Origin of the sequence: Actinokineospora spheciospongiae (assembly GCF_000564855.1) — a bacterium.
In the GTDB taxonomy this organism is placed as follows: Bacteria; Actinomycetota; Actinomycetes; order Mycobacteriales; family Pseudonocardiaceae; genus Actinokineospora; species Actinokineospora spheciospongiae.
On sequence record NZ_AYXG01000130.1, the window covers coordinates 1 to 41,588 of the forward strand.

Consider the following 41,588-nt stretch of genomic DNA (forward strand, 5'->3'; position numbering starts at 1 on the left):
GCCCACTGGCGGGCGCGCAGCGGCGACATCACCAAAGCACTCGACGAACTCCGGCAACTCCTGCCGGACCAGACCCGCGTCCTCGGGTACAACAACCCCGTCACCAAAACCACCCGGGGCTACATCGCCTACTTGCAGTACCAACTGCGCTGACCCCGGGGCGGGCGCTGCCCTGCTCGAAAGGCACGTGCACACCGCGGTCTCCACCGACGCCTCCGCGGCCGGAGTCCGGTGCCGCGCCGCGGGCAGGTCCGAGCCACCGCGAACGCCCGGATCAGGAAGTCCGGACCGGCGCGTGGTTCAGCGGGTCGGCAGGGTGAGTGTCGTGCGCAGCGGGTCCAAGACCACCATCGTCGTGTAGCGGCGGATGTTCGGGGCCGACTTCAGCACCTCGTCGGCGACGGACCGGTGTTGGCCGATGCCGGTGGTCGCCAGGACGGCGATGTAGTCGTGGTCGCCCGTGACGTTGTAGAGCTGCTGGACGTGGGGGTTCGCCAGCAGGTGCGCGCGGAACTCCTCGTGGGCTTCCACCGACTCGCGGTCGAGGGTCACCGCGCAGATGGCCAGGAGCGCGTCCGTGGCGGTTCGGGGGTCGAGGACGGCGACGGTGCGGGTGATGAGGCCGGTTTCGCGGTAGCGGGTGATGCGGCGTTGGACCGCGCTGGGGGACAGGCCGACCAGCTCGCCGAGGGCGGCGAGGGTCTTGCCGCTGTCCTGTTGCAGGAGGGCCAGCAGGTGGTGGTCGAGGTCGTCGAGGGGTTGCGGGGGCACGCAATATTTTTGCGCCAGGCGCGGGAAGTTTTCAAGCGCATTGCGGAGGGTTTCGACTACTGTCATTCCTCGGATGGGGAAAACAGGTCCGAATCGCGGTGAAAGCGTTCGGGAATCCGACGCGTACAGCGTTTCCGGCGACAATCGACATATGTTAAATCGGGGGGGCTGGGCTGATGACGACCGCGATATCACCATCGGTTTCCACCATTTCTGACACCACCCGCTGCGCCCGGACCGCGGACGTGCTCGCGCGATGAGCAGGACGGGCCTGGCAGGCGGTCTGGCGCTCGGCGCGCTCGGCGCGGTGGCGATGGGCAGCGCGGCTCCCGCGTTGAAGCTGTTGGCGGGCAGCGGGCTGTCCCCGGTGAACGTGATCCAGGCGCGCACGGTGGTCGGCGCGCTGGCCCTCCTCGCGGCGGCGCTGCTGCTGCGCAGGGGGCGGATGTCCGTTCCGCGCGGCGACTGGTGGCTGGTCGCGCTGTACGGGGTGGTCACGATCGCGGTCAACCAGGTCCTCTACACCGTGGCGCTCGGGCGGCTGCCCGTGGGCGTGGCGTTGCTGTTGGAGTACCTGGCCCCGGTGCTCGTGGCGCTGTGGGTCCGGTTCGTGCGGGGCAGGCCGGTCCCGGCGTTGCTGTGGGTGGGGATCGCGGTGCTCCTCGCCGGTCTCGCGCTGGTCAGCGAGGTCGGCGGGGGCGGGTTGGACCGGGTGGGTGTCGCCTTCGGCCTCGCCGCCGCGGTGACCCTGGCGGGGCGGTTCTTGCTGGCGGAGCGGGGTCTGCGCACGCACGACCCGTTGGTCATGGCCACCTGGGGGGCGTGCCTCGGCGCGGTGGCGCTGACGGCGGCGGGGGTGTTCGCGCCGTTCCCGTTCGAGGTGCTGACCAGCACGGCGGGGTCGGCGCCGGTGTGGGGGCTGGTGCTGTACGTGGGACTGGTGGGGATGGCGGGCGCGATCGCGCTGGGCGTGATCGCGCAGCGGGTGATCCCGTCCACCTCGGCGAGTCTGATCGCGGCGCTGGAGATCGTCGTGGGCGGCGTGCTGGCGGCGCTGGTGCTCGGCGAGCGGTTGAGCGCGGCGCAGTGGACCGGGTCGGCGGCGATGCTGACCGGGATCGCGCTGTCGCAGTTGGCGACAATCCCAGCCGTGATCCCTTTCGCACCACGTCGTGAATGATCCGCCATTCTTCCCACCGGACGGCGCTGGCATGAACATGGTTTTCGATATGCTGCCGATATGCGCGGGCTCGTAGCATCGGAGCATGCGAGTGCTGGTGGTCGAGGACGAGCTCTACATGGCCGAGGCCATCCGCGACGGGCTGCGCCTGGAAGCGATCGCGGCCGACATCGCCGGTGACGGGGACACCGCCCTGGAGCTGTTGAGCGTCAACTCCTACGACATCGCCGTCCTCGACCGCGACATCCCCGGGCCCTCCGGGGACGAGGTCGCCGCGAGCATCGTCGCTTCCGGTGGCGGGATGCCGATCCTGATGCTCACCGCCGCCGACCGGCTCGACGACAAGGCGTCCGGGTTCGGGCTCGGCGCCGACGACTACCTGACCAAGCCGTTCGAACTGCGGGAGCTCGTGCTCAGGCTCCGGGCGCTCGACCGCAGGCGCGCCCACAGCAGGCCGCCGGTGCGCGAGATCGCGGGCCTGCGGCTGGACCCGTTCCGCCGCGAGGTCCACCGGGACGGGCGCTACGTGGCGCTCACCCGGAAGCAGTTCGCCGTGCTCGAGGTGCTCGTCGCCGCCGAAGGTGGGGTCATCAGCGCCGAGGAGCTCCTGGCGCGGGCGTGGGACGAGAACGCCGACCCGTTCACCAACGCCGTGCGCATCACCGTCTCGGCGCTGCGCAAGCGCCTCGGCGAACCCTGGATCATCGCCACCGTGGCGGGCGCGGGTTACCGCATCGACGCGGAACGCGGGGGCGGGGAGCGTGGGTAGGGCGCCCGGTCCGAGCGTTCGCCTCAAGCTCACCCTCAGCTACGCCGGGTTCCTCATGCTCACCGGTGCCCTGCTGCTGGCCGTGGTGTGGGTGTTCCTGCTGCGCTACGTGCCCGAGGAGATCGTCCTCACCCCGCAGCGCAGCGCTCCCGGGGTGCCGTGGACGCCCGGCCCGCACGTGCCCGACCGCGCCGACCTGATGCGCGCCTTCGCCCCGAAGGTCGCCGCGATGCTGGTGTTCCTGCTGGTGTTCGGCCTCGTGGGCGGGTGGGTCCTGGCGGGCAGCATGCTCGCGCCGCTGACCCGCATCACCAACGCCACCCGCCTGGCCGCGAACGGGTCGCTCTCCCACCGAATCCAGTTGGAGGGCCGCGAGGACGAGTTCCGCGAGCTCGCCGACGCCTTCGACACCATGCTCGCGCGGCTCGACGCGCACAACGCCGAACAGCAGAGGTTCGCGGCCAACGCCTCGCACGAGCTGCGCACCCCGTTGGCGATCACGCGGACACTCCTCGACGTGGCCCGCAGCGACCCGAGGCGGGAGGCGGACGAACTCGTCGACCGCCTGCACTTCATCAACACCCGGGCGATCGACCTCACCGAGGCGCTGCTCCTGCTCAGCCGCGCCGACCAGCGGTCCTTCAACCGGGAACACGTCGACCTGTCCCTCATCGCGGAGGAGGCCGCGGAGACGCTGCTCCCGCTGGCCGAGAAGCGCGGCACCACCATCGAGACCTCCGGCGACATCGCCCCCACCGTCGGCTCCCACGCGCTCCTGCTGCAACTGACGACGAACCTCGTGCACAACGCGATCGTCCACAACCTGCCCGAGCGGGGCACCGTGTGGGTCACGACCAGCGTTCACCCCAGGGCCGTGGTGCTCACCGTCGAGAACACCGGCCAGGAACTGGCCCCGCACCTGATCTCCACACTGGTCGAACCGTTCCAGCGCGGCACCCAGCGCATCCGCGACGACCACGCGGGGGTCGGCCTCGGCCTGGCGATCGTCAAGAGCATCACCCAGGCGCACGACGGGGCGCTCACCCTCACCCGCCGGGCCGCGGGCGGACTCCGCGTCACGGTGCAGCTTCCCGTCGCGCCACCGGGCACCGACCGGTGATGACCAGGGCCACGATCCGCCCCCGGGAGCGGAGTGCGCCAGTCGCATTCGCACACCTTCGACTACGCGACGGGAAAATCGAAGTAGGTGGACGGGTAGGGTTCGTCCTTGAGCGTGTAGTGCCACCACTCGCACTCGTAGGCGGTGAAACCACAGGCCTCCATCACCGAGCGGAGGTGCAGGCGGTTCTCCGCTTCGAGCCGCGTGACCCCCGGCGCTCCGTGGTGTGAGATCACGTCCATCAAGTCGTGGTCGCCGCCCATTCGCGCGAGCTCACCGGTGCTCAGGTGGTAGAGCGTCAGGTCGACGGTACTGCCCCGGCTGTGTCCCGACTTCGCCGCCACATAACCTTTTTCGAACATCTCGGCCCTGTCGATGTGCGGGTAGTGCCGCAGTTTCGTCCGGCCGTCTTCTGGCTGTCGCGACCAGCGCAGGAAGCAGTCCACGGCCCGTTGCGGGCGGTAGCCGTCCCAGAGCAGCAGGCCGAAGCCGAGGGGCGCGGCCTTCTCCCGCACGTCCTCCAGGGCCGCGCACAGCGCCCTCGTGCCGACGACGCGGTTCACCGCGTACCCGTCCACGGGTTTGCCGGTGAAGTTGTCCCAGGTGGAGTACTTGGCGTCCCAGCGCACTCCGGGCACGAACTCGTCCACGAAGACGAAGTCCTCCCCCATCACGACCTCCCCGTCAGGGCCGACGCCACCGCCCGGTCGACCACTTCGGCGAGCGGAATCCCGGCGGCCGCCATCATCCTCGGGTAGCGGCTGTAGGAGGTCATGCCGGGGAAGGTGTTGACCTCGTTGAGGACCACCGTGCCGTCCTCCCGCAGGAACATGTCCACCCGCGCCAGCCCCGAGCACCCCAGGGCGCGGTAGATGGCCTTGGCCACCTCCTGGACACGCGACCGGGTCCGCTCCGGGATGTCCGCGGGAACGGTGACCGTCGAGTTCTCCGAACCGATCTCCGGGGCGCTTTCCTGGTGAATCCGGAAGAACCCGTGGGACAGCGAGATCCGGTCGACCTCGCCCGCGATCAGGTCCGGCCCGTCCCCCAGGATCGCGCACCCGACCTCGCTGCCGACGACAGCCCCTTCGATCAGCACCTTCGAGTCGTACCGCCGTGCGGTCCGCACCGCGCTCGGCAGTTCTTCCCGGCGGGTCACCTTGCTGACGCCGAAGGACGACCCCGAGCGCGCGGGCTTGACGAAGACGGGGTAGGTGAGCGGTTCGGGGTCGACGTCCTCGTCCGCCAGGACAGTCCGGAAGTCCGGCGTCGGGATTCCCGCGGCACCGGCGACCACGTACGCGAGCGACTTGTCCATGCACAGCGCGGAACTCTGGACGTCGCAGCCGACGTAGGGGATGCCGGAGAGCTCCAGCAGGCCCTGCACCGCACCGTCCTCGCCGAGCTTGCCGTGCAGGACGGGCAGCACGAGGTCCAGGCCGATCACCTCGAACTCCCCGCGCCCCAGGACGAGCAGTCCGCGGGCGCTCCGGTCCGGTGACAGCACGACCGGGCGACCGCCGTCCTCCCAGCCCGGGTCGGGGCCGTCGCAAAGCCGCCAGGCGCCGCTCTCGGTCACCCCGATCCAGAACGGTTCGTACTTGTCGGCGTCGAGGTGCTCGGCGATTTCCCGTGCGGACTTGACCGAGACGGGGTGTTCCTCGGAAACTCCCCCGAAAATTATTCCGATTCTCATGTCCGGTGCTGCTTCCTGCTCTCGAAGTCCAGGCAGTTGACGATGGAGTTCTCGACGGTGTCGACCAGCGCGTGGTCCGTGTGGTAGGCCGAGTGCGGGCTGATGATCACGTTGGGCATTCCCTGCAGGCGCAGCAGCAGGTCGTTCTCGATGGACCCGTTCCGGCGGTCCGCGTAGAAGATCCCCTCCTCGCCTTCGAGGACATCCAGCGCCGCGCCACCCAACCCACCGCTTTCCAAGGCGGAGACCAGGGCCTGGGTGTCGAGCAGTGGACCGCGCCCGGTGTTGACGACGTACGCGCCGCGCTTCATCCCCTCGATGCGCCGACGGTCGAGGAGGTGGTGGGTGTCGGCGTTGAGCGGCGTGTGGAGCGTCACCACGTCGACCTGCTGCAACAACTCGTCGAGGGGAACGCGCTCGGCGGGGGTCGTGGGGCGGATGTCATGGGCCAGGACGCGACAACCGAAGCCGCGCAGCCTGTCCATGACCGCCGTGCCGATGCGCCCCGCTCCGACCACCCCCACGGTCAGGTCGCGCAGCTCTTTCCCGCGTTCGTCACCCAACCGGTAGTCGTGGGCGTCCGTGCGCCTGATGGTGGCCTTGGCGCCGCGCACGGCCATCAACATGAGCATCAGCGTGTAGTCCGCCACGCTGTCCGGCGAATAGGCGACGTTCCCGACGGTGATGCCGACGCTGTTCGCGTACTCCACGTCGACGTGGTCGCACCCGGCGCTCCTCGTGGAGACGTACACCACGCCGGCCCGGCTGAGCGCGCGGAGAGCCCGGTCGGGAATCCGGTTCTTGTGACTGACGCTGACGCACCGGTTCCCGGCCGCCACCGCGGCGTTGGCCTCGGACACCGCGGCCTCGACGATGGTCGGCCGCACGCCGAAGCGAGGCGCCATCTCCCGGAACAGGTCGGCCTCGTCCTGTTCGCACCCGTAGACCGTGATCCCCGTTCCCGCAACGGCGGCGAAGGGCCGGACCGCGGGCGATCGGGTGCGGCAGGCCGCTGCCCGTGCCGGTTCGCTGTGGGTCATGCCGCCAGTCAAGACGGCGTGGTGTTGCGGGCACGTACGCGGTTTTCGATATGCGGGCGATAGGGTCCCGGAACCGGCGGGGACACCGCCGCGGTTCAGCCGCTGCCGAGCGGGGCGGCGCGAATCCTGTGGTGGGGCGTCACCGACCCGCGGTCTCCCGGTGGGCCACCGACCGCGCACCACGACCCAGCCGCACGCGAACCTGATCAGCTCGACGAAGCACCCGACCGACAGGAGTGCCACCGTGACCGACGACGCCGTTCTCCCCCACACCGGCGCCGGAGCCCCGACGGGGTCGGGGTACGGCCTGCACCACGTCCAACTGGCGATCCCGCCCGGGAGCGAGGACGAGTGCCGTCGCTTCTACGTCGGCCTGCTCGGCCTGCACGAGGTGCGCAAGCCCCCCGCCCTGGCGGCTCGCGGTGGGCTGTGGGTGCGGGGCGACACCCTGGAGATCCACCTGGGCGTCGAGGACGACTTCCGGCCCGCCCGCAAGGCGCACCCCGGCATCGTCGTGCGGGCGCTGGACGACCTCGCCGAACGGCTCGGGAGCGCCGGGGTGGCGGTCGCCTGGGACGACGGGTTCCCGGGCTTCCGCCGCTTCTACTCCTGCGACTGCGTCGGGAACCGCCTGGAGTTCATGACGCCGGAGGCCTGACCGCGGGCTGTCCCGCCTTGCGCCGCTTGAACCGGCTCACGAGCGCGTCCACGGCCAGGAACACCAGCAGGCTCGCGCCGACCGCGGGGAGCACCCACGCCAGCGCCGCCACCCCGAGCAGGACCACGACCAGCGGGCCGCCCGCCAGTTGGCGCCACACCGGGCGCGGCAGCGATTCCCACCGCCTCCGGTACGGGTTGTGTATCCACCACATGCGGTAGCCGAGGGCGAGCAGGGCGAACGTGGCCGCCGCCAGCAGCGCGAGGGCGATCTGGTTCGCGAGGCCGAACAGGGTGCCGGTGTGGAACTGCGTGGCCAGGGTGCTGAGCTTCGCCACCGGCGAGTAGTCGCTCCAGTCGAGGTGTTCGGTCACCCCCTCGGTGTAGGGGTCGATCGCCACGGCACCCCGGTGGATGGGCAGGCCGTCCGAGATCTCCGTGACGGTGAAGGGCGTACCCGAACCCGACGGCGGGGTCACGGCCAGTTCGCCGCTCAGCCCGGCGGCCTTGGCGGCCACCACCGCGCGGTCGATGTCGATGGGCTGGGCACCCGCCGGGACCGGCACCGGGGCCGCCGCGAGCACGGGGGCCCGCAGGCGGCCGGGGTCGATCGTCGAGTCCGCCCGACCGCCCGCGAACCGGGTCATGGTGAGCCCGGTCCCGGCCAGGAGCACCAGGCCGACCGCGAGCCACAGGCCCGCGGCGCCGTGGATCGCCCGCAGCCGCGTCCACCCCATCTTGTCGCGGACGGACGGCAGGAGCACTTCGCGCCGGGTGCGCTTGCGGCGGGTGCGGGCCAGCCACAGCACCAGGCCGCCCACGGCGATCAGGGGCACCCAGCTCGCGGCGAGTTCGGCGTAGAGCCTGCCCGGTGCGCCCAGGTGCAGGTTGCCGTGGAACTGGCGCAGCCACGTGTTCGCGGGCAGCCGGTTCTCGACCGTGGTCAGCTCGCCGTTGATCAGCCTGGTGTACGGGTCGACGAACACCGTGCGGTCCTCGATCCCGTCCGGGCCGGGGACCGCCAGCACCACCCGGGTGGTGCGGTCGTCGGCGGGTGGGGTGAGGACGGCCTTGAGCGTCGCCTCCGGGTGGGCCGTGAGCGCTGCCCTGACCTGTTCGGCAAGGGGGCGGCGCACCTCGCCGACGTGGTGCACGTGCAGGTCGGACCGGTAGAGGCTGTCGTGGATCTGCGGGCTGAACACGTAGACGAGCCCGGTCAGGCACAGCGCCGCGAGGAAGGGCGCGACCACGATGCCCGCGACGAAGTGCAGCCGCCGGGCGACGATCTGCAGGACGGGGCTCAGGCGCGGCCGGGCGGCGGCCCGGCGGGTGGGGGCGGCGGGGGGCGAGGACAAGGCGACTCCCAGGCGGCTGGTGGGGGCGTTCATCGCACGTCGATGGGTTGCCCGACCGTGTGCGTGCTGCCGTCGGCTGCCCGCAGGGTCAGGGCGAGCTGCCACCGCCCGCGCTCGGGCACCGTCGCCCGGCCCGTCCAGTGGCCGGGGCCCGCGCGGTCCAGGGGCACCGGTTCCGTCCGGTTGTCGCGCTTGAGGGCGATGCTCACGGCGGTGTGGGCGCCGTGCGGGCCGAGGACCGACACGCGTACGTCGAGCCGGTCGGTGGTCGGGATGAGCACCAGGTCCAGCGAGCCCTGCCCGCTCGGGGTGCCGGTGTCGTAGGTGAGCCGCGCGGGCGGGGCCTGCTCGCGGATCGCCGCCGGGGCCTGACCCACCGGGCCCGCCGCGTGCGCGCTCTGGCCGGGGTCGAGGGCGATCAGCGTCGCGGTGGTCGCGGTGATCAGCGCGGCGGCTCCCGCCACCCCCACGACCTGGTGGCCGAGCCGGGTCGACCGCGCCTTCGCGGACCCGCCCGCCGCGCGGCGGGAGAGCAGCCAGGCGAAGACGGCGAGGACCGCGGCCAGGGCGAGGGCTCCGGCGGGGAGCAGGCCGAGGCCGTGCCCGAGCCAGGCCTGGGCGGTCCCGGCGACGGCGAGCAGCACCGCGCACCCCACCACCGACCGCGCGAGCCGGGCCACGGCGTGCCGGTGGCGACCGACCGGGAACCGCAGCAGCACCAAGCCGCCCACCGGGATGGCCAGGGCGACGAGGAGACCGATGTCCGCGGCGAGCGCGAGGGGGGACGGTGAACCGAGCGATCGGGGGTCGGCGAGGGGCCAGGTGGCGAAGACCGCCGACGCGCAGCCGAGCACCGCCGCGCCGCGCGAGCACCGCTCGACCGCCGTGGTCGCGGGCGGGTTCACCACCAGCAGCACGAGGCCGAGGGTGGCGGGGACGAGGGTGGCGAGGCGGGCGAGCAGCGCCGCGCCCCCGGTCGACTCGACGGCGGCGGAGAGGAGTCGCGGGTCGAGCGCGTCGTGCCACGGCACCCACGCCGCGTACGGCCCGAACGACACCAGGGCGACGAGCGTGCTCCCGACCAGCAGCCACCAGGCGACCTTGATCAGCCGACGGGTGACCCTGGCCCGCACGGCGGGGGGCCCGAGCGAGGCGACGAAGAACGCCAGGCCCGCGAGCAGCACCATGGCCGCGACCGCCAGCGCCCGCGCCGCCAGGTGCGCGGCCGCCACGACCGGGTCGCGCGTCGTCTCGATCGCCGGGATGCCGCCGGGCTGGATCGGGCGGGACACGTCGAAGGTGAAGGAGCCGCTGACGGGTTCCAGCCCGCTCGACGGCGCGGTCCACGCCACGGCGTAGGTGCCCTCGTTGCGCTGCGCGGGCATGGGGACGGAGATCGCGTCCTCCCGGCCGTCCGGGTGGGTCGGCCGGGTGAAGACCACCTGCCTGCCGCCGGGGTCGAGGACGCGCACGGTGGCCAGGGCGGCGGGCACCGGGCGGTCGAAGGTCAACACGACCGCGTCGGGTGACTTGACGAGCTCGGTGTTGCCCGGGGAGGTCGTCAGGAGCACCGGGTCCCCGGTCGCCTGCGGGGTGGTGGCGAGCAGCGCGCCCCAGCAGGCGGCGACCAGCAGCAGCAGCGCGACGAACTGCCCGGCGGCGGCGCGCGGGCGGGCGACCGCGGCGCGGGGGCGTTCCCGCACGGTCGTCACTCGGCACCCACCCCGCTCTCCTCGACGCGCCCGGCCTTCGGTCCCGCGGCGCCGGGTCCCGCTGTGTCCGGCTCGTCGGCAGCGGATTTCGCGGTGTCGGACTCCGCGGTGTCGGGTTCCGCGGCGGCCGTGCTCAGCCCGCGGCGGTGGGACCGGTACCCGACCACCGCGATCACGGCGAGCGCGAGGCCCAGCGCGCCCCACAGCACGGCGAACGGGGGCCCGCCGGTGGTGCCCGCGCTCCGCGCCCCCTGGTCCGCGGGGGCGGCGGTGTCGACCACCTGGAACGGTTGCGCCGCGTCGACTTCGCCCGCCGGGGCCACGGCCGCGGGAGCCGCGCCCCCGCCCGCGCCGGAGCCCGCCCCGAAGTTGATCACCGGAGCGGGCGCGGTGTTCTGGTCCCAGCGCGAGACCGCCCCGTTGGCGAAGGTCTGCGTCGCCCCGAGCAGCAGCCTGCCCTCGGCGGGCAGCGGGCCCATGGTGACGAGGAACTGCTCGAACTGCCTCGGGCCGATCGCGCCGCCTTCGAAGACGAGGGCCCCCACGACCTCGCGGATCACCTTGCCGTCCGCCTCGACCGGCGGGTCGAGCGGCCGGGGGCGGATGGTGGCTGTCCAGCCCGGTGCCGAGGCGACCTTGACGTAGGGCACGGGCGGGGTCGCCGGGAAGACCAGTTCGAGCCGGGTGGACTTGGTGTCGGTTCGCTCGTTGGCCAACCGGAAGGCGAAGGTGCGCGTGCCGCCGCCATCGGCGCGGTCGGGCACTATGGACACTTGGGCGGTCGCGGGCGACGACAGCGCGATCGCGCCGAGCACGGCCGCGAGCAACGCGGACAGGCCGCGAGGGAGGGCTTTCCGGCGGTAGGCCATGGTGGGCTCCTGAGCAGAGTGGTCCGGGACCGGGAGCTCTCCCGGTCCCGGACCACTACCGTGTCGGTGTCAGCAGGTGGACTTGTCGATCGGGTTGAGCTGCCCGCAGGTCAACTGCGACCGCCAGCTCCCCTGGTTCTGCTGGGCCCACCCGTTGTAGACGAGCGGGATGGCCAGCACGCCCTGGCCGCCGTAGCCCGACTTCCCGGAGATGGAACCGTCCATCTTGGTCTTCGGGGTGGCGTCGAGCGTCAGTTGGCCCGCGATCTTCGCGTCGTCGAGGGCGCCGTCGCCGTTCGGGTCGACGTCGATGATCTGCATGACGTTGGCGAACTTGTTGGAGACGTAGCCGTAGTAGCCGCCGCCCTTCTTGGCACCGAAGTTGATGCCGTGGCAGCCCGCCGAGCACGGCAGGTCCTTGACGATCTTGTTGGTCCTCGGGTCGATGACCGTGACCGTCTGGGACAGCACGTTCGCCGCGAGCATCGCGTTGCCGTCCGGGGTGACCGGCAGCTGGATCGTCAACCCGCCGAACGGCGCGCCGCTCTTCGGGCCGTCCTGCGGGCTGTAGTTCGCCCACAGGTCGATCGTCTTGCTGTGCGCCATCTGCCCGTTGTCCGCACAGGCGTCCTGCGCCAGCGAGACGCACGTGAGCGTCTGGCCGAGGAAGTCCGCCGTGTAGAACGTCGAGGAGTCCGGGGTCATGCTCGTGGCGATCGGGAACTGGCCCGTCTTCTCGGTGCGGATCGTGCCGGTCGGCATGTCGATCACCGACGCGTTGTTGGTCATCACGTTCGGGGTGACCACGGTCTTGCCGTCCGAACTGGTCCAGTGCGCGTGCGGGTGCCGGACCTCACCGGTCGGGCTGACCGTGATCTTGCGGAGCACGTTCGTGCCGCCCGGTGCCAGCTCGACGACCTCGTTGCCCGCGTTGATGCCGATGATGAGGTTGTCGCTGCCCGGTGCCGTCATCACGTGCGCCGGGTTGTGGCCGACCTGGGTGGACCGGACGAACTCGCCGGTCTCCCGGTCGAACACGTCCACCTTGTCGGCGAACCACTCGGTCTGGTACAGGTACTTGTAGTCCTTGTCGGTCCACATGTTGTGCGGGTTGTTCATGTTGATCGACGGGGCGCCGATCTTGCGGTCGACCGTCCAGTTGGTCACGTCGACCTTGGTGGCCGAGCCGACCGCCTTCTTGCCCGCCCACTCCTCGACCTCGGTGTCGATCCACACCTCACCGACGCCGGGGACCTCGGGGAGCTGGTTGCCCTTCGACAGGGTCTTCGGGTACGAGAACTTCTTGTCGAAGTAGGCGTCCAGGTTCGGGATCAGCACCGGGTTGCCCGCGGCGTCGTACTGCAGGATCGGCACCGGCGGCTGGATCGCGTTGAAGCTGTTCTCCGAGTCCGCCTTGTACTGCTGCCAGTTGTTCGGGTTGGTGATGTTGAAGAACGTGTTCACCAGCCGGTTGACGATGTCGGAGTTGGTCGGGACGACGAGGTTGCGCGAGTTCACCATCGACGCCTTGCCGAAGTCGAGGCCGATGGTGAGCGGGTCGTCGACCACCACCGCGCCCAGCATGTACGGGGTCACCATGTCGGTGAACGCGTACAGCCCGGGCTCGGTGAGCTGGATCGACCGCTGGCCGAAGAACGCGCCCGCGGGGTTCTCGTAGGGGAAGCCCTCGGCGCCCTCGGGGGCGATCAGGCCCATCGGGTTGCGGATGCCGGTCGACTCCTTCGGGTCGACCACGAAGTTGACCGTCACCGGCGCGCCCTTGACGGCGAACTTGGCGAGGTCGTTCAGGGCGCCCTGCAGGTCAACGCCGACCGGCAGGGAGTTCAGGTTGAACGGCTGGTCGGCGCGCATCGAGCTGAGCTGCTGGGCGAACTTGCCGAGCAGGTTCTCCGCCTTCGCCGCCGCCGGGGCGGCCTGCCGGTCGGCCGTCCCGATCGCCTTGACCGATGCCAGGGTGCTGTCGAGGTTCAGCGCCTTGCCCAGTTCGCCGCCGAGCGAACCGAGCAGCGGGAGCTGGCCGAGGAGGTTCCCCGTCAGGTTGCCGACCGCGCCGACGAGGTCGGAGTTCAGCAGGCTGGAGAGTTCACCCCCGGTGGTCAGTCCACCCAGCGTGCCGAGCCGGGGCATGACCGCCACCGCCAGGGACTGGTCTCCGAACAGGTTCAGCCCGGAGTCGAACCACTTGCCGTTGTCGTCCCTGAGGTGGAACGTGATCGGCACGGGGGCGAGCCCGATGGGCTGCTGGGCCGAGGCCGGGATCACGGCCACCGAGGAGATGCCGAGGGTGGCGACCGAGAGCGCGGCCACCGCCTTGGCGCGACGCCACCTCCGGTGGGCTCCTGGCGGAGCTTCTGGGAACATGGGTTTCCTTCCTATTCCTGTCCGGCCCGGTGGGAATCGGACTGTCCGAACGAGGGAAAGTGAATCACGGAAAACAGGACCTACTCGGTTTCTTCCTGTTAACGAGAAGTGAAATAGACGATCGTGAAAAATGTTCTCGCGGTGAGGAAAAGCGTCGAAAAAAGGACTGGGAGCGTTTGCGTTTAATACTTCCCCGCGCTCAGCCGAGCAGACCGAGGACGACGCAGAGCAATGGCCCCAGCAATCCGCTCGAATCGCATTCCGGAGCGGGCGGGGGCGGGGTCGGTCGAGGGGGCGGCGGTGTGGTGGTCGGGGGTCTGACGACCGGCGGGTCGGACGGTCGCGGCGGCGCGGGCGGAGTTCCGGTGGGAGGCGGTGGTGCAGGAGGCGGCGGGAGCGATTGCCCCGGTGCGGGCAGCGGTTCCCAGGTCGGCGCCGGTCGACCGGGTGTCCCCGGCGGCACCGCGACCGGGGGGACGCGGCCGGTGGCGACCGCCCGCCCGACACCGACCGGGCGGCCCTCGGCGGTCGGACCCGGTTCGGGCACCGTCACCGGTGGTGTCGGGACCGGTGGCGGGGAAAGCGATCCGGTGCTCGTGGGTGGGATGATGACCGGGAACTCCGGTCCGGGCGCGGAGACCTGGGCGACCCGCGGTGGCGGGTCACCGAGGTGGCCCGCCACCGTCCAGAACGCCCAGCCGCAGGACGCGGCGGCGACGAGGGCCGCCGCGCGGGTACCGATCTTCGTCGTCAGCGCGGCCATGTCAGAGGTCCAACACCAGCTTCCGCCCGCGGGAGCGGGACACGCAGATCATCATCGTCTCGTTCGCGGCCTGCTCCTCGCTGGTCAGCAGCGAGTCGCGGTGGTCGGGGACCCCGTCGAGCACCGGGGTCTCGCACGTCCCGCACGTGCCGCCGCGACATGACGACAGCACCGGCACGCCCGCGTCCTCGGCCACCTCCAGGATCGACCGGTCGGCGGGCACCGCCAGCGTCAGCCCCGACCGGGCGAGCTCGACGTCGAACCCCGTCACCGGGCCGGTGTTCTCCTTGGGCGTGAACCGTTCCACGTGGAGGGTGAGTCCCGGGAGGCCCGCGCAGAGCTCCTCGGCCGCGGCCAGGAGCGGTTCGGGCCCGCAGCAGTAGACCGCGGTGCCGGTGCCCGCTCTGCCCAGCACCCCCGGCACGTCGGGCGGTCCCGCTTCGTCGCGGGGCCACAGCACCACCCGGTCGCCGTACCGCTCCCGCAGCCACGCGGCGAACGCCATCGACGTGCGCGACCGCCCGCCGTAGAGCAGTTGCCAGTCCGCGCCGTCCGCCTCGGCCGCGGCGACCATCGGGATGAACGGGGTGATGCCGATCCCGCCCGCGACGAACAGGTACCGCTCGGCGCGGACGTACGGGAAGTTGTTGCGGGGCCCGCGGACGCGGACCCGGTCACCGGGGCGCAGCGCGTCGTGCACGAACGCGGACCCGCCGCGCCCGGCGCGCTCGCGCAGCACGGCGACTTCCAACACCGAGCGGTCACCGGGGTCTCCGCACAGCGAGTACTGGCGGACGGTGTCCGGCCGCAGCACCAGGTCCACGTGGGCACCCGGGGCCCACGGCGGGAGCGGGTCCCCCGCGGGGTGGCGGAACACCAGCCGGACGACGCCGTCGGCGATCGTCTCCTTGTGCGCCAGCAGCACTTCGAGGTCGAGGTCGGCCGAGGGAAGGAGGTGGGTGGTCATGGCTCTCCCGGTTTTTGCACGTGGGTTCGAAGAACAAGTCAAACGAGCGCCGGAAACAGCGAAATAGCTGGACAATGAATTCCGTGTATCGCCGTTTTCACGGCGCACGGCGGGGGCGGTGAGCTTTTCCGAGAACCCGGGCAGGCACTGCTGTCAAATACTACCCATTTCTGCCGTCACCACCAGAGGTCATTTCGCCACAGAAATCGATCAATCGAGTGCGAAGCGCACCGACAGCAGGCCGGGGCGAGGTCTCGGCCACTCCCGCAGCATGTCGTCGTGCTGCGCGGGCCACTCGCAGACGATGACGTTGAGCCCCCTGCCGAACTGGTCGGTGAGCCGGGTCAGGAACTCGTCGGCCTGCCGCGCGTCGAAGGCCCCGCGCTGCGCCTGCAGGAACACCACCCCGCGGTGGGACAGGGCCAGCAGGAGGTTGACGTCGCCGAAGTGGTCGCGGAACCCGGTCAGCAGGTTCTGCCTGCCCGAGACCGGGCCGCGGCGCGGGTCGACCGGGGTGTGCGGGCGCGTCCAGGTCAGCCGCAGCACCTCCGCTCCCACGATCCACTCGTTGCCGGGGCGGGTCTCCCCCGGGCGGCCCGACGGCACCCGGCCGCGCCGCACCTGCGGCAACCGGCGCTCCTCGACCAGCCCCCACCGGGCCAGGTACTGCGACACCGTCGGCGAGCTGATCAGGATGCCGAACTCCCTGCGGACCAGCTCGGCGATCGCCTGCCTGGTCCACAGCCGCTGCGGCAGCCCGCACGCCTCGGGCGGGCCCGCCACGATCGCCCGCACGACCCGCGCCTGCTGCGCGGCCGACAGCGCGAACTGCTCGCCGGGCCGCCGCCCCCGGCGCCGCGGCCGGAGGGCCTCGTCGCCCCGGCGCCGGTACTCGGCCACCCACGCGCCGACGGTCTTGCGGGAGACGCCGAACAGGCGGGCGACCTCCGCCCGGGTCACCCCCGCCTCGACGGCCGCGACCGCCCGCCGCCGGAGCGCTTCGAGGGCGTCCGCGGAGAGGCTGCGCGCGTCACCGCTGGTCACGTTCGGGTCCCGGGTGGTGGCGGTTGCGCTGTTCGTGGCGGACTTCCTCTCGTGAACGGGATGTCACCGCTCGTCCCTCCTGCGGAGAACCTCGTGACCGGGGACGACGTCCCCTTCGCGGCCTGCCCTGTTCAGCGCGGGGAGCGCAAACCCCACCTGCGCACCAGTCGGGCGCTCACCGCGGCCAGCAGCAGGATCGCCGCCAGGACCGGCAGGGAGAGCTCGTCGGGCAGCCGCGTGGGCAGCCCCTCCACCCGCCCGACCGCACGCCGCGCGTCGGCCACCACCGGCACGACGTCCGCCCGCGGCTCCGCCGACCCGGCCGGGGACCGCGCGTCGACCGCCACCGGCACACCGCCCGCCTGCGGCACCCCGGCGCCCACCGGGAGGTCGAACCCCGGCAGCCGCCCCGGGATCGGGGTGCCGAACACCGTGCCGCCGCTCGACGTCGCACCGGGCACGGCCGCGACCACCCACTGCCGTCCCGCGGTCGAGGTGTCGCCGCCGCCCGGCGGGACCGCGTCGCCGCCGCCCGGCGGGACCGCGCCCCCGGCGGACGGCGGGGGCGGCGCGGGTGCGGACTCCGGAGGGGCAACCGGGACCTCGCCGCGCACGAGGATGCGGCAGAGCGGGGTGAGCACGGTGTCCACAGTGGAGAGCAGTGGGGTGAGCACCGGCGCCAGCACGGGCAGTTCACCGAGGCGCGCCAGCACCGCGTCGGCGATCCGATCCCCCGGGATCTCGGCCTCACCGGTGGGGACCGTCCCCACCGGGATGGGCGCCGTGGTCGCCCAGACCGACCGGAACACACCCGTCAGCAGGCCCAGCGGGTCCAGGGGCGCGAGCGCGGACACCACGGGTTCGGTCACCGACGCGGGCGCCAGCGCCACCCGCCCGCCCGGCGTGCCGGTGACGATGGCCGCACAATCGGCCACCACCACCGGGGCCTCGTCCGCGACGGCGGGCGCCGCGGACAACAGGGTGAGCGACAGGGCACCCGCGGTGAGAAATGGTCTGGTTCGCACGTGCCGCCTCCTCGGGCGCCGGACTCTTGGCCCAGTCTCAGGTATCCGCCGTTCGCGTGTGCCAGGCTGGGAAAACCGGACCACGACATGGTGGCAGCTCCACCGTTTTGTTGACCAGCAGGCAGAAAACAGGCGGTCTGCTTCGTTGCGCCGATGTTGCCGCCACCGGTGAACGTGCCCCCACCAGGGTCTACGCGACTTTTCGTCCATTGTGGACGGCAAAGGTGAATTGCCTTCGGCTGGCAAATACCGGACACCCCCGCAGCGGCGGGAACGAGGTCGCGACGGGACCGGCGCGGATCACCTGTAACCCCTTCAAGGCAGGGACGGCACTTCTGTTCCACGACACCACCGCGCCCGATCGCCGAACCGGGAGAACGTTTACGCGCGGGTAACACGCAGCGGGCACGAAAAAAAGCCGCCGATCCGGAATCCGGATCGGCGGCCTCGTCGGCACCGGGCTCAGGTGGGCCGCACGGCATCCCGCCCGGGCCCCGCGCACTCGCCCAGCAGCGCGGCGTGGGCGGCGGGCCAGTCGTGCGGGACCAGCCGGACGTCGCGACCGCACTGCATCCGCAGCCTGCGCCGGAACTCGGCGATGCCGGTGAACGGGGTCTTCCCCACCAGGAAGTGCAACGTGCCGCGGCCGCCGACCGCGACCAGCGCGTGCAGCTCGTCGGTGCCCGCGGGCGGGCGCGGGTGCGTCCAGGTCACCGACAGCGTCCCCGGCGGGCAGCCCGCCCGCCGGGACACCCCGCCCTCGCGACCCAGGAGTTCCCACCGGAGCAGGTACTTGTCGATCGTCGTCCCGGCCAGCACGAGCCCGCACTCGCGCGCGATCAACTCGGAGACGGCCTTGCGCGTCCACACCAGCCACGGCAACCCGGCCTCGTCGGGCGGCCCGGCGGCCAGGGCCTCGACCACCTCGCGCTGCTGCGCCGCGGACAGCACCAGCCGCTCACCGGCCCGCCGACCGCGCGGCCGGGGCCGCAGCGTCGACTCGCCGCCGGACTGGTAGGCCCGCACCCAGGTCCCCACCGCCTTCCTGGACACCCCGAACATGCTCGCGACCCGCGTCTGCGACAACCCCGACCCGACCGCGGCCACGGCCTGCCGCCGTAGCTGTTCCAACGCGTCCATCGGCAGGCTCCTGGCGCCGCCCGCGCCCCGGCCCCGCTGACCCTCCACCATCGCCACCCCATCCTGTTCCGGGCTACGGCTGGACCTCTTCCGCGCACGGGTCCCGCAGGCGGCCCCGGACCGACGGCCACCGCCTCGACCGCACGACAACACCCCACCCGCGGCCACGGGAGCGACCGCGTCCACACCGGACACTCCGGCCACGTCGGGCGGGCACCACCGCGATCCCGGCGAGGTGCGGCACCGGCAACGGCGTCGACGCCCCGATTCGCGGTGCCGGTGCGCGCGGTCGCCCTTCCGCAGGGCTCACTGCCGCGACCGGACCACTCCCGGTACGACCGGATGGTGGAACGAGGAATATGTTCCGGGCAACGGCACGGGAACACGTGACGGGCGGGTGAAGCTTTGTTGACAGTTCTTTACCGGGAGTTCTCCACCTCCCGGACGCACCCGGCGATCCGCCACGGGTCGCGCGAAAGGCACCGGGGCTGTCCGTAAACAGGTGCCACGCGGTCGGCGCACCCGGCGTCTCGCAGCGCTCCTCTTCCCAGCTCAGACCGACTGAGCTGGCACCCTGTGGGTCCGATCGAGTGAATCACCTATTTGCCTGGAGCCCTTTCCCTTGACTCGGCGAGGTGCTCGGCCGACCGGTTCAGGTGCGGTCGGCGGGGAGTTCGCGCATCCCGCGCAGCGGCGAGAAGAACACCCAGCCGACCGCGAGCCACGCGCCCGGTGCGGACACCAGCAGCACCGGGCGCAGGCCCACCGCGCCACCGAGCAGGCTCCCGGCCGGGATACAACAACCTGAAGTCCCGGTCCCGCCGGAGCGACACGGCGATCTCAGGCGGGGTGGCGGAACCAGAGGCAGCCGTAGGGAGCGACGGTGAGTTCACCGTCGGCGAAGGGGATGGGGGTTCGGGTGAGGAGGTCCAGGTAGGGGCCGTCGGGAAAGGGGAGGGTGGTGGTGGCCTCGTGGTCGCCGAAGTTGTGGACGGCGGTGATGGAGGCGCCGTCGGCGGTGCAGGTGTGGGCGAAGAGGGCGTCGTCGTCGGTGGGGTGGGGGGTGAACTCGCCCCAGGCCAGTTCGGGGTGTTCGCGGTAGCGCTCGATGAGCAGGCGAATCCAGGACAGCAGGGAGTCGGGGTCGTGGCGCTGGGCGGCGACGTTGACCTCGGACGGGCCGTAGGTGCCCGCGGGGGGCGGGGCGGGGAAGGTCGACGGGTCGGCGGTGGAGAAGCCCGCGCCGACGCCGGGTTCCCACTGCATCGGGGTGCGCACGGCCTCACGGCCCTCCACGGCGAGGTTCTCCCCCATGCCGATCTCCTCGCCGTAGAACAGCACGGGGGTGCCGGGCAGGGAGAACAGCAGGCTGTAGACCATCCGGATGCGCCGCTGGTCGCCGTCGAGCATCGGGGGCAGGCGGCGGCGGAGGCCGCGGTCGTAGAGCTGCATCTGCGGTGCCGGGCCGAACGCCGCGAAGACCTCGGCGCGCTCGGCGTCGGTGAGCTTGTCCAGGGTCAGCTCGTCGTGGTTGCGCACGAACGTCGCCCAGTGCCCGTCCCTGGGTGGTTGCGGGCGCTCGGTGAGCGCCCGGACCAGCGGGGCCGCCGAGCCGCGCGCCAGCCCCAGGTACATCTTCTGCATGCCGATGAAGTCGAAGCACATGGTCAACTGGTCGCCGACGCCCGCGCCGAAGTACTCCATGGTGTCCTCGTACGGCAGGTTCACCTCCCCCAGCAGCACCGCGTCCCCGGCACGGCGGGTCATGAAAGCGCGCAGGTCGACCAGGTAGTCGTGCGGGTCGGGCAGGTCGGGCGCGTCGAGGGCGCCCTCGGTCTCCAGGAAGAACGGCACCGCGTCCACCCGGAAGCCGGACAGGCCCAGCTCCAGCCAGAACCCCATGATCCGCGCCATCTCGTCGCGCACCGCCGGGTTGGCGACGTCGAGGTCGGGCTGGTGCTTGTAGAACCGGTGCAGGTAGTACTGCTCGGTCTTCTCGTCGTACTCCCAGAGGCTGGTTTCCTCGTCCGGGAACACCACGCCCTCCGGCCCGTCCGCCGGCGGCTCGTCGCGCCACACGTACCAGTCGCGGTAGGGCGAGTCCCGGCTCTCGCGCGCCGACCGGAACCACGGGTGCTGGTCGGAGGTGTGGTTGACGACCAGGTCGGCGATGACCCGCATCCCGCGGTCGCGCGCGGTGCGCACGAACTCCACGAAGTCGCCCAGCGTCCCCAACCGCGGGTCGACCGAGTAGTGGTCGGTGATGTCGTAGCCGTCGTCGCGGTCCGGTGACGGCAGGAACGGCATCAGCCACAGGCAGGTCACTCCCAGCCGCTCGAAGTGGTCCATCCGCTGCGTCAGCCCGCGGAAGTCCCCGCAGCCGTCACCGTTGCCGTCCTGGAACGTCTCCACGTCCAGGCAGTAGACGACCGCGTCCTTCCACCACAGGTCCGAGGTCTTGGTCAGCCGCACAGTTCCCCCAGCACCTTCGCGCCGAACGCGTCGATGAAGGCGTCCTGCTCCTTGCCGACGTGGTGCAACTGGATCAGGTCGAAGCCGAGGTCGGCGTACTCGCGAAGCCAGGCGGTGTGCCGCCCGAGGTCCGCGGAGACGTTCACCGAGGCGCGCACCTGCTCGGGGGTGACGAAGCGGGCCACCTCGTCGAAGTGGGCCGGGAGCATGTCCCAGCAGACCGGCGGCGGGAACACGTTGCCGCGCCACTGCTCGTGCGCCACGGCCAGCGCCTCGTCCTCCGACGGCGCCCAGCTCAGGTGCACCTGCAACGCCAGCTCCCCGCGCCCACCCGCGTCCCGGTAGGCGTCCACCATGGACCGCAGGTGCTCGACGGGGGCGTTGACGGTGATCAGCCCGTCGGCCCACTCCGCGCACCAGCGAGCCGTCTCGACGCTGACCGCCGCGCCGTACAGCTTCGGCGGTGTCTCTGGCAGCGTCCACAGCCGCGCCCGGTCCACGGTCACCAACCCGTCGTGCGAGACCTCCTCACCGGCGAACAACGCCCGGATGACGTCGACGCACTCGCGCAACCGCGCGGATCGGACTTCCTTGCGCGGCCACACGTCACCGGTGATGTGCTCGTTGGACGCCTCACCGGTGCCCAGCGCCGCCCACAGCCTGCCCGGGTACATGGCGCTGAGCGTGGACATGGCTTGGGCGGTGATCGCCGGGTGGTACCGCTGACCGGGAGCCGTCACCACCCCGAACCCGAGCGACGTCGCTTGGAGTGCCGCCCCCAACCACGACCAGGCGAAACCGGACTCCCCCTGGGCCGACGTCCACGGCGCGAAGTGGTCGGAGGACATCGCCGCGCCGAACCCGGCGTCCTCTGCGCGGCGCACCGCGTCGAGCAACCGCGCCGGGTGGACCTGTTCGTGGGATGCGTGTAAGCCGTAGACCGCCATGCGGGGTAATTACCCACCCCGGGCAAATCCGACACGGAGAGGCGCGTACCCCATTGCCTCAAGGGCGGCTCAGCAGCTCGATCGACCACACATCACCGGCTGCGACCGGGTGGGTGCCGCCGATCACGACCTGCTCACCGTCGAGCACGTTGATCAGCGCGTCGGAGTCGACCACCCGGTAAGTGCGGGAGCCCGGGTGGTGGCGGTGATCCTCCACCCCGTTCGCCGACCGCAGCTCGATCGCGGCCCGGAGGTCCTGGAAAGGGACCACCCAGGGCGGCGGCGGGAAGTGCGGCGCGAGCACACCGGGGGCCCGGCGGTCATCATCGAAGGCGAAGCGGTGGACCTGCAGCATGATCGACTGGCAATGCCCCGCGCTCAGGACGACCTCGACCAGGCCGTAGTCCACGAACACCGACCCCTTCTGCCTCGTCTCCGCGCCTCCCGGACCGAGGGCGGCTCGGACCTCCTGCTCCGGGGTGCCCACCGCCACGCCCGCGATCACGCCGCGGCAGACCACCTCGGCGAGGTACTCGATCATGTTGGTCATCCGCCCATTTTCCCCACGTGTCCACCAACCGCTCGTCCATCGCCGACGCGGCCTCGGAGGTGGGGTCTCGCACGGTCACGGACGGCGCGGCGCGGTTGTGGACCGAGTGGAGAAGGCGACCGCACGACCGCTTCCCACGTCGACCCCGGCCAGGGGGCCGAGCGATTCCCCGACGACGACCCTGCTCCCCGCCGCGGACGTGGTGGCGACACCGCGGGCGAACGCGACGAGGACGGTCTCGACGTACATGCCGTTCGGCCCGGCCTCGGGGAACGGCACGATCCGCTCGAACGGGTCACCGCTGAGGCCCGCGAGCCAATCCGCCTCGGCCGTGACGACGCACCACCGCGAGCCGAGGTCGACCCGCACCGCGCTGATCCCCCTGCGCAGCACCTCGTCGACCAGGCTCGAAGCCAGGTGGACCGGGTCGTACCCACCCGCGGGCAGGTAGGTGCCCGGGCTGGCCCGGATGGCTTCGACCGGGTCGACGCGCCGCACGTCCTCAGGGCCGTACACCGGCTCCCTCCCGCGCTCCGGAATCGGTCGGACGGCCGAACCGTAGCCGCGGGCACCGCGGCGGCCACCGGGAACCCCCGGCGGCCGCCGCGGTGTCGAAAGGACCCCGGGTCACTCCTTGTACGCGCTGAGCAGGAAGCCCGGCGGGTTCTCCAGCAGGCGGCCGAGGCGCGCGGTGTCGTCGTCGGAGACCGGGGAGTGGGTCATCTGCTCCCAGTCGACCCGGGTGAAGCCGGTGGATTCGAGGGCCCGGGTGAGGCTCGCCCGCGGCCAGTGGTGGACCCGCACCGAGGCGGGGGGAGTCGTGCCGATGGTGACGGTGAAGGGGGCTCCCTCGCGGAGGTCGGCCGGGCGGTCCACGGAGAACCCGAAGTCCCGGGCCGCCTCCTGGTCCACGTCGGCATTGCCGACGTAGGCCAGCAGCCTGCCGCCGGGGGTGAGGTTCGCCGAGATCCGCCCGCACATGGCGGCCAGCGTCGCTTCGCTGTCCGCGTAGTGCAGGACGTTGACGGCGATGACCAGGTCGAATTCGCCCAGCGTCGGCATCGTCGCCACGTCGTGGACGTGGTAGGTGACCCCGAGTGGTTCTTCGGCCTCGGCGGCTTCGGCCAGTCGGATCATCTCGGCGGAGGAGTCCGTTCCCACCACCGGGCCCGCGCCCCGGTGGGCGACCAGCCGCGCGTAGAGGCCGTCGCCGCACCCCACGTCCAGCACCCGTTTGCCCTGCACCGGTCCCAGGGCGCGGAAGAAGGAGTGGAACTCCACGTTCTCGCGGTAGAAGTGGATGGCCTTCTCGATGTCGCCGAGTTGTTTGGCCAGGACGTCGTACTGTGCCATGGGGCCCCTCAGGGTGGTGTCGAACTGGAAACCGCGGGCGGGAACCGGTCTCACCGCGCCGGGCGAATGGTGGCGTACCCCTGCCGGGCAGGCGCCCGGAGCCGGGATTCCCCGGAGAAGACGACTTCGGCCAGGGGGAGGGTGCGGTGGTAGAAGTTCAGCGACGTCGAGACGCCGAAGATGTCGGTGGACGCCAGGAAGAAGGGGAGTTCGGCGGTCAGGTACCGCATGGACTCCTCGATCTGGTCCGCGGTGAGCGGTCCCTCGTGCCCCCTGATCCGGAGGACTTCCCTGCTCATCTCGGCGCACGTCCGCCGGAGGACGTCGTCCTCGCCCAGCACCCGTTCGCACTCCGCCAGCTTCTCCCGGTAAACGGTGCCGGACGACAGGTCCGACATCCGGTGCAGGCCGTCGGCCGCCCTGGGTCCCCCGACGCTGTCCCAGGCCCGGGTCACCCGGTTGTGCAGCACGTTGATCTCGCCGCGCGCCTTCTTCGCCGCCCGCTGGGGTTCGTAGCCGAGGGCGAGGTAGGTGTGCACCAGCGCGGAATCCGGGATGACGGCGTCGACCCGGTCGAATTCCGCGCGGAGCCACCCGAAGAGTTCCGCCATCCGCGCGACCTGGAAGTAGCTGTTCCCGGGGCTGATGCCGAAGACCGCGTGCTCCCGCCGCTCCCACACCCGGCGGGACGCCTCGGTGAGCGGTTCGACGGTGAACAGGCCCCGCTGGATGACGGGGTTCAGACCTGCGTCGCCCACCGGTGCCATGCTCATGTCCACCGCCCGTGACCGGGGTGGCCGACGCCCGCGAGGTACCGCGTGCGCAGGGCTTCCCGGAGGATCTTCCCCGTACCGGTCCGCGGCATGTCCTTGAAGGCGATGACGATCGGCTCCGCCAGGGCGGGCACACCGCGCACCGCCCCGCGCCACCGCTCCCGGTCCAGGGAGCCGTCCGGCGTGGCCACGATCGGCACCGGCGGCCCGTCGGGCACCGGGAGCAGGGCCACGTCGTGCCCGTCGGGCAGGTGGTCGACGATCACGTCCTCGTGCTCCAGGCAACTGCCCCCCGGCGCGTAGTTGACCTCCCGGTCGAGCAGCGTGAGGGCACCGGTCCGGGTCATGACACCGATGTCACCGGTGTTCCACCACTCCCCCACCGCCTTCTCCTCCCAGCGCTCGGGTTCCCCGTAGTAGCCGACGCACCGGGCCTTCGTCTTGGCGAGGACGATCCCCGGCTCGCCGGTCGGCACCGGCTCGAACGTCGTGGGGTCGACCACCTTCAACTCGACGAAGCCGGGCATCGGCCGCCCCACCTTGCGGGGTCCGGGCCGCTCGTCGCGCCGCTTGTTCGCCCGGTACCGGGTGATCATGGTCATGCCCAGGCCGCCGGTCTCCGACTGCCCGTACCCCTCGCGCCAGACCGGGAACCAGTGCCGGGAGGCGTTGAGGAACGTGCGGATCGCCGACCAGCGCATGGCGTCGAAGTTGCCGATGAACGTGCGCACCGAGGCGAGGGCGTCGCCCCGGTTCTCCCCGGCGAGGGGCGCCATCCGCAGGAAGTCGATCGGCAGCGCCTCGACCACCGTGGGCCGGTGCTGCCGGAACAGCGGGCCGACCACCTCGGGGTCGTTCTCGCTCATCAGCAGGACCGTGGCGGGCGAGAGGGTCAGCACCGAGTAGATCCAGGTGAAGGCGCGGGCGTGCACGTACGGCAGGAACATCGCCACGACGTCGTTGCGCCCGAAGGTCAGGGGCGGCAGGTGGCGGCACTCCAGCCTGGCCATCTGCCCCTGGAGCTTCTCCGGGGTGTACATGATGAGCTTCGGGATGCCCGTCGTCCCCGAGGTGTGGGTGAGCATCATCAGCTCGTCGTCACCGCGCGGGACCGGGGCGGGCTCCGGCCCGCCGAGGACGTCGACGAGGGCCAGCGCGTCCGGCACGCCGCCGTCGAGGCTCAGGGTCCGCTCCGCGAGCGAGGTCAGCGGGCCCCCGTCGGACCCGGCCTCCTCCAGCAGCCTGCGGTTGCTCACCAGCAGCGTCGGTTCGACCCGCCGCAGCAGCGCGCGCACCGAGTCCGGCGGCAGCAGCCCCGACAGCATGACCGGGACCGCGCCGATCCTGATCGCGGCGGCGGCCAGCAGCAGGCAGTCGAAGTGGTTCTCCTTGAACACGGCGACCCGGTCGCCCGGCCGGGCCCCGGCCGCGTGCAGGGCCGCCGCGGTGCTCCTGACGAACCCGGCCAGCGCGGGCAGGTCGAGGATGAGCTGCCCGGAGGGGTCGATGTCCATCGGGCGGCTGAGGCGGAAGAACATCGGTTTGCCGATTTCGGCCCTGCGATCGAAAAGAAGCCCGAGACTCGACTTCCATAATTGCATGCCGGACACTGATCCCCCATTCAGCCGGACAGTTCGACACCGGAGACGTTACGACCGGATTACAGACAAGGTCAAGAAGCCCGAACCCCTATCGAACCCCGACGGCGGACATCCCGGAATCCGAAAGGGACATGGACGGGTGGCCATGAACTGCGACTATCCGCACCACCCACCGGTATACGACTCACTATTTCACCATTCAATGTGTTCCAGGTCACTGCCACGCTTGCGGGAGTCGTACCAACAGGCTGTGCCGGACGGTCCCGAATGCGGCGGGTTCCGAGGTGGCAACGGCAATAACAGGACACCGGACGCAATAGGGGCCGAGTGCCCTTGCCGAGCCGGGGTCGCGGGAGTAGAGGAGAAGGGGTGACCGGCAATCGGCGCAGCCGGAGTTCTCACGCCCGCCACCGAGAAGGTGCAATAGGTCGGATGATGTTAAGTCCGGGGCGGATTGAGCCATCGTGGAATAATTGATTGTCCCTCGACCCTCCGGCGGGACTTCTCCTTCTCGGACAAGAGCCCCCGATGTTGTGCGGTTTCCGGGCCGCTGCCGTTCCCAAGGGGCTCGGGCGGCGGGCGGGCACGGAGTCGACCGCTTCGCGAGCCCCCACCCGCCGTCCGCGGCAGTCGGGTGGCGCGGCGAACAGCCACCGGCCGCGTCGGAGACGTTCGGCCGATCGCGTTGATACGGTTGCCCGCATGGAGCGCGGCGGGAGCCCTTGGTCGACTGTGCGGGCGGAGCGGCTCCTGGTGATCGCCGTCCACAACGTGACGGCCGCGACGCGGCTGGTGGACGTGCTGCCGCTGATCGCCGGCGATTCCCGGGTCCAGGTGCGATTCGCGGTCACGGGCTCCTCCGCGTTCACCGACGGGACGGCCGGGTTCCTCTCCGCCATGGGCGCCGATCCGGTGGATTGGACCACGGCGGTCGAGCTGCGGCCGGACCTGGTCATCAGCGCCAGCCACGGCGGTGACCTGCGCGAACCCGGGGCACCCGTGATCATCTTCCCGCACGGGGTCGGGTACAATAAGTACCTCGACCCAGGAACCCAGGAACCCAGGAACCCAGGAACCCAGGAACCCAGGAACCCAGGAACCCCGGTCTTCGGGCTGTCGCCTGAGTGGTTGTTGGACGCCGACGGTGGTGTGATCCCGTCGGTTCTGGTGCTGTCGCACGCAGAACAGGTCGACCGGTTGGCCTCGGCGTGCCCGAAGGCCGTGCCGGTCGCGGTGGTGGCGGGTGATCCGTGCCTGGACCGAATCCTGGCCAGTCTCCCGTTGCGGGCGGTGTACCGGTCGGCACTGGGCGCGGACGGGCGGACGGTGGTGGTCGTCTCGTCCACGTGGGGCCGGGAATCGCTGTTCGGCACCGATCCGGGGTTCGTCGCGCGGTTGGCGGCGCGGTTGCCGGTCGACCGGTACCGCGTCGTGCTGGCGTTGCACCCCAACATCTCCGCGCACCACTCGCGCTGGCAGGTGGAGACGTGGTTGCGGGAGTGCGCGCGGGCCGGGGTGGTCGTCCTGGACCCGGTGGAGGGCTGGCGGGCGGCGCTGGTGGCGGCTGACCTGGTGATCGGCGACCACGGCTCGGTGAGCCTCTACGCGGCGGCAGCGGGCAGACCACTGGCACTCGCCGTCGCCCCGGAGTCCACCGTGGACCCGAACTCGGCGATCGGGCGGATGCTCGCCGTGGCACCGAGGATCGCGGTGGACGACGACGTGGCCGCACGAGTCGACGAGTTGGCCGGGCAACCGGTACCACCGGAACTGGCAGCGGTGGCCGAGTTGGCGAGTTCGGGCCGCGGCGAGTCGGCCCGGCTGCTGCGGACGGCCCTGTACGACCTGATCGACCTCCCCGAACCGCCCGAACCCGCCGACGCCACCGCCGTCCCCGTGCCGCCGCCGGTGTCCGATCGCGGCCGCAGCCACCTGGTCACCGCCACGATCGTCGCGGTGACCGAGGACTCCGCCGAGGTCGAACTGGTGCGGTACCCGGCTCCCCGGCTGGAGGACTGGGTCGGCGGCTCGGCGCACCTGGTGGTCGGCTTGGCCGAGCCGTACCGGCGGTGGCTCGACCTGGCCGAGGTCGTCGTCGTCGACCGGAGCCCGGCGGACGCGGCGGCGGTGTTGGCGAGCCTGCCGGGGTGCCTGCTGGCCGCGGTGTCGGACGGCCCGCCGACCGTGCTGACAGCTGACGGAACCCGGGTGCGGTTCACCGAGGTCACCGGGGACGGTGACCCGCACCCGGAAACGGCGGCGCTGTGCGCGTCGGCGGTGCACTGCTGGCTGGTCGACGGTCGCGCCCTCGCCGAGCTACCCCGGTTGCTGCGCCTGTGGGTCGGCGGGCGGGTGCGCCGGGTCGAGGTCGGCGAGCTTGCGGGCTAGCCGGGCCCCGTCGTGCGGGAAGACCTCGGTTTCCGCGATGGACAGCGCCTCCCGGTACCGGCTCGCGGCCTCGTCGTGCTCGCCCTCGGCGGAGGCGAGGTCGCCGAGGGCCTCGCGGGTGGCCATCCGGTCGAAGTGCCGGTCCAGCACCCGGTCCGCGCGCAGCAGCTCGGCGCGGGCCTCACCACGGCGGGCGGGGTCGGCGATGAGCCTGCGCCCGCGCCACTGGGCGGCTTTGCCCGCGTTGTAGGTGTCCGGGGGCTCCAGGCCGAGGAACTCCGCCTCGGCGGCGGCGAGCAGCGCCAGGGCCGACGGCAGGTCGTCCACCTTGGCCAGGTGCAGGCGGGCCAGCGCGGTGCGCCTCGGCTGCCCCAGTTCTCCGGCGAGTTCCAGGTTGTGCCGCAACGTCCGCGCCGCGACCTCGCCCGCGCCCGCGGCGACCTGGGCCAGGCCCAGGGATTCCAGGGCGGTGGCGGCCAGGTCGGTGAACGGCGTGGTCCGGGCGAGCGCGAGCGCCCGGGTGAACAGCTCGGCCGCCGCCAGGGCCTCGCCGCGGTGGACGTGGCCGAACCCGAGCTGGGTGGTGAACAGCGATTCGGCGGCGACGTCGCCGAGGGCCCTGGCCGACTCGACCCCCAGGTCCCCGCACCGGCGCAGGTCGTCGAGGTGCTTGCCGCGCTCGTGCAGCGGCCACAGCATCAGGCACATCTGGCACACGACCTCGTGCAGCCCGAGGTCGGACGCCGCCACCACCGCGGCCAGCAGGTTGGCGCGCTCGTCCTCCAGCCACCGCCAGGGCACGTCGACCTCGGGCAGGACCTGCCCGGGGCGCAACCGCTCCCACATGCCCCGTCCGGGCATCGCCCGGTGCCCGCCCGCGACCGCGCGGTCCCGGTAGAAGGCCACCACCCGGCGCAGCAGCGCCTCCCGCTCGCCCTCCGGGGCGGCCACCTGCCTGGCGTGCGCGCGGACCAGGGAGTGCATGGAGTGGCGGGACTCGGTGAACTCGGTCACGAGCTGGGCGCCCACCAGCGAGTCCAGGCTGTCGTGCACCCGGTCGAGGTCCCACCCGAGGGCGGCGGCGATGACGTGGGCGCCGAACCCACCCGGGCCGGGGTGCGCCCCCGCCGCGCGGTAGCAGGCCCGTTCGTCGTCGGTGAGCCGCTGGTAGGCGGTGTTGAACACGGCGGTGACCGACAGGTCGCCACCGTCGCGGGACAGGGTCCGCAGCCTGCGCTGCTCGTCGCGCAGCGCCCCGACCAGCCGGGTCATGGACCGCTGGGGGTGCGCGGCGACCATCGAGGCGGCCACGCACACCGCGATCGGCAGGCCGTCGGCGACCTCCAGCACCTCGGCGACGGCGTCGGGTTCGTCCACCGCCCGCTCGGGGCCCGCGATCCGGCCGAACAGCTCGCGGGCCGCGCTCGCCTCCAGCGGCGCCAGCTCCAGGAACGTCACCACGTTGTCCGCGCGCAACCCGTGCAGCGGGCCCGCCTGCGTCACCACCAGCGCCGACCCGTCCCCGGCGGGGGCGAGCGAGCGCACCTGGGCCGGGGTCGAGGCCCGCTCCACGACCACCGCGACCCGGCGCCCCGCCGACCAGGAGCGGAACAGCCCGGCCCGCCCCTCCGGTGAACTGGGTATCTGTTGGGCCGCGAACCCCGCCGACAGCAGGAAGGCACCGAGCAGGTCCGCCTCCGCGCCCACCCCCGCACCGGTCAGGTCGGCGTGGAACGTGCCGTCGGGGAAGTCCCGGCGGCGGTCGTGGACCCACGCCCGCGCCGCTTCGCGCTTGCCCACCCCCGGCGGGCCCGTCAGGACCAGCACCCACCGGCCCGCCCCGGCCTCGGCGAACGCCCGGTCCGCCGCGCGCAGCACCGCCCGCTGGTTGGTGAAGTGCGGTGTCGGCCGCGGCACCAGCTCCGGTGGCGGCGTCGACGGCCCGTGGAAGTGGATGCCGCCCGACACCCCGCCGCCCACCTGCACCACGTGCCCGCCCGCCCCGGACACCCGGTTCACCACACCCGATTCCTCGGACACCCCGCCCCCTGCCCCGCGACAACGATTACCCGAGGGTACCCATGAGATCACCTGCCGCGCCGGGGGTTCGACGCGACCGGTGGGTGTTCACCGCGGGGCGGCGAATCAGCCGTCCCCGGGGGCGGGCGCTGGTGGCTTGTGGTGGTGGACCTCTTCTCACGCTCGTGGGCGGCGTTGCGCGCGGTGGTCGCCGGGCTCCCGGACGGGGACTTCGCACGGCCGGTTGCGCCGGTTGGCTGGTGCGGGACCTGGTGTGCCACCTGGTCAGTCGCGAGAGGACGATCGGCGGGGTCAGGTGGTGGTCTGCTCGGCGATGGACACCGCCGTCGAGGTGTCGGTGGTGGCGACGACGGTCACCGTGTCGCCGGTGGCCAGGTCGGACTTGGTGACCGTGGACTGGGTGGTGCCGGGGCCGCCGCCCATCGCCGCGTAGGTGGTGGTGGCGTCGATCGTGTAGGTCTTGGTGTACCCGTCGGTGCTCTCGGTGGTGATGGTGGTGTCGGTGATCTCGGTGACGGTGCCGGTCTGCATGGCCTCGGTGACGTGGTTGCCGGAGGAGTCGGTGGTGGTGAACTCGCCGTGCAGGGCGTCCATCAGGGCGGAGCCGCCGCCGGGTCCGCCACCCGTGCCGCCCGCGCCACCGGGGCCGCCGCCCGGCGCGCCCGCCTGGGCGGAGGTCTCGGCGCTGCTGCTCGACGCGGCGTAGACGGCCGCGCCGCCACCGCCCGCGATGGCCAGGGCGACCGCGGCGGCGATGACGGCCTTGCGGGTGCGGCTGGCCCGGGGCTCGGGGGCCTGCGGGGCGGTGGGCGGGGTGTGCTGCTCGGCGGTGGGCGGGGTGTACTGCTCGGTGGTGGTCATCTCCGGCGCTCCTGACTGGGGTTCTCTTCGCTGCTGAGAACCACGATCGGCGGTGCCGCTGTGCGTGGTCTGTGCCTGCCGTGGGACCTCCCTGTGGGTTCAGCGCTGTGGGTGCAGGCGCGGATCACACCGACCAGTGCGGGTCGAGGACCGGCTACACCAGGTAGGTCCTCGGGCTGAGCAGGGCGGTGGCCTCGGCGACGAGCAGGTACCCGCCGTCGGACGCGGTCTCCGCGCCAGGGTGTGGCAGGAAAGTGCCAGGTCACCGGTAACGCGGACGTGGCCTGCGGAGATGCACGGTCCATGGCCGAGGAAGAAGTCGACGGGGAAGTCCTGCGCGGTGGGGTGTTCCGCGACGTCTTCGACGGCCTGGGCTGGAGCCGGTTCGTCCCGCACGCGGCCGTCGAGGTCCTGGGCGTGGTGGTGCTGCTGGGTGCGCCGACCCGCGACCAGATCGGCAGGCTCGTCGGCCGCACCCCGGACGCGGTGGTGGGCCTGTCCGGGCCCGCCTGGGACGAGTTCGAGCCGTGGACCGAGCACACCCTGCGCACCGCCCTCGACGGCGCCGCCCCCACCCCCGGCGAGGTCGCCAGGGCCAACGCCGAGGACCGCGCCTGGCTCGACGGCCTCATCGCCGAGATCGACTCCCACGCCGACGCCCTGGGCGTGTTCCGCCCCCGCACCCTGTCCGACGTCCTGGACTACCTGACCGCCTGCACCGTCCTCATCGCCACCGGCCGCGACGGGGACACCCGCTACGAGCTGAACCCGTGGGCGATGCTGCCCGCGGAGGTGCTGCCGCTGACCCGGGACCAGGTCGACGAGGAGGACGCGCTGCGCTGGATCGGCCTGCACCGGCCGGTGGTCCGCAAGCTGATCGACCTGTTCGGGCCGTACGCCGACGCCCCGCTCGACGTCCTGCGCACGACGCTGCTGGAGCTGTCGCGGACCTGCGGGGTGGACCTGGAGTCGACCCGGGCCGCGGTGACGATCCTGGCGGACCAACCGGACTTCGAGGTCACCGGCGACGCGGAGCGGGCGGAGCCGGGCGCGGAATTGGAGATCCGGGTGGACTGGGCGAACTTCCTCGAGTACCGGCTCGACATCGCGGCGGGCACCATCGACTCCCCCTGACCGCCGCGCGGGTCCGTCAGTCGGCCATGCGGTGCGGGACGACGACCCCGCCGTGCGCGGGTGGTCCAGGCGTTCGTGGTCGGTGCGGACGTACTCGTCGAGGACGGCCACCAGCTTGGCGCCGAGGTCGGCGGCGGCCTCCGGGGACAGGTGCAGGGCGAAGCGGGCGGAGGTGCGGACGGGGCGGGTGTTGGCGCAGGTGCTCGGCGTGCGGGCGGTGTTCGCCGTGGTGGGGTTGTTCGCGGTGGTGGTGCTCGCGGCGGTCATGTCCTCCGCGCGGGCGGAGGACATGACCGGCTGATCAGTCCCGGTCGCGGTCGGGGAGGAATTCCTGGAGCTTGGTCTTGGCTCCCTGGGTGATCAGGTGCAGCGCGGCCGGGTCGCCCTTGAGGACGGCCTCGGTGACCGAGCGGACCTGCTCGAAGGTGGCGTGCGGCGGGATCGGCGGGACCTCGGGGTCGCAGTGCACGTCGAGGACCATCGGGGAGTCGGCGGCGAAGGCCTTGTCCCAGGCGGGGCCGAGCTGGTCGGGGTGTTCGACGGTGATGGCGGCGAGGCCGAGGGAGCGGGCGAACCCGGCGTAGTCGACCTCGGGCAGCGACTGCGATTCCTCGAACTTGGGGGCGCCGCCCATGGCGCGCAGTTCCCAGGTGACCTGGTTGAGGTCGTTGTTGTGGAACACGCACACGACCAGCCGCTGGTCGGACCAGCGGTGGCGGTAGCGGGCGATGGTGATCAGCTCGGCCAGGCCGTTCATCTGCATGGCCCCGTCGCCGACCAGGGCGACGACCGGGCGGTCGGGGTGGGCGAACTTGGCGCCGATGGCGTACGGCACGGCCGGGCCCATGCTGGCCAGGGTGCCCGACAGGGACGCGCGGATGTCGCCGCGGATCTTGAGGTGGCGGGCGTACCAGTTGGTGGAGGAGCCGGAGTCGGCGGTGACGATGGCGTCGAGGGGGATGCGGGCGGACAGCTCGGAGACGATCCGCATCGGGTTGACCGGTTTGGCCTCCAGCGCGGCCTGGCGGTCCATGGTGTCCCACCACGAGGCGACGTTCCCCTCGATCGTGGTCCGCCAGGACCGGTCGGTCTTGGGCACCAGCAACGGGATCAGCGAGTCGAGGGTGTGCGCGCTGTCGCCGACGAGGTTGACCTCGGTCGGGTAGCGCAGGCCGATGTGGCGGCCGTCGACGTCGATCTGGACCGCGCGGGCCTGGCCGAACTCCGGGAGGAACTGCGAGTACGGGAAGTTCGAGCCGACGATGACCAGGGTGTCGCAGTCGCGCATCATCTCGTAGCTCGGGCGGGTGCCGAGCAGGCCGATCGCCCCGGTGACCCAGGGCAGCTCGTCGGACAGGACGTCCTTGCCGAGCAGCGCCTTCGCCACCCCGGCACCGGTGACCTCCGCCAGCTCGCGCACCTGCTCGGCGGCCCCGCGCGCGCCCTGCCCGATCAGGATGGCGACCTTCGACCCCGCGTTGATCAGCTCCGCCGCCCGGGCCACGCCCTCGGCGGGGGCCACCGTGGTCGACCACGCCGCGCTCGGCGGGCTCGACGGCACGTGCTTGAACTCGTGCCGCGGCGCGGTGTACTCCAGTTCCTGCAGGTCGGCCGGGATGATGACCGCGGTGGGCGACCTGGTGGCCTGGGCGGTGCGGATCGCCCGGTCCAGGGCGTTGGGCAGTTGCTCGGCGACGTTGACCTCGACCAGGTAGTCCCCGGCGACGTCCTTGAACAGCGCCTGGAGGTCGACCTCCTGCTGGTAGCTGCCGCCCATGGCGCTGCGGCTGGTCTGCCCGACGATCGCCACGACCGGCACGTGGTCGAGCTTGGCGTCGTAGAGGCCGTTGAGCAGGTGGATCGCCCCGGGGCCGGAGGTGGCCAGGCACACGCCCACCGACCCGCTGAACTTCGCGTGGCCGACGGCCGCGAACGCCGCCATCTCCTCGTGCCGCACCTGCACGAACCGGGGCCGGTCGTCGGCCCGGCCGAACGCCGCGACGATCCCGTTGATGCCGTCACCCGGGTAGGCGAACACCTGGTCCACACCCCACTCGCGCAGGCGGCGCAGCAGGTGGTCGGCGACGGTCTCGGACATGGGCGCTCCTCGGGCTCGGCTGGGTGGGGGCTACCCCGCGCCGCGGCGACCACACCTGCGGTGTGGTCGCGACCCGGGCGCGGGCGCGCCGCAATTGCGTGGGCCGTACGCCCCAGCCGGGTACGCTTCCCGGCGGATGGCGCCGAGGGAGGTCTGCGTGCGTTTCACACGCGATCAGGTGGTGGCGGAGCTGCGGGCGCTGCGCAAGGGGCGCGGGGTGCAGAAGCCGGACGTGGCCGAGCAGCTCGGCCCGGCGCTGCGGTCCCTGTGCGGCATCTCACCCGCCGACGACCCGGCGGTGGTCCAGGTGAAGCTGCTGGGCAGGCTGCGCGCCCTGATCGACGAGCTGCCCGAGGACCTGGGGCTGGTCGTCGCCGTGGCGATGGGGCTGCACCCGGAGACCCGGCAGAAGTTCCTGCAGGAGCGCACCGAGTGGCTCGCCGCCAGGATGGAGCGCGACCCGCGCACGGTGCGCCGCCGCATCGACGAGGGGGTGGGGCTGCTGGTGTCGCAGGCCCTGGCCGGGACGGTGGCGCGGCGCGACGACAACCTGGGCTGGTACGTGCGGCGGTTCGAGGCGGTGCTGCGCCACGACAAGGCGTCCCCGGAGTGCCTGGAGCTGCGGTGCATCGTCGCCGAGCGGCCGGAGCTGGCCGGGATCGAGCTGTCGTTCACCGTGCCCCCCGCCTCAGACGACCCGCCGGAACTGCTGGTGGAGCCGGTGTACGGGGTGACGGTGACCGGGGTCGAGCGGGTCCGGCGCAACCGGTTCACCATCCGGCTGGGGCTGCCCCGGCCGCTGGCGGTCGGCGAGGAGCACGACTTCGCGGTGATCACCCGGCCCGCCGCGCACCAGCCGATGCGCTCGCACTACGTGTACTTCCCCGAGCGCCGGTGCGACGAGTTCGACCTGCGGGTGCGGTTCGACCCGGACGCGGTGCCCGCCCGGGTGTGGGGCCTGGCGGAGGCGTTCCCGCGCGACGTGGACGAGATCCGGCCCAGCGAGGACATCCTGGTGCCGGACGCGGTCGGTGAGGTGCACGTCGCCTTCGACCACCCGCGCACCGGCCTCGGCTACGGCGCCCAGTGGGCCTGACGGCCCGGGTCAGCCCGCGACCAGCCGTTCGAGCCAGTCGGCCTGGGAGGTGTCGACCACCTTGTCGCCCACCGCGAGCGTCGGGGTGCCGAACGCCTTCTGCCCGTTGCCCGCGTCCTGGAGCAGGTACTCGGTACCGCGGGCCTTCTCGTAGGCGGCGGTGACCTGCTGGTCGTACTTGCCCGCGCGGACGCCGTCGGCGAAGGCCTGGCCGGTGAGGCCCACGGCCCTGCCCAGCTCGATCAACTGGTCCTTGCTCCAGCCGCGGGCGCCTTCCTCGGGCTGGCTGTCGTAGAGGCTCTTGTGGAACCGGAGGAACTTGCCCTCGTCGGCGGCCAGCAGCGCGGCGTTGGCCGAGTCGGTGGAGTAGCCCTCCGGGTCGGAGCGGCTGTCGAGCAGGTTCACCAGGTGGAAGCGGACCTTGAGCACGCCCTCGTCCAGCTTCTGCTCGATGGCCGGGCCGAACCGCGCTTCGAACCCGCCGCAGGCCGGGCAGAGGAAGTCCTCGTAGACGTCGAGGGTGACCTTCGCGGAGTCCTTGCCCACCAGCACCGCGGCGTCCTCGCGCGTGGTCGGCAACTCCTGGCGCGCGGCGGCGACCGGGATGGCCGCGTCGGCGGTGGCGTTCTTCCTGTTGTTCGTCCAGATCACCCCGCCGATGACCGCGGCGGCCACGACCACCACGGCGACCACGCCGAGGATGACCTTGGTGCGGTCGTTCTTCCCGGCGCGCGCCGCCGCCAGCGCGGCCTGGGCACTGCCGGGCTTGGGAACGGGCCTGCCGCCCGCCTTGCCGTCGCCCGCCTTGCCGTCGCCCGCCCTGGCACCGCTCGTCGCGCCACCGGGCCGGGCACCGCCGCCCTGGTTCCGCTTGCGCTTGCGCGCGTTGCGCTCCGCTCCGCCCACCGGTTCCTCCTCACCTCGCGTCCACTGTCGCACGGGCGAACCGGCCGTCGACCGACAGCCCGGTCCGGGGTCGCACCGCCAGCCACCCGGCCACCAGCAGGAACCCGACGTCGCGGGCGATCTCCTGCGGGTAGCGGGTGTCACCGGCGGCGACCTGCCCGCCGCCGCCGAAGCAGCCGCAGTCGATGCTCAGCCCGCGCGCCCAGGACTGGGCCACCGCGCCGATGAAGGCCAGCAGCACGACCCCGGACAGCACCGCGGCGGCCCGGGTGCCCAGCCCGAGGAGCAGCAGCGCGGCCAGTGCCAGCTCGACGAACGGCACCGCCGCCGCGACCGGGCTCACCAGCCCGGCGGGCAGCAGGTCGTAGGCCTGCACGGCGACGAAGGTCTGGTTGGGATCGCTCACCTTGAGCCACCCCGACACCGCCCACACCGCGGCCAACCCCAACCGCAGCAGCGTGCCGACCCCGTCGAGCACGACAGCCTTGGTCACAGCAGGTGAGGCTACCCGCGCACGCTGAGCGAAACCTGAGAGCCGCGCGCCCCCCGACCACCGGACCTGACAGGCTGGGCACATGCGGGACCTCCCGGTGCGAGCCGCCCTCGACGAGATCACCGGCGCCCTCGACGCGCACGGCACGGCGGTGCTCGTCGCCCCGCCCGGCACGGGCAAGACGACGCTGGTGCCGCTGGCGCTGCCGGGTTCGGTGGTCGTCGCCGAGCCGCGGCGGCTGGCGGCGCGGGCGGCGGCGACGCGGATGGCGGCGCTGCTGGGCGAACCGGTCGGCCGGACCGTGGGCTACTCGGTGCGCGGCGACCGGCGGGTGTCGCGGGACACCCGGATCGAGGTCGTGACGTCCGGGCTGCTGGTGCGGCGGTTGCAGCACGACCCGGAACTGTCCGGTGTGGACACCGTCATGCTGGACGAGGTGCACGAGCGCCACCTGGACGCGGACCTGCTGCTGGCGCTGCTGCTCGACGCGCGCGAGGGGCTGCGGCCGGACCTACGGCTGCTGGCCACGAGCGCGACGGTCGCCTCGTCGGCGCTGGCGGGGCTGCTGGGCGGGCCGGTGGTGTCGGTGGACGCCGAGGCGTTCCCGGTCGAGGAGACCCACGTCCCGCCGCTGCGCGGTGAGCGGGTGGAGGCGACGGTGGCGCGGGCCACCCGGGCAGCACTGTCCGCTGTGGAGGGTGACGTGCTGGTCTTCCTGCCGGGCGTGGGCGAGATCCGCCGGGTGGCGGCGATGCTGTCGGACCACGAGGTCGTGGAGCTGCACGGGCGGTTGCCGCTGGAGCGGCAGAGCGCGGCGCTGCGGCCCGGGTCGGCGCAGCGGGTGGTGCTGGCGACGGCCGTGGCGGAGTCGAGCCTGACCGTGCCGGGGGTGCGGGCGGTGGTGGACTCCGGGTTGTCGCGGATGTCGCGGGTGGACCACCGGCGGGGGATGTCCGGGCTGGTGACCGTGCGGGTGTCGGCGGCGGTGGCCACCCAGCGCGCCGGTCGCGCGGGCCGGGAGGCGCCCGGCCGGGTGTTCCGCTGCTGGCCCGCGCACGAGCAGGCCACGCTGCCGCGGTTCCCGGAGCCGGAGATCCGCACCGCCGACCTGACCCGGCTGGCGCTGGAGCTGGCGGTGTGGGGGACGCCGGACGGGTCGGCGCTGAGCTGGTGGGACGCCCCGCCCCCGGGTCCGCTGGCGGCCGGGCGCGAGGTGCTGACCGCGCTGGGCGCGCTGGACGCGTCGGGGGTGACCGAGCGCGGGCGGGCGATGGCGCGGCTGGGCCTGCACCCCCGGTTGGCGCGGGCGCTGCTGGACGGGTCGCGGGCGGTCGGGTCGCGCACCGCCGCCGAGGTGGTCGCGGTCCTGGACGACGACGGGCTGGTCCCCGGGGCCGACCTGGACGCCGGGCTGCGCGCCCTGCGCTCCGGCACGCCGTCCTCCGCCCGGTGGCGCCGCGAGGTCGGGCGCCTGGAATCCGCGCTGACCGGGGACGGACCCGGCGGGAGCGGGAGCGAGCACAGGGGCGGGAGCGGGAACGGCGGCGGGAGCCGGGGCGGGAGCGGGCGGCGAGGGGCGGCGGCCCTGGTCACGGCGCTGGCGCACCCGGAGCGGATCGGGCGGCGGCGGGCCGGGGGCGGGGCGGTGTACCTGCTGGCCAACGGCACGGCGGTGGAGGCGCCGGGGCTGGGCGAACCGGAGTGGCTGGCCGTGGCGGTGGCCGACCGGGCACCGGGGGCCGCGCAGGGGAAGGTGCGGCTGGCGGCGGCGGCCGACGAGGACCTGGCGGCAGCGGCGGGCACGGTCACCGAGGAGGACGAGGTCCACTGGGACGGTGACGTCGTGGCCCGGCGGGTGCGGCGGCTGGGCGCGATCGTGCTGCGGGAACGGCCGCTGGCGAAACCGCCCGCCGAGGCCGTGCGCGCGGCGGTCCTGGCGGGCCTGCGGCGCGGCGGCCTGTCCCTGCTGCGCTTCGACCCCCGCGCGACCGCCCTGCGGCAGCGGCTGGACCTGCTGCACCGCGTGCTCGGCGAACCGTGGCCCGCGGTCGACGACGACGCGCTGCTCGCCACCGCCGAGCACTGGCTCGGCGGTGCCCGCTCCCGCGCCGACCTGGCCCGGATCGACGTGACCGCCGCCCTGCGCACCCTGCTCCCGTGGCCCGAGGCGACCCGGCTCGACGAGCTGGTCCCGGAACGGCTCACCGTCCCCTCCGGGTCCGCCGTCCGGCTCGACTACAGCGGCGACGGGGTGGCGCTGCCGGTCAAGGTGCAGGAGGTGTTCGGCTGGACCGACACCCCCACCCTGGTCGACGGCCGGGTGCCGGTGGTGCTGCACCTGCTCTCCCCCGCGGGCCGCCCGGTCGCGGTCACGGCCGACCTGCGGTCGTTCTGGGAGACCGGGTACGCCACAGTGCGCTCCGAGCTGCGCGGCCGCTACCCCAAGCACCGCTGGCCGGAGGACCCGCTGACGGCCCCGCCGACCCGGCACAGCATCCAGCGCAAACCCCGCTGAGCGGACCCGACGCCGTGGAACCGGGACAAACGGGCACCCACCCGGGCATCCTGTAGGCGTGAGTCGACGTGCGCAGCGGTCCGGGTTCCTGTTCCGGCTGGCCGTGGTCGTCAAGGGGGCCGACGGGGTGCTGCAACTGCTGGGCGCGCTCGTCCTGCTGCTCGTCCCGCCCGCGCTGATCACCGGGGTGGCCAACGCGGTGATCACCCGCGACCTGCTCGGCGACCAGCGGGGTGTGCTGGCCCACCACCTGTCGCGGGCCGCGGCGGACCTCGCCGAGGGCGGCACCCGCGGCTTCGCCGTCTGGTACCTGCTGCTGCACGGCGTCGTGAAGATCGGCCTGGTCGTCGCCCTGTCGCGGCGGGTGGTGACGGCGTTCCCGGTGGCCTGCGTGGTGCTGCTTGCCCTGGTGGGCTACGAGGTGCTGCGGGCGGTGCGCACCGACTCGATCGGGCTGGCCGCCTTCGCCGCGGTGGACCTGCTGGTCGTCGTCGCGGTGTGGTGTGAGTTCCGCCGCCTGCGCCGCGAGGTTTCCGAACCACCCGCGGTGGGGTAAGGAACGGGAGTGCAGTCGACGACGACGGAGCCCGGCGGGCTGGCGGGCTGGGCGCTCGGCGTCATGGACGTCCTGGGGGCGCCCGGTGCGGGCCTGCTGATCGCGGCCGAGAACCTGTTCCCGCCGCTGCCCAGCGAGGTGTTCCTCCCGCTCGCGGGCTTCGCCGCTGGTCAGGGGCGGATCTCGCTGGCCAGCGCCCTGTTCTTCACCACGCTCGGCTCGGTCGTCGGCGCGCTGGCGCTGTACTGGCTGGGCGCGCGCCTGGGCACCGACCGGTTGCGCGCGCTCGCCGGGAAGATCCCGCTGTTCCGGGTGTCCGACGTGGACCGGACCGAGGCGTTCTTCCGGCGCCACGGCGGGGTGGCGGTGTTCTTCGGGCGGATGCTGCCGGTGTTCCGCAGCCTGATCTCCATCCCGGCCGGGGTCAGCCGGATGCCGCTGTGGCGGTTCGTCGCGCTGACCACGGCGGGCAGCCTGCTGTGGAACTCGCTGTTCGTGGTCGCCGGGTACCTGCTCGGGGAGAACTGGGACCGGATGGAGGGGTTCGCGAGCGTCTTCGAGTACCTGGTGATCGGGCTGGCCGTGGCGGCGGTGGTGTGGTTCACCGTCAAGCGGTTACGCGCACGCGGGTAGGGCTGGTTCGATGGGGGGCAGGAGAAAGAAGGTGGCCCCGATGCGCCGACTGGTGGTCCTCCGGCACGCGAAGTCCGCGTGGCCCGAGGGCGTCCCCGACTACCGCAGGCCCCTGGCCGACCGGGGCCGCCGGGACGCCGCCGCCGTGGGCCGGTGGCTGGCGGCGAAGGTCGGCCCGGTCGACGTCACCCTGGTCTCCCCCGCCACCCGCACCCGCCAGACCTGGGACATCGTCGCCGCCGAACTCGACGGCGCCCCGACGGTCGTGCACGACGAGCAGCTCTACGGCGAGGGCCCGGACTCGATCCTCGCGGTGCTGGGCACGCTGCCGCAGTCGGCCGAGACGGTCCTGCTGATCGGGCACAACCCGGACCTGGAGGACGTGGTGGCCACGCTCAGCGGCACCCGCCCGGTCCTCAAGACCGCCACCCTGTCCCTGCTGACCTGGGACGGCGACCGCTTCGACCTCACGCCGGGCGCGGCGGAGCTGACCACCACCGAGAAGGTGCGCGGGGACTAGGGCGTTTCCTCGATCCGGCGGTCGGCTGCTGTTCCGGGGTTTTTGGTGGGTGGTGCCCGGCTGGGTGGATGTGCTCGGCTCGGCCGTGCCTCTGTTCAAAGCCCGGTCTTTGGTGGGTGTGCCCGGGTGGGTGGATGTGTTTGGCCGGGGCCCCTATGGCGA

Annotated in this window: 36 protein-coding genes; 12 read left to right on the forward strand and 24 right to left on the reverse strand. The window is 72.6% G+C overall.

Translation table 11 applies throughout. The annotated features are described in order from the left end of the window. Window positions 1-300: 300 nt before the first annotated feature. Complete coding sequence (locus UO65_RS17500) at window positions 301-837, reverse strand: Lrp/AsnC family transcriptional regulator (protein ID WP_084175761.1); 537 nt, start codon at window positions 835-837, stop codon at window positions 301-303. A gap of 190 nt (window positions 838-1,027) precedes the next feature. Here UO65_RS17500 and UO65_RS17505 point away from each other — a divergent pair, with 190 nt between their 5' ends. The 3 genes from UO65_RS17505 (at window position 1,028) to UO65_RS17515 (ending at window position 3,840) form a co-directional block, all read left to right on the forward strand. Beyond that, window positions 1,028-1,951 (forward strand): EamA family transporter, encoded by a 924-nt coding sequence (locus tag UO65_RS17505; protein ID WP_052021284.1) that lies wholly within the window; start codon window positions 1,028-1,030, stop codon window positions 1,949-1,951. Between the two features lie 85 nt (window positions 1,952-2,036). Next, window positions 2,037-2,720, forward strand: a complete 684-nt coding sequence (locus UO65_RS17510) for a response regulator transcription factor (protein ID WP_035283864.1) — start codon at window positions 2,037-2,039, stop codon at window positions 2,718-2,720. Next, entirely contained in the window at window positions 2,713-3,840 is a 1,128-nt protein-coding gene (locus UO65_RS17515; RefSeq protein ID WP_035283866.1) for a sensor histidine kinase, read from the forward strand. Before UO65_RS17510 ends, UO65_RS17515 begins: the two co-directional genes overlap by 8 nt. Before the next feature lie 62 nt (window positions 3,841-3,902). On the opposite strand, the gene vanX is transcribed toward UO65_RS17515, so the two are convergent. From vanX to UO65_RS17530, 3 genes are read right to left on the reverse strand one after another with little or no spacing between them, the layout of a single operon-like run. Further along, window positions 3,903-4,511 carry a D-Ala-D-Ala dipeptidase VanX gene (gene vanX, locus UO65_RS17520; protein WP_035283867.1) on the reverse strand — a complete coding sequence of 203 codons (609 nt, stop codon included), beginning with the start codon at window positions 4,509-4,511 and terminating at the stop codon, window positions 3,903-3,905. Then, window positions 4,511-5,536 carry a D-alanine--(R)-lactate ligase gene (gene vanA / locus UO65_RS17525; RefSeq protein WP_035283870.1) on the reverse strand — a complete coding sequence of 342 codons (1,026 nt, stop codon included), beginning with the start codon at window positions 5,534-5,536 and terminating at the stop codon, window positions 4,511-4,513. Before vanA ends, vanX begins: the two co-directional genes overlap by 1 nt. Further along, complete coding sequence (locus UO65_RS17530) at window positions 5,533-6,489, reverse strand: D-isomer specific 2-hydroxyacid dehydrogenase family protein (RefSeq protein ID WP_035283908.1); 957 nt, start codon at window positions 6,487-6,489, stop codon at window positions 5,533-5,535. The genes vanA and UO65_RS17530 overlap by 4 nt, the downstream gene beginning before the upstream one ends. Window positions 6,490-6,820: 331 nt before the next feature. Between UO65_RS17530 and UO65_RS17535 the strand changes: the two genes are divergently transcribed. Continuing rightward, window positions 6,821-7,234, forward strand: coding sequence for a VOC family protein (locus UO65_RS17535; protein ID WP_052021296.1), 414 nt, complete (start codon window positions 6,821-6,823; stop codon window positions 7,232-7,234). Here the strand turns inward: UO65_RS17535 and UO65_RS17540 are convergent. The 15 genes from UO65_RS17540 to UO65_RS17610 form a co-directional block, all read right to left on the reverse strand. After that, window positions 7,215-8,588 (reverse strand): PepSY-associated TM helix domain-containing protein, encoded by a 1,374-nt coding sequence (locus UO65_RS17540; RefSeq protein ID WP_233427690.1) that lies wholly within the window; start codon window positions 8,586-8,588, stop codon window positions 7,215-7,217. The genes UO65_RS17535 and UO65_RS17540 overlap by 20 nt on opposite strands. A gap of 29 nt (window positions 8,589-8,617) precedes the next feature. Further along, window positions 8,618-10,300 (reverse strand): copper resistance CopC family protein, encoded by a 1,683-nt coding sequence (locus UO65_RS17545; RefSeq protein WP_035283871.1) that lies wholly within the window; start codon window positions 10,298-10,300, stop codon window positions 8,618-8,620. Then, a complete protein-coding gene (locus UO65_RS17550) occupies window positions 10,297-11,169 on the reverse strand; it encodes a DUF1775 domain-containing protein (RefSeq protein ID WP_052021286.1) in 873 nt (290 codons plus the stop codon). Before UO65_RS17550 ends, UO65_RS17545 begins: the two co-directional genes overlap by 4 nt. A gap of 69 nt (window positions 11,170-11,238) precedes the next feature. Further along, window positions 11,239-13,551, reverse strand: coding sequence for a YncE family protein (locus UO65_RS17555; protein WP_052021287.1), 2,313 nt, complete (start codon window positions 13,549-13,551; stop codon window positions 11,239-11,241). 764 nt (window positions 13,552-14,315) lie between these two features. Beyond that, complete coding sequence (locus UO65_RS17560) at window positions 14,316-15,281, reverse strand: PDR/VanB family oxidoreductase (RefSeq protein ID WP_035283875.1); 966 nt, start codon at window positions 15,279-15,281, stop codon at window positions 14,316-14,318. Window positions 15,282-15,491: 210 nt separating this feature from the next. Further along, complete coding sequence (locus UO65_RS17565) at window positions 15,492-16,325, reverse strand: helix-turn-helix domain-containing protein (protein ID WP_035283877.1); 834 nt, start codon at window positions 16,323-16,325, stop codon at window positions 15,492-15,494. A gap of 131 nt (window positions 16,326-16,456) precedes the next feature. Continuing rightward, a complete protein-coding gene (locus tag UO65_RS17570) occupies window positions 16,457-17,350 on the reverse strand; it encodes a hypothetical protein (RefSeq protein ID WP_035283878.1) in 894 nt (297 codons plus the stop codon). Between the two features lie 462 nt (window positions 17,351-17,812). Then, entirely contained in the window at window positions 17,813-18,490 is a 678-nt protein-coding gene (locus UO65_RS17575; RefSeq protein ID WP_233427692.1) for a helix-turn-helix domain-containing protein, read from the reverse strand. Between the two features lie 840 nt (window positions 18,491-19,330). Continuing rightward, the gene (locus UO65_RS17580) at window positions 19,331-20,962 is read right to left on the reverse strand and encodes an alpha-amylase family protein (protein ID WP_035283879.1); all 1,632 of its coding nucleotides are present in this window, start codon (window positions 20,960-20,962) and stop codon (window positions 19,331-19,333) included. Next, window positions 20,953-21,909: a TIGR03885 family FMN-dependent LLM class oxidoreductase gene (locus UO65_RS17585; RefSeq protein ID WP_035283882.1), complete on the reverse strand. Its 957-nt coding sequence runs from the start codon at window positions 21,907-21,909 to the stop codon at window positions 20,953-20,955. The genes UO65_RS17580 and UO65_RS17585 overlap by 10 nt, the downstream gene beginning before the upstream one ends. 58 nt (window positions 21,910-21,967) lie before the next feature. Further along, complete coding sequence (locus UO65_RS17590; RefSeq protein WP_035283884.1) at window positions 21,968-22,459, reverse strand: hypothetical protein; 492 nt, start codon at window positions 22,457-22,459, stop codon at window positions 21,968-21,970. Window positions 22,460-22,534: 75 nt separating this feature from the next. Continuing rightward, window positions 22,535-22,975, reverse strand: coding sequence for a hypothetical protein (locus tag UO65_RS17595; RefSeq protein WP_035283886.1), 441 nt, complete (start codon window positions 22,973-22,975; stop codon window positions 22,535-22,537). 111 nt (window positions 22,976-23,086) lie between these two features. Next, on the reverse strand, window positions 23,087-23,812 hold the full coding sequence (locus tag UO65_RS33410) for a class I SAM-dependent methyltransferase (RefSeq protein WP_110082113.1): 726 nt from the start codon (window positions 23,810-23,812) through the stop codon (window positions 23,087-23,089). Window positions 23,813-23,862: 50 nt separating this feature from the next. Then, entirely contained in the window at window positions 23,863-24,579 is a 717-nt protein-coding gene (locus UO65_RS17605) for a tRNA-dependent cyclodipeptide synthase (protein WP_035283888.1), read from the reverse strand. A 2-nt stretch (window positions 24,580-24,581) separates the two neighbouring features. Further along, window positions 24,582-26,099, reverse strand: coding sequence for a class I adenylate-forming enzyme family protein (locus tag UO65_RS17610; RefSeq protein WP_233427696.1), 1,518 nt, complete (start codon window positions 26,097-26,099; stop codon window positions 24,582-24,584). 789 nt (window positions 26,100-26,888) lie between these two features. Between UO65_RS17610 and UO65_RS17615 the strand changes: the two genes are divergently transcribed. After that, a complete protein-coding gene (locus UO65_RS17615) occupies window positions 26,889-28,574 on the forward strand; it encodes a hypothetical protein (protein ID WP_152552135.1) in 1,686 nt (561 codons plus the stop codon). On the opposite strand, the gene UO65_RS38640 is transcribed toward UO65_RS17615, so the two are convergent. Continuing rightward, window positions 28,503-30,614 carry a hypothetical protein gene (locus UO65_RS38640; protein ID WP_152552136.1) on the reverse strand — a complete coding sequence of 704 codons (2,112 nt, stop codon included), beginning with the start codon at window positions 30,612-30,614 and terminating at the stop codon, window positions 28,503-28,505. The two genes, UO65_RS17615 and UO65_RS38640, sit on opposite strands and share 72 nt — an antisense overlap. A 291-nt stretch (window positions 30,615-30,905) precedes the next feature. Then, window positions 30,906-31,475 (reverse strand): hypothetical protein, encoded by a 570-nt coding sequence (locus tag UO65_RS17625; RefSeq protein ID WP_052021293.1) that lies wholly within the window; start codon window positions 31,473-31,475, stop codon window positions 30,906-30,908. A 303-nt stretch (window positions 31,476-31,778) separates the two neighbouring features. Here UO65_RS17625 and UO65_RS17630 point away from each other — a divergent pair, with 303 nt between their 5' ends. Then, the gene (locus UO65_RS17630; RefSeq protein WP_035283890.1) at window positions 31,779-32,609 is read left to right on the forward strand and encodes a DUF6042 family protein; all 831 of its coding nucleotides are present in this window, start codon (window positions 31,779-31,781) and stop codon (window positions 32,607-32,609) included. A 172-nt stretch (window positions 32,610-32,781) separates the two neighbouring features. Continuing rightward, window positions 32,782-32,910 (forward strand): hypothetical protein, encoded by a 129-nt coding sequence (locus tag UO65_RS38645; RefSeq protein ID WP_267880606.1) that lies wholly within the window; start codon window positions 32,782-32,784, stop codon window positions 32,908-32,910. Here UO65_RS38645 and UO65_RS17640 read toward each other — a convergent pair whose 3' ends face one another. Further along, a complete protein-coding gene (locus tag UO65_RS17640; protein ID WP_035283894.1) occupies window positions 32,911-34,707 on the reverse strand; it encodes a thiamine pyrophosphate-requiring protein in 1,797 nt (598 codons plus the stop codon). Between the two features lie 157 nt (window positions 34,708-34,864). On the opposite strand from UO65_RS17640, the gene UO65_RS17645 reads away from it, so the two are divergent. Then, on the forward strand, window positions 34,865-35,803 hold the full coding sequence (locus UO65_RS17645) for a hypothetical protein (RefSeq protein ID WP_146241395.1): 939 nt from the start codon (window positions 34,865-34,867) through the stop codon (window positions 35,801-35,803). A gap of 9 nt (window positions 35,804-35,812) precedes the next feature. On the opposite strand, the gene UO65_RS17650 is transcribed toward UO65_RS17645, so the two are convergent. Together UO65_RS17650 and UO65_RS17655 are read right to left on the reverse strand one after the other, a co-directional pair. Beyond that, window positions 35,813-36,709 (reverse strand): DsbA family protein, encoded by an 897-nt coding sequence (locus tag UO65_RS17650; protein WP_084175768.1) that lies wholly within the window; start codon window positions 36,707-36,709, stop codon window positions 35,813-35,815. A gap of 10 nt (window positions 36,710-36,719) precedes the next feature. Continuing rightward, window positions 36,720-37,187: a MauE/DoxX family redox-associated membrane protein gene (locus UO65_RS17655; RefSeq protein WP_035283945.1), complete on the reverse strand. Its 468-nt coding sequence runs from the start codon at window positions 37,185-37,187 to the stop codon at window positions 36,720-36,722. A gap of 97 nt (window positions 37,188-37,284) precedes the next feature. On the opposite strand from UO65_RS17655, the gene hrpB reads away from it, so the two are divergent. The 4 genes from hrpB to UO65_RS17675 are packed head-to-tail and all read left to right on the forward strand — an operon-like array spanning window position 37,285 to window position 41,426. Next, window positions 37,285-39,717, forward strand: a complete 2,433-nt coding sequence (gene hrpB / locus UO65_RS17660; protein ID WP_035283897.1) for an ATP-dependent helicase HrpB — start codon at window positions 37,285-37,287, stop codon at window positions 39,715-39,717. Window positions 39,718-39,775: 58 nt separating this feature from the next. Then, window positions 39,776-40,273, forward strand: coding sequence for a DUF2127 domain-containing protein (locus tag UO65_RS17665; protein ID WP_035283899.1), 498 nt, complete (start codon window positions 39,776-39,778; stop codon window positions 40,271-40,273). A gap of 9 nt (window positions 40,274-40,282) precedes the next feature. Then, complete coding sequence (locus UO65_RS17670) at window positions 40,283-40,906, forward strand: DedA family protein (protein ID WP_035283901.1); 624 nt, start codon at window positions 40,283-40,285, stop codon at window positions 40,904-40,906. A 40-nt stretch (window positions 40,907-40,946) separates the two neighbouring features. After that, on the forward strand, window positions 40,947-41,426 hold the full coding sequence (locus tag UO65_RS17675) for a SixA phosphatase family protein (RefSeq protein WP_084175774.1): 480 nt from the start codon (window positions 40,947-40,949) through the stop codon (window positions 41,424-41,426). Window positions 41,427-41,588: the final 162 nt, after the last annotated feature.

What these genes read in the sequence shown, in the direction of transcription:
- UO65_RS17560 (WP_035283875.1), bottom strand. Translation starts at nt 15,281, where the DNA reads ATGACCACCCACCTCCTTCCCTCGGCCGACCTCGACCTCGAAGTGCTG.
- UO65_RS17640 (WP_035283894.1), bottom strand. Translation starts at nt 34,707, where the DNA reads ATGTCCGAGACCGTCGCCGACCACCTGCTGCGCCGCCTGCGCGAGTGG.
- UO65_RS17675 (WP_084175774.1), top strand. Translation starts at nt 40,947, where the DNA reads ATGCGCCGACTGGTGGTCCTCCGGCACGCGAAGTCCGCGTGGCCCGAG.
- UO65_RS33410 (WP_110082113.1), bottom strand. Translation starts at nt 23,812, where the DNA reads ATGGCACAGTACGACGTCCTGGCCAAACAACTCGGCGACATCGAGAAG.
- UO65_RS17550 (WP_052021286.1), bottom strand. Translation starts at nt 11,169, where the DNA reads ATGGCCTACCGCCGGAAAGCCCTCCCTCGCGGCCTGTCCGCGTTGCTC.
- UO65_RS17575 (WP_233427692.1), bottom strand. Translation starts at nt 18,490, where the DNA reads ATGGACGCGTTGGAACAGCTACGGCGGCAGGCCGTGGCCGCGGTCGGG.
- UO65_RS17605 (WP_035283888.1), bottom strand. Translation starts at nt 24,579, where the DNA reads ATGGCACCGGTGGGCGACGCAGGTCTGAACCCCGTCATCCAGCGGGGC.
- UO65_RS17590 (WP_035283884.1), bottom strand. Translation starts at nt 22,459, where the DNA reads ATGACCAACATGATCGAGTACCTCGCCGAGGTGGTCTGCCGCGGCGTG.
- UO65_RS17510 (WP_035283864.1), top strand. Translation starts at nt 2,037, where the DNA reads ATGCGAGTGCTGGTGGTCGAGGACGAGCTCTACATGGCCGAGGCCATC.
- UO65_RS17610 (WP_233427696.1), bottom strand. Translation starts at nt 26,099, where the DNA reads ATGGACATCGACCCCTCCGGGCAGCTCATCCTCGACCTGCCCGCGCTG.
- UO65_RS17625 (WP_052021293.1), bottom strand. Translation starts at nt 31,475, where the DNA reads ATGACCACCACCGAGCAGTACACCCCGCCCACCGCCGAGCAGCACACC.
- UO65_RS17505 (WP_052021284.1), top strand. Translation starts at nt 1,028, where the DNA reads ATGAGCAGGACGGGCCTGGCAGGCGGTCTGGCGCTCGGCGCGCTCGGC.
- UO65_RS17555 (WP_052021287.1), bottom strand. Translation starts at nt 13,551, where the DNA reads ATGTTCCCAGAAGCTCCGCCAGGAGCCCACCGGAGGTGGCGTCGCGCC.
- UO65_RS17585 (WP_035283882.1), bottom strand. Translation starts at nt 21,909, where the DNA reads ATGGCGGTCTACGGCTTACACGCATCCCACGAACAGGTCCACCCGGCG.
- UO65_RS17615 (WP_152552135.1), top strand. Translation starts at nt 26,889, where the DNA reads ATGGAGCGCGGCGGGAGCCCTTGGTCGACTGTGCGGGCGGAGCGGCTC.
- UO65_RS17500 (WP_084175761.1), bottom strand. Translation starts at nt 837, where the DNA reads ATGACAGTAGTCGAAACCCTCCGCAATGCGCTTGAAAACTTCCCGCGC.
- vanX (WP_035283867.1), bottom strand. Translation starts at nt 4,511, where the DNA reads ATGGGGGAGGACTTCGTCTTCGTGGACGAGTTCGTGCCCGGAGTGCGC.
- vanA (WP_035283870.1), bottom strand. Translation starts at nt 5,536, where the DNA reads ATGAGAATCGGAATAATTTTCGGGGGAGTTTCCGAGGAACACCCCGTC.
- UO65_RS17630 (WP_035283890.1), top strand. Translation starts at nt 31,779, where the DNA reads ATGGCCGAGGAAGAAGTCGACGGGGAAGTCCTGCGCGGTGGGGTGTTC.
- hrpB (WP_035283897.1), top strand. Translation starts at nt 37,285, where the DNA reads ATGCGGGACCTCCCGGTGCGAGCCGCCCTCGACGAGATCACCGGCGCC.